The 49,511-nt window shown below is 67.6% G+C and carries 38 protein-coding genes, 5 pseudogenes and 1 CRISPR repeat array; of the genes and pseudogenes, 12 read left to right on the top strand and 31 right to left on the bottom strand.

The window, feature by feature from the left end:
- Positions 1-1,369: 1,369 nt before the first annotated feature.
- Positions 1,370-1,729, top strand: a complete 360-nt coding sequence (locus tag F6X68_RS04825; protein WP_151453111.1) for a hypothetical protein — start codon at positions 1,370-1,372, stop codon at positions 1,727-1,729.
- A gap of 102 nt (positions 1,730-1,831) precedes the next feature.
- Here F6X68_RS04825 and F6X68_RS04820 read toward each other — a convergent pair.
- Positions 1,832-2,682 (bottom strand): annotated as a pseudogene (locus F6X68_RS04820) (IS5 family transposase).
- Positions 2,683-2,985: 303 nt separating this feature from the next.
- Here F6X68_RS04820 and F6X68_RS04805 point away from each other — a divergent pair.
- The 3 genes and pseudogenes from F6X68_RS04805 (at position 2,986) to F6X68_RS04795 (ending at position 5,334) form a co-directional block, all read left to right on the top strand.
- A pseudogene (locus F6X68_RS04805) lies at positions 2,986-3,767 on the top strand (transposase family protein).
- 53 nt (positions 3,768-3,820) lie between these two features.
- The gene (locus F6X68_RS04800) at positions 3,821-4,405 is read left to right on the top strand and encodes an RNA polymerase sigma factor (RefSeq protein WP_225851986.1); all 585 of its coding nucleotides are present in this window, start codon (positions 3,821-3,823) and stop codon (positions 4,403-4,405) included.
- Positions 4,402-5,334, top strand: coding sequence for a CU044_5270 family protein (locus F6X68_RS04795; RefSeq protein ID WP_151453110.1), 933 nt, complete (start codon positions 4,402-4,404; stop codon positions 5,332-5,334). Before F6X68_RS04800 ends, F6X68_RS04795 begins: the two co-directional genes overlap by 4 nt.
- Positions 5,335-5,926: 592 nt before the next feature.
- Here the strand turns inward: F6X68_RS04795 and F6X68_RS34030 are convergent.
- The 4 genes and pseudogenes from F6X68_RS34030 to F6X68_RS34020 all read right to left on the bottom strand — a co-directional run bounded on the left by F6X68_RS34030 (position 5,927) and on the right by F6X68_RS34020 (position 8,783).
- Positions 5,927-6,193: a hypothetical protein gene (locus F6X68_RS34030; protein ID WP_225851987.1), complete on the bottom strand. Its 267-nt coding sequence runs from the start codon at positions 6,191-6,193 to the stop codon at positions 5,927-5,929.
- A gap of 567 nt (positions 6,194-6,760) precedes the next feature.
- A pseudogene (locus tag F6X68_RS34815) lies at positions 6,761-7,072 on the bottom strand (TniQ family protein); the annotation flags it as partial.
- A gap of 332 nt (positions 7,073-7,404) precedes the next feature.
- Positions 7,405-8,112: pseudogene (locus F6X68_RS34810) on the bottom strand (TniB family NTP-binding protein); the annotation flags it as partial.
- 89 nt (positions 8,113-8,201) lie between these two features.
- Positions 8,202-8,783: a Mu transposase C-terminal domain-containing protein gene (locus F6X68_RS34020; RefSeq protein ID WP_225851985.1), complete on the bottom strand. Its 582-nt coding sequence runs from the start codon at positions 8,781-8,783 to the stop codon at positions 8,202-8,204.
- 63 nt (positions 8,784-8,846) lie between these two features.
- Here F6X68_RS34020 and F6X68_RS34015 point away from each other — a divergent pair, with 63 nt between their 5' ends.
- Complete coding sequence (locus tag F6X68_RS34015; protein WP_225851984.1) at positions 8,847-9,107, top strand: hypothetical protein; 261 nt, start codon at positions 8,847-8,849, stop codon at positions 9,105-9,107.
- Between the two features lie 158 nt (positions 9,108-9,265).
- On the opposite strand, the gene F6X68_RS34010 is transcribed toward F6X68_RS34015, so the two are convergent.
- Complete coding sequence (locus F6X68_RS34010) at positions 9,266-9,988, bottom strand: hypothetical protein (RefSeq protein WP_225851983.1); 723 nt, start codon at positions 9,986-9,988, stop codon at positions 9,266-9,268.
- Positions 9,988-10,770 (bottom strand): TnsA-like heteromeric transposase endonuclease subunit, encoded by a 783-nt coding sequence (locus F6X68_RS04770; RefSeq protein WP_225851982.1) that lies wholly within the window; start codon positions 10,768-10,770, stop codon positions 9,988-9,990. The genes F6X68_RS34010 and F6X68_RS04770 overlap by 1 nt, the downstream gene beginning before the upstream one ends.
- 90 nt (positions 10,771-10,860) lie before the next feature.
- Between F6X68_RS04770 and F6X68_RS04765 the strand changes: the two genes are divergently transcribed.
- From F6X68_RS04765 to F6X68_RS04755, 3 genes are all read left to right on the top strand, one after another.
- Entirely contained in the window at positions 10,861-11,439 is a 579-nt protein-coding gene (locus F6X68_RS04765; protein WP_077938073.1) for a class I SAM-dependent methyltransferase, read from the top strand.
- Between the two features lie 661 nt (positions 11,440-12,100).
- Positions 12,101-12,451, top strand: a complete 351-nt coding sequence (locus F6X68_RS04760) for a hypothetical protein (RefSeq protein WP_151453107.1) — start codon at positions 12,101-12,103, stop codon at positions 12,449-12,451.
- Positions 12,403-13,104, top strand: coding sequence for a nucleotidyl transferase AbiEii/AbiGii toxin family protein (locus F6X68_RS04755; RefSeq protein WP_370518907.1), 702 nt, complete (start codon positions 12,403-12,405; stop codon positions 13,102-13,104). The genes F6X68_RS04760 and F6X68_RS04755 overlap by 49 nt, the downstream gene beginning before the upstream one ends.
- A 207-nt stretch (positions 13,105-13,311) precedes the next feature.
- Here F6X68_RS04755 and F6X68_RS04750 read toward each other — a convergent pair whose 3' ends face one another.
- The 3 genes from F6X68_RS04750 to F6X68_RS04740 form a co-directional block, all read right to left on the bottom strand.
- Entirely contained in the window at positions 13,312-13,557 is a 246-nt protein-coding gene (locus tag F6X68_RS04750) for a helix-turn-helix domain-containing protein (protein WP_151453105.1), read from the bottom strand.
- Between the two features lie 238 nt (positions 13,558-13,795).
- On the bottom strand, positions 13,796-14,944 hold the full coding sequence (locus F6X68_RS04745; protein WP_151453104.1) for a site-specific integrase: 1,149 nt from the start codon (positions 14,942-14,944) through the stop codon (positions 13,796-13,798).
- 636 nt (positions 14,945-15,580) lie between these two features.
- Positions 15,581-16,030 (bottom strand): hypothetical protein, encoded by a 450-nt coding sequence (locus tag F6X68_RS04740; protein WP_151453103.1) that lies wholly within the window; start codon positions 16,028-16,030, stop codon positions 15,581-15,583.
- Between the two features lie 473 nt (positions 16,031-16,503).
- On the opposite strand from F6X68_RS04740, the gene F6X68_RS04735 reads away from it, so the two are divergent.
- Positions 16,504-18,075, top strand: coding sequence for an ISL3 family transposase (locus F6X68_RS04735; protein WP_151453102.1), 1,572 nt, complete (start codon positions 16,504-16,506; stop codon positions 18,073-18,075).
- A gap of 65 nt (positions 18,076-18,140) precedes the next feature.
- A CRISPR array of direct repeats spans positions 18,141-18,796; the repeat unit is 23 nt; unit sequence CTGCTCCCCGCGCACGCGGGGGT.
- Positions 18,797-18,851: 55 nt separating this feature from the next.
- Here F6X68_RS04735 and F6X68_RS04730 read toward each other — a convergent pair.
- From F6X68_RS04730 to F6X68_RS34005, 3 genes and pseudogenes are all read right to left on the bottom strand, one after another.
- Positions 18,852-19,832: a DivIVA domain-containing protein gene (locus F6X68_RS04730; RefSeq protein ID WP_151453101.1), complete on the bottom strand. Its 981-nt coding sequence runs from the start codon at positions 19,830-19,832 to the stop codon at positions 18,852-18,854.
- Positions 19,829-20,359 carry an RNA polymerase sigma factor gene (locus tag F6X68_RS04725; RefSeq protein WP_192581282.1) on the bottom strand — a complete coding sequence of 177 codons (531 nt, stop codon included), beginning with the start codon at positions 20,357-20,359 and terminating at the stop codon, positions 19,829-19,831. The genes F6X68_RS04730 and F6X68_RS04725 overlap by 4 nt, the downstream gene beginning before the upstream one ends.
- Positions 20,360-20,708: 349 nt before the next feature.
- Positions 20,709-20,997: pseudogene (locus F6X68_RS34005) on the bottom strand (IS701 family transposase); the annotation flags it as partial.
- Positions 20,998-21,273: 276 nt separating this feature from the next.
- Between F6X68_RS34005 and F6X68_RS04715 the strand changes: the two are divergent.
- Positions 21,274-21,741 carry a hypothetical protein gene (locus F6X68_RS04715; RefSeq protein WP_225851981.1) on the top strand — a complete coding sequence of 156 codons (468 nt, stop codon included), beginning with the start codon at positions 21,274-21,276 and terminating at the stop codon, positions 21,739-21,741.
- 499 nt (positions 21,742-22,240) lie between these two features.
- Positions 22,241-22,582: an NAD(P)-binding domain-containing protein gene (locus F6X68_RS34000; RefSeq protein WP_225851980.1), complete on the top strand. Its 342-nt coding sequence runs from the start codon at positions 22,241-22,243 to the stop codon at positions 22,580-22,582.
- Positions 22,583-22,964: 382 nt separating this feature from the next.
- Here the strand turns inward: F6X68_RS34000 and F6X68_RS04705 are convergent, their stop codons facing one another.
- From F6X68_RS04705 to F6X68_RS04660, 10 genes are all read right to left on the bottom strand, one after another.
- The gene (locus F6X68_RS04705) at positions 22,965-23,519 is read right to left on the bottom strand and encodes a hypothetical protein (protein ID WP_151453098.1); all 555 of its coding nucleotides are present in this window, start codon (positions 23,517-23,519) and stop codon (positions 22,965-22,967) included.
- The gene (locus F6X68_RS04700) at positions 23,519-30,595 is read right to left on the bottom strand and encodes an FG-GAP-like repeat-containing protein (RefSeq protein ID WP_151453097.1); all 7,077 of its coding nucleotides are present in this window, start codon (positions 30,593-30,595) and stop codon (positions 23,519-23,521) included. Before F6X68_RS04700 ends, F6X68_RS04705 begins: the two co-directional genes overlap by 1 nt.
- 645 nt (positions 30,596-31,240) lie before the next feature.
- The gene (locus F6X68_RS04695) at positions 31,241-32,734 is read right to left on the bottom strand and encodes a hypothetical protein (protein ID WP_151453096.1); all 1,494 of its coding nucleotides are present in this window, start codon (positions 32,732-32,734) and stop codon (positions 31,241-31,243) included.
- On the bottom strand, positions 32,731-33,111 hold the full coding sequence (locus tag F6X68_RS04690) for a hypothetical protein (protein ID WP_151453095.1): 381 nt from the start codon (positions 33,109-33,111) through the stop codon (positions 32,731-32,733). The genes F6X68_RS04695 and F6X68_RS04690 overlap by 4 nt, the downstream gene beginning before the upstream one ends.
- 165 nt (positions 33,112-33,276) lie before the next feature.
- The gene (locus tag F6X68_RS04685) at positions 33,277-33,561 is read right to left on the bottom strand and encodes a helix-turn-helix domain-containing protein (protein WP_151453094.1); all 285 of its coding nucleotides are present in this window, start codon (positions 33,559-33,561) and stop codon (positions 33,277-33,279) included.
- Positions 33,562-33,685: 124 nt separating this feature from the next.
- Entirely contained in the window at positions 33,686-34,846 is a 1,161-nt protein-coding gene (locus F6X68_RS04680) for a tryptophan 2,3-dioxygenase family protein (protein WP_225851979.1), read from the bottom strand.
- A gap of 71 nt (positions 34,847-34,917) precedes the next feature.
- Positions 34,918-36,072, bottom strand: coding sequence for an aminotransferase class V-fold PLP-dependent enzyme (locus tag F6X68_RS04675; protein WP_225851978.1), 1,155 nt, complete (start codon positions 36,070-36,072; stop codon positions 34,918-34,920).
- On the bottom strand, positions 36,069-36,791 hold the full coding sequence (locus F6X68_RS04670) for a tryptophan 2,3-dioxygenase family protein (RefSeq protein ID WP_151453092.1): 723 nt from the start codon (positions 36,789-36,791) through the stop codon (positions 36,069-36,071). Before F6X68_RS04670 ends, F6X68_RS04675 begins: the two co-directional genes overlap by 4 nt.
- 78 nt (positions 36,792-36,869) lie before the next feature.
- Complete coding sequence (locus tag F6X68_RS33995) at positions 36,870-37,574, bottom strand: hypothetical protein (RefSeq protein WP_225851977.1); 705 nt, start codon at positions 37,572-37,574, stop codon at positions 36,870-36,872.
- An 825-nt stretch (positions 37,575-38,399) separates the two neighbouring features.
- Positions 38,400-39,233: an SAM-dependent methyltransferase gene (locus F6X68_RS04660; RefSeq protein WP_151453091.1), complete on the bottom strand. Its 834-nt coding sequence runs from the start codon at positions 39,231-39,233 to the stop codon at positions 38,400-38,402.
- Positions 39,234-39,596: 363 nt separating this feature from the next.
- Between F6X68_RS04660 and F6X68_RS04655 the strand changes: the two genes are divergently transcribed.
- Positions 39,597-40,523, top strand: coding sequence for a DUF6545 domain-containing protein (locus tag F6X68_RS04655; RefSeq protein WP_192581281.1), 927 nt, complete (start codon positions 39,597-39,599; stop codon positions 40,521-40,523).
- Here the strand turns inward: F6X68_RS04655 and F6X68_RS04650 are convergent.
- The 8 genes from F6X68_RS04650 to F6X68_RS04615 all read right to left on the bottom strand — a co-directional run.
- The gene (locus tag F6X68_RS04650) at positions 40,479-42,554 is read right to left on the bottom strand and encodes an EAL domain-containing protein (protein ID WP_192581280.1); all 2,076 of its coding nucleotides are present in this window, start codon (positions 42,552-42,554) and stop codon (positions 40,479-40,481) included. The genes F6X68_RS04655 and F6X68_RS04650 overlap by 45 nt on opposite strands.
- 797 nt (positions 42,555-43,351) lie before the next feature.
- Complete coding sequence (locus tag F6X68_RS04645) at positions 43,352-44,440, bottom strand: hypothetical protein (protein ID WP_192581279.1); 1,089 nt, start codon at positions 44,438-44,440, stop codon at positions 43,352-43,354.
- A gap of 11 nt (positions 44,441-44,451) precedes the next feature.
- Positions 44,452-45,120: a GNAT family N-acetyltransferase gene (locus F6X68_RS04640; RefSeq protein WP_151453087.1), complete on the bottom strand. Its 669-nt coding sequence runs from the start codon at positions 45,118-45,120 to the stop codon at positions 44,452-44,454.
- 20 nt (positions 45,121-45,140) lie between these two features.
- Positions 45,141-45,776 carry a GNAT family N-acetyltransferase gene (locus F6X68_RS04635; RefSeq protein WP_225851976.1) on the bottom strand — a complete coding sequence of 212 codons (636 nt, stop codon included), beginning with the start codon at positions 45,774-45,776 and terminating at the stop codon, positions 45,141-45,143.
- A 149-nt stretch (positions 45,777-45,925) separates the two neighbouring features.
- Positions 45,926-46,705, bottom strand: coding sequence for a hypothetical protein (locus tag F6X68_RS04630; protein WP_225851975.1), 780 nt, complete (start codon positions 46,703-46,705; stop codon positions 45,926-45,928).
- Positions 46,706-46,840: 135 nt separating this feature from the next.
- Entirely contained in the window at positions 46,841-47,596 is a 756-nt protein-coding gene (locus tag F6X68_RS04625; RefSeq protein ID WP_151453085.1) for a class I SAM-dependent methyltransferase, read from the bottom strand.
- Positions 47,597-47,708: 112 nt separating this feature from the next.
- Complete coding sequence (locus tag F6X68_RS04620; protein WP_151453084.1) at positions 47,709-48,071, bottom strand: hypothetical protein; 363 nt, start codon at positions 48,069-48,071, stop codon at positions 47,709-47,711.
- A 205-nt stretch (positions 48,072-48,276) separates the two neighbouring features.
- The coding region (locus tag F6X68_RS04615; protein WP_151453083.1) for an ATP-binding cassette domain-containing protein at positions 48,277-49,511 on the bottom strand (1,235 nt) is incomplete at its 5' end.

The raw sequence follows: 49,511 nt of genomic DNA, 5'->3' as shown, positions 1-49,511 counted from the left end.
AGGCCGGCTTCGGGCGCTGCTGCCCTGACCGCCGACCAACGGCACCGCCACTTTGGAAGATCGTATCCGGCTGTCCCGGTCTGTCTGTTGTGCCTGGTCGGCGGCGGGGTAACGCTGACCGGTGCTGCCCGCTGGTGACCGCCTACAGCACCGGCTTATAGCACGTGGCTGGCACGGCTCGCCCTGGGCGCGGTCGTCCGGCGTCGTACGGCTTTCCGCCCCGGCCTTCGGGCCGGGGCGGCTTGCCGTGGCGCCGGGTTGTCGCGCGCCTGAACCACGTACTTCGGTGGCAAGCCGCGAAGCGGCGCGGCAGCGATTGCCGGGACCACGACACGCCCCGGCCCTCGGGCCAGGTACGGCACGGCGGACGACCACCTCGCAATCGGCACGGCCATTCTCGTGCTGCCTGCTGGTCTGAACCGGCTACCCTCCCAGACGTGCGTGATGATCTATTCGTTCTTACCTGGCAGCAGCGACGGCAGGCCCGCACCGCTTGGCGTCGGGTGAGTGCGCAGCAGCGACGTGAGGCCGTACTGCGAGCGAAGGAGGGACAGTCAGCGCCGGATCCCAAGGTATCCGAAGCCGCCCGCAAGTACGGGGAGCATCTGCTACATAAGAGCCGTTCGAACCGCCTACCGCGATGGCTACAGCCTGCGGCGGGCGCGTTGGTAGCCGTTGTCGGAGTTCTTCTGGTCGCAGAAGTTGTCTCCTTCCCTGGCAGCCAGAAGGTCGGCGTGCTGTGGACCTTAGGAGGTCCCGTCGTCTTCCTTCTTGGACTGCTGAGTTGGTCCCAGCGCAAGTGGGGCCACCTACTCATTGCGGCGAACCCAGCGGAGTAGCGCGGCCGGGCAGTCTGGCCCGCCGCGCCGGCCGATGCCGGCCGGAGGCCGCCAGCAGGCCGAGCGCGGCGGGCGGAGTTCCGTGCGGTCCGGGACGAGCATTGGCGTAGACCTGAGTACTCTGCGAGCGCTCGGCAGAGTGCCGCCGTCCCGCAACGTTGCTGTCGACAGCCGTTCCTCTGGCGACCCCGGTTGACCCCCGCTGGAGGGATGCGGTCTCAACCTACCGCCCGGTGTTGGGCCATACCAGGCGGAGCCGACATCGACAAGCAGGCGCTGGTAAGCACTGCTTGACGTCATGGACCAAACCCGACCGACGTTGGTGCTGCCCTCCTGCTGCCTCGCCGCTGCTTTACGTCCCCTGCAGGCGTTCCGAGGTCGGAAGGTCACCCCAGCACATCGGTGTCCGGCCGCACCGGCAGGGCTGCAGCGTCCACACTTGGCCTGCCGCCACCGTGCACGAGCGTGACCCGCCGGCCATCCTGGATCCTGCGTTCGAGCACGGTCAGGTACGGAAGTAGCATCGGTGCGTGACGTATGGGACAGCGACGCTCATCGGTTGCGGGGCTCTCGTCCTCGGCGGACCAATCGGCCTGAGCCTGGTCGCCAACCTGATCCGGCGGCAGCGAGAGTTTGGCAGGCGGCCCCTGCGGCTCTTCGTGGCCAGCGGCATGATCGTGTCCGGGGCAATCTTCCTCTTCGGCGGTCCTGCTTTCCACCGGCTGTTTCCTCCGCCGTACGACCCGATGCTCGCCAACGGCAAAGGACTCGACCTGCGCGGCTTCCTGTTCTGGTGGGCCGCCTGGGCCGGCGCGGCGCTGACCTTCACCATCGCGCTCGCCTACGGCGTCGACCTGAGCCGGCTGAGGCGGTCGCGGCAGGCGGCGTGACACTGGTGAAGGGCGGGACAGCGGTCGTGAAGCGGCGGTGACCTGGTGCCCACGGGCGGGTGCGAACCTGCGACATACGGTCTAGGCCGTGTCTTCAAAGGTTCACAACCATTGGAGTAGCGCGGCGATGGTGACGGTGGCCCGGTACGACGTTGCTGTCTTGTCGTAGCGGGTCGCCGGGCTGCGGCACTGCTTGAGCCGGTTGAAGCACCGTTCGACGACGTTGCGGTGCCGGTAGAGCTGCTTGTCGAACGCCGGTGGCCGGCCGCCGCGGCTGCCTCGCCGGCGGCGGTTGGCCTTCTGGTCGGTGCGTTCGGGGATGGTGTGTCCGATGCCGCGGCGGCGCAGGTCTGCCCGGATGGCCTTGGAGCTGTAGCCCTTGTCGGCTATGACGTGCTCCGGCCGGACGCGAGGCCGGCCCGGACCTGAACGTTCGACACGGATCGCGGCCATGACATGGTGGAAGCGGGTGCAGTCGTTGACGTTGCCACCGGAGAGCACGAAGGCCAGGGTCCGACCCAGGCCGTCGCACGCGAGGTGAATCTTGGTGGTCAGTCCACCTCGAGATCGGCCGAGGGCGTGATCTTGTGGTTCGTCCGTTTCTCGGTGCCCCCTTTGGCGCCCGCGGCGTGCTGGTGGGCTCGCACGATGGTCGAGTCCACCGACACCAACCAGTCGATGTCCCCGGCCGCGTCCGCATCGGCCTGGACCCCGGCGAGCATCCGCTCGAACGTGCCGTCCAGGGCCCACCTGCGGAAACGGGTGTAGATCGACTGCCAGGACCCGTACCGGGCGGGCACATCCCGCCACGCCGCCCCGGCCCGAATCTTCCACACGATTCCGTTGAGCACCCGCCGGTCATCGGCCCGAGGCCGACCACCGGTCACCGCCGACGGCAGGTACCGCGACAGCGCTTCCCACTCGACGTCAGACAACTCGTAGCGACGACCCACGCGCTACATCATCCGACACCAAGATCCTTTGAAAACACGGCCTAGGAAGGCGACTGAGGCGGGTGGCGAGATCAAGACACGTACTCGTCCGGCTTCCGGCAAACCCGTCGACAGCCCCGACGGCGGACTGACCGAAGCGCTCGATCACGGTACGCCAACCGGTGCATCGAGGCACGCTGAGCCTTTTCCAGGCTGATCTTGCAGCTCAGGGCGGGTGTGGCGAGCCCGGGAATCGATGAAGGTGAGGCTCCGGGTAGGACAGCAGCCGACCAAGATCCGATGCCCCGACCGGTAGCCTCGCCTGTGCTGTCTTACCCCTCCACGATCTCGTTGTCCAGCCGGACCCTCAACCACCTCGCTGACCGTATCCGCAGCCACCGCAACCAGCGTCGATCCCGGTGGCGGCGACTCGACGCGGGACGGCAGGCACTGCTCGCTCTGGCGCACCTGCGCATCGGTGATACCTACACCCGCCTCGCTGCCGGGTTCGCCATCGGCGTGACTACTGCATGGCGGTACGTGCAGGAAGCTGTAGCCCTGCTCGCGTCGGCCGCCGATGACCTGGACACCGCCATGGACCGGATCCGCCGGCTGGCGTACGCGATCCTGGACGGCACCCTGATCCCGATCGACCGGGTGGCGGACCAGAGGCCGTACTACTCCGGCAAACATAAGCGGCACGGCGTGAACGTGCAGGTCATCGCCGACGCCGCCGGCCGGCTCGTGTGGGCCTCACCGGCACTGCCGGGCTCGACGCACGACCTCACCGCCGCCCGCGTCCACGGCATCATTGACGCGCTGACCAGCGCGGAGGTGATGACCTTCGCCGACAAGGGCTACCAAGGCGCCCGGGGCAGCGTGCGCACACCGTTCACAAGCGGCGCCGCCACCGGCCGAAGCTCTCGCGCGGACAGAAGGCGGTCAACCGGGCACACGCCAGAATTCGCGCTCGCGGCGAACGCGCCATCGCGACGCTCAAGACTTGGAAGATGCTGACCAAGCTGCGCTGCTGCCCGCTCCGCGCCACCGAGATCGTGCAGGCCATCCTCGTCCTGCACCACGTCGAAGCGAACCGCTACGCATGATGGGAAATGTCCCCGATGGTGGAACTCGGTGGCGGCTGCGGACAGGTACAGGTGTGACAGCTGAGATGCGGGTCCGGGTCCGGGCCGGAGACACCGATGCGTTCGGTGCGCTCTTCGATGAGCATGCCGATGCGATTTATCGGCATGCGGTGTGGAGTGGGGGCGATCCGGTTCAGGCCGAGGATGTGGTGTCGCTGACCTTCCTTGAGGCGTGGCGAATCCGCGAATCCTTGCATCCGGATGGAGACAGCCTGCGGCCGTGGCTGCTCGGGATCGCCACCAATGTGCTGCGCAATCGCAGGCGGGCGGCGCGCCGGCACCGGGAGGCATTGCGGCGATTGCCGGTACGCGACACCGTCCCGGACTTCGCTGACGAGGTGGTTGCCCGGATGCACGATGCCGACCAGGTGGCTGCGGTCATGGCGGGACTGCGGGCGCTGCGCCGGGCGGACCGGGAGGTGTTCCTGCTCTGCGTGTGGTCGCAACTGGACTACGCGGCGGCGGCCGAGGCGCTGGGTGTACCTGTCGGGACCGTGCGTTCGCGGCTGTCGCGGGCCCGGACCCGGCTGCGGGTGCTGGCACAGCAGGAGATGGCGCGTAGCCGAATGATCCCCGTCGAGCAGGGAGAGTACCGATGAGCGAGCCCACCGCCCCCCAGGTGCCGGCCATGTCGGCGCTGCGCCGGCAGGCACTGCGGCATCATCTGATGAACGAGGTTGAGCGGCCGGCCCGGCGGCCACGGCGGATGCTGGTGCTCGCGCCTGCGGCCGGCGTGCTGGCGGTCGCGGTTGCGGCCGGGGCGATCGCCCAGCCGTGGGCACCAGACAGCGCGCCGCTGATCGTGACGGTCGAGCAGGGCGAACGCAGTGGCGCGACGTTGTTGCTGAACCGGATGGCCGCAGCGGCCGCCAATACGCCGGACCCATTGTCCGGCGAGGGAGAGTACGTCTACATCAGGAGCCGGGGTGCGTTCGCCGAGCTGGGTGACGGTCCGGCGCGGCTGCAGCCGGTGCACGAGCGGGAGATCTGGATCCCGCGGAACGAACGCGGTGACGGCTTGCTCCGCCAGCCGTTCTTCGACGTGCCGATCATCGGTGTGATCCAGGAGCGGGAGACGCTCACGGACGTGACGCCGAACGCGGCGCTCGTCGATCTGCCTAGCAATCCGGACGCCCTGCTGGAAAAGCTCTACCGGGAGCGCGACGAGCGTGGCAGAGGCAACAGCCGCGACGGCGCGGCGTTTACCGCGATCGGCGACATCCTGCGCGAGTCGCTGGTACCGCCACAGACGACTGCCGCGCTCTACCAGGCCGCGGCGAAGATTCCGGGGATCGAGGTGGTCCGCGGGGTCACGGACGCGGCCGGGCGGCGGGGGGTGGCTGTCGCGTACACCGAGCGGAGCCGGCGCAAAGAGTGGATCTTCGATGAACAAACGTACGAATACCTCGGTGAGCGCAGTTACCTCGTGGCGGACACCGCCGACGGGCCGGCTGGGACGGTGCTGGGCACGACTGCGGTGCTGCAGCGAGCCGTGGTGTCGAACCTCGGACAGCGCCCAGAGAGGTAGCTGCCAAGCAACCGGCGGGATCGATGCTGGTTGTAGTGCTGGCGGACGAGGTTGGCGAGGTGGTTCAGGGTGCGGCTGAACAGCGAGATCGTGGAGGGGTAAGACAGCACAGGCGAGGCTACCGGTCGGGCATCGGATCTTGGTCGGCTGCTGTCTTACCTGAAGCCTCGCCCTCATCGACCTCCGGGCTCGCCGCGCTCGCCCTGAGCTGCCGGATTGACTTGGAAAAGGCTCAGTTGGCGCTTAACCAGGTCCACAGTGAGGGCAAGCAGCCACGGTCGCAGTTTCGGATTCGGCGCAGCCTCATGCAGCGTCCTGCCGTAGGGGAGGCGGGCCACGATCGGGGACCCTCGCCGGCATCGGCGCTGGGTACGAGATGATGACCGCCGGCTAGCCTGGTGGGAGCAATTCATCCGACCGTCGGTCATTGTCAAGTGCTGTGGAGAGGGCACGCTGGTCGACCAGGTGGTTGTGACGCCTGGCCGGTAACGCCCCTGTGGTGTCCCGTCCGGCGGAAAGTGGCACTGGTGTCGGTGCCTGAGCTGCGGTTGTGCCAGGTCCGCGCGGACAAGATCAGGTTAGTCGTCCGGATCTACTTGGCACTGTGGGCGATGAGTGCGTCCAGCAGCTGCGACAGGCTGAGGCGTGGGTGGTGTTCGGGCTCGGGTTGGTAGTCGAGCGGCAGGTCGTGGTTGGTGGGCCGGTCGGCGTAGTTCGGTAGCGCCCAGCTCGGAACATGGCGGTGCTTGTTGAACTCCTTGTTGGCTTTCTTGGCGAGGGTCTCGTCGGAGGTGGCGTGGTTGACCGGGACGCCGTCGAAGGTGACCCGGCGGGTCTGCGGGAACGTGCGGTTGGGCACGACGACATCCGGCAGGCCGGCCATCGCCCGCAGCCAACGGTCCGTTTCGTACCCGGTCCACTCCTGGGTGACGGGCCAGTTATGGGGGACGGGCTCAGGTCCGATCTGCCGGCTGATGTCGGCGGTGATGGTGAGCCGGTGCTCCGCGGAGGTCAGCGCCCGGCGGGCAACGGCCCGCCTCGTAGGCGAGCAGAACAGCCGCGCAAGGTTGACGATCTCGGGGTAGAACGCGGCGAGGAACACCGAGGTGTTGAACCGGGTGCGGGTAGGGATGAGCAGGTCGATGCGTTCCTGCCAACTGCGGCGTCCGGGAACGTCGATACGCTGCTGAAACCGCCGGTCGACGCAGACGGCGATGGAGACGTCGAACGCGTTGAAGACGTGCCGCCAGCCTCGGCGGCGCAGCAGCCGGGTGTGCCGTCGCTGCGCGGTGACGAGTTCGGGGACCAGCCGCGCGAGCTGTCGAGGACGCAGGTCCGGGATGGTGGGGACCGGCGGGCCGATCCAGTAGCCGTGGCGGGTGCAGACGAACTCGTGGTGGGCGAAGAACCGGACGACCGGCCCGCCCGGGTGCCGTGCGGTGCAGACGGGGCAGGCCCGTTGGGGAGGGTGACGCAACTCCCGCCAGCGCGGGGCGGGGTCACGCAGTTCGGGCATCGCGTGCGCGAGCGCGGCGAGTTGGTGGCCGGTCGCGGCGACGAGCCGCTGCGCGACGATGAGCTGGCGGCGCTTGCTGGTGCCGCCGTAGGGCACCGAAGCGCTGAGGTGCTGCCAGAGGTCTCGGTAGCCGATGGAGTGCAGTGCGGCGAGGCGCCGGACGTAGGAGGTGACGGTTTCCTGCTGGGCAGGCCGAACCGTGATCGGCAACCTTCGGAGCATGCGGTCGTGGCGGCCGGCGCCCGTGGCGCCGGTGCGGGGCTGGGGTGGGTCGCGGCGTATGCCTCGGCGGCGTGGTCGAGGCGGACCCGGTCGAGGTGGGCGCGGGTCAGGTGTTCGGTGCCGTCGAGGATGGCGTCGATGGCGGCGCCGCGGACCAGGTGCGACAGGCTGCCGATCATGCCGGCGGTGCGCCGGTGCAGGTACTCGTCCAGCGCGGCGAGCGTTCCGGGCTGGTGGGCGCGCAGCGGCAGAGTGGCTTCCAGGCTGGCGACCAGGGCGTGCCAGGCGGCGCGTTGGTCGGCGGTGCCGTAGGCGAACGCGGTGGTGGGGATGGTGGTGAACCGGCTGGCGAGCTGCTGACCTCGGGGGCCGGCGAACAGGCCGACGCGTTCGACGTTGACGCCGGCGTAGATGAACGTGGCGGGCAGCCGCTCGGCGAAGTATTTGAGCTGGTCGGACACCTCGGCCCCGGCGCGGGTGGCGAGGTTGAGGTTGTGCACCTCGTCGACCAGGACCAGCTCGACACCGACGTGAGCGGCGGTCGCGCAGACGGCGTTGGTCACGTCGGTGATGTTGGCCCGGCGGCCCAGCGGCAGACCGAAGAAGCGGGCGAACTCGACGGCCAGCATCCGGGGTGTGGCCGCGGGCGGGACGGTGACGTAGACGACCGGCAGCCGGTTCTTCTCGTGCGGGTGCCGGCGACGCACCGCGACTTCGTGGGTGCGGCCCAGCGCGGTGATTGCGGTGGTCTTGCCGGTGCCCGGGACGCCGGTGACGATCAGCCCGCGGCGTGCGGACAGCTGGCGGCGGTTGAGCAGCACCAAGCGCCGTGCCGTCGCCACGACCTCGGCAACGACCGGGGTGTTGACCATGACCAGCTCGGACAGGTAGTCGATGCGCGCGTCGTCGGTGTCGGTCCCGTCGCCGGCGGCCGGCGGGGTGGGCCGGCGGTCCACGAACCGCGCCCAGCCCTCCTTGGTGGTCAACGGCTCGTCGGCCAGGACCTGCTTGGCCTGGTCGGGCTGGCTCAGGTGCTCCATCGGGGCGGGGCCTTTGCCTCTCAATCGGAAGGGACGTTTGCGGCGGAGGCGCACCGAGACGGGAGCCGGGACTGTGGCCCTGCGCCGGGTCATAGCCAGCGCTCGGCTTCGGCGTCGACGTCGAACAGCCCGAACGGCTCCACCGGCGCCGGCCCGGCGCCGGGTGCGGGTGCGGGCGTGGGCAGGTCGATGACCTGCGCCTCGGGCAGCACCCGGCGGCGTGCCGCCCGGGTGCGGGCCGCGACGCGGGCCGTGGCCTTGTTCGGCGGCCCGTTGCCGGCGCGGGTGAGCAGCTCGTCGAGGACCCGGGCGACCTCGGTCTCGTTGTCGTCGGGCAGGCCGCGGGCGGCGGCCATCCGGCGGGCGTGGCGCCAGGTGAAGTCGGCGAACGGCGCGCTGACCATCGGCAGGTGCGTCCAGGCCGCGGTGATCCAGCCGGCCGGGGTGCGGACATAGACGTGGGACAGGTCGTAGGGGTCGTAGTGCACTTCCCAGCGCCCGCCCTGCTCAGCGACGGTGGAGCGTTCGCTGTGGGGCAGGGCGTCGTCGTCGTAGGTGCGGTGGTCGATGGTGATGCCGTACTCGTTGACGTGGCGCCAGTGCACCGGCAGCAGCTCCAGGTAGTCGGTCCCGGACAGCGTCAGGGGCAGGTAGCCGGACACGGCGACCATCGCGGCGTAGGCGTCGTTCGGGCTGAACGCCCGGCGCGGCGCGTGCGGGTCGCGGAGCCCGTCATGGGGCCGGTGCTGCCACCCGGCGACGATCCACTCGTCGAGCAGGTCTTGCAGCTCGGGCAGGCTCCAGAGCGGCTCGTCGGTGATCCGGTCGCCGCGGCGGGTGACGTTGCCGCCGGTGTAGCCGGCGACGTGCTGGCAGAACAGGCTGGCGATAGAGGAGAACTGCCGCTCGACCAGCGGCTTGTCGGTCGGGGTGCCCTTGCGGGCCGGCTGGATAGAGATGCCCAGCCGGTCGCAAGGCCGCGGCCAAGCCGGTGATCGTCCCGGAGACGATCGTCATCGACCACGGCCGGGTGTTCGTCTCCGAGGTGTTCACCCGCGCGGTCTCCAGCCGGGCGTCGATGTCGAGCAGCCGCGTGTGCGGCAGCCGGGAGGCGGACATGCGCAGCGCGGCCGACCAGCCGGGCCGCATCGGCTCAGGGACCAGCGTGCGGGCCAGCAGCAACGCGGCGTCGACGGCCTTGGTGCCGGCCGGGCGCAGCACCGCCGCGGCGATGGTGCGGGTGGCCACGTCGACGACCATCGTCAGCTCGGGGCGGCCGGGGACGCCGGAGTCCAGCAGCACCATCACGTCCAGCTTGCGCGTCCAGTTCGGCGCGGATCGCCGTGACCAGCCGCTCGTCGGCCCGGCCGACCGGGTCGCTGCCGCGGGTGTATCGCTGGTCGACCAGCCCCCACAGGCCCTGCTCGGCGTAGCGCAGCCGCATCCGCGTCACCGTCCGCGCCGAGGTCGGCTGCCCGGCGGCGCTCAGCTCGACGGCCTTGGCCGCGTCGCGGTCCTTCAGCGTGCTCGCCGCCGGGTCGTAACCCGGCCGCGGCCCGGCGCCCTCCGGCGCTTCCGGTGCCCGGCCGGTGACCACCTCGACGAGGTGCCGCTCCCAGCGCCGGGCCCGCTCGAGCACCTCGTGCGGCAGGGTCTCCAGCAGCCCCAGCGGTTCCACCGCCGGCACCGCCTGCTGCTCGTCGAGCAGCTCGAAGTCCGCGGCGGCGAGCAGGAACGCCAGCAGCACCACCTGCGCAACCCCACCCCGCGAGCGCAGCCGCACCGACGTGCCGGCCAGCGCCACCACCTGGTGCTCGTCGCCGTCGAAACGCACCCACTCCCCGACACGCAGCACCGGCAACTTGCCCGCGCCCATCAGCAGGCCCCGGCCGTGGTCACGATGGTCGCCTCGTGCAGCCGTACCCCGAGGTCACAGGCCAGCTCACCGCACCACAGCAGGTGGAACAACACCGGCAGGACCGCGATCGGCTCACCCGCCGCGCCAGCACCGTCCATCAACTGCGCGGGCTCGGCGAACACCTCCCGCAACGCCGCGCCCACCGCCGGCAGCCGGTACCGCGGATGCCGGTAACCGGCCAGCCAGCGCACATTGCGCACCATCACCAGCTCCGGCGCGCCGACCAGCCGATACTCCCATCCGACCAGCTCACACGCCCGGCCAGTCACGGCGAACGCCGCGGCGTCACGCGGCTTGATCCGGTCGACTGGTCGGCAGTCCACCACCAGGCCCCGCCCGTCGGCCAGCCGGGCGAAGTAGTCCGGCGCGTGCGAACGGCGCCGGCCGGAAGCCTCGTCGTCCCAGAACAGCCAGAACGGCTGCGACGCGATCCCGGCCACCGCCGGGTCGAAGTCGAGCAGCATCAGGTGATCGCGCTCCAGCCACGACTCGTACCCGACGTGAGCGCCGGTCGTCGACGACCACCACAAGCCCGGGAAGTTGCGCTGCCGCTTGTACGACGGAAAGCCGCGTACCGGCTTGACCAGCTCGAACAGCACCCCCGCCGAGTCGATCAAGGAGGTGCGGACCTCCGATCCCTCGGCGCCGACGTAGCCGACCTCGAACTCAGCCGTCAGCGGCCCACCCAGGCCCGGCACCGCGCGCAGCACCCCGGCACCGTACCGGACGTGCCACCTCAACCCGGACGCGTACTGGGTTCGGGGCGGAACGCGGGCAGACTTTAGAGTGGCGCCGTGAGCAACCAGCCGGTCCGCGACGCCTACTCGCACATGTCCGAGCAGTACATCGCCCTGTTCGATGGTGACTGGCAGGCCCACGTGGATGACACGGCCCTTGTCCGAGACCACCTCGTCGGCTTGGACGGCGCCGTGCTCGATCTCGGTTGCGGCCCCGGGCATTGGAGCGCCTACCTGCATTCGCTCGGCGCCAACGTGACCGGCGTCGACTTGGTACCTGAGTTCATCGGCTACGCCCGGACCCACTTTCCCGGGCCGGCGTTCCAGCTCGGATCAATGACGGACCTGGACCTTCCCGACCACTCGGTGGCCGGCATCCTCTCCTGGTACTCGACCATCCACCTACCGCCATCGGAGCTGGATGCGGTACTCGCCGAGTTCCGCCGGATGCTGCCTCCTTCCGGGAACCTGGTGATCGGCTTCTTCGACAGCGACGACGATGTGGCCGCGTTCGACCACAAGGTCCACACGGCATACCGCTGGCCCGTAGACACATTCTCTGCCCGCCTGGCAAAGGCTGGTTTCACCGAACTTCAGCGCTTGCAGCAGCAGTCCCCGGACCGCCCGGACCGCAAGTACGCGGCCATTGCCGCAACAGTCGCCGCGCCGTAGTGCCCGATCGGCACACAGCTGACTGCCGGTCGAGACCAAATACACGCACACTCATCGGGAAGCCTGTCAACTCGCCGAGAACCCGCTAACCTCGCTGAGACCGGACAGCACCGTACCGGACGTGCCACCTCAACCCGGACAGTGCCAACCTCGTGCCAAGTCATACCGGACGGTGCCAACTCAACGCGGACGGGACATGTGGGTCCGCAGCGGCCGGCGAACCGGAATGGCCCGCGACAGGGAGCAAGATATGGCCATTGGCCGCCAATCTCGACCAGGCGCGGTCGAGCACACCCGGCGGGGTGGTGGTTGGCCATGTCCAGCCCGACCTGACAGCGCAGCCGTGGCGGGAAGGTCACGTGGTCCTGATCGCACGAGACCATGCCCGGCGACGCGGGCGCCGCGCTGATCAAACGGTCGCGGTGCCACGGCAGCGCTGACGTGCGGCAGTTTGCGGCGGGCCGTAGCAGCGCTGGCTGACCGGCCCCTCGCTGCCCCTGTAGCAGAGGCTGCGCGGCCATGATTAGCGAGTCGGCGCCGTGGCGGCGGTCGCGATGCCAACGAGCCGAGGTCGAGCCAATGACCGACCGCCGTTGATGGGCGTCCCAGTTGGCATCGGCAGCATCCCGCCTTTACCCGTTCGAGGCGCTACCCTCGACGCATGGGCGCCACTTCGACCCGTTCCGCCCGGCGGTATCTAGCCCGGCCGGGCCGATCCGCCGTGGTCGTAGACGATCTTGCCGCCCTGCACGGACCGACCAGTGGTGTCGTGGAGCTGCCACACCGGCTGCTCTGGCGGCCAGACCGCAGCGTCAACCTGGACCAGGAGTGGGCGCGCAACGCCCTGTACGAGGTCGTGCTGACCGAAGCGGTGCGGGTTGATGAACTCTGCGCCTGGCTCGACGGTCCGACCCTGATCCGGGTATGGAACGATCTCTACCTGCCGCGGGGTGTGCGCCACGCATGGGAGGACCGGCATGCGGTGCTGCGCCAGATCTCGGCCGCAGCCTGATGCCTCACCCTGACCCACAGCACGTCGAGGTCGCGCGGGTCGCGCTCTCCGTAGCCAAGCGGCACGGATTTGCCCTCGGCGGTGGACTGGCCTTGCTCCTGCACGGAGTCGTCGACCGGCCGACCGAGGACGTCGACGCCTTCACCGACCGCGCCGACGGAGTCGCCGCAGCGACCGAGGCCGTGGAGACGGCGTTGCTCGAAGCAGGCTTCCAGGTATCACGGGTCGCCGACGACAGCGAGCTGTCGGCAGTGATCTACGGCTTTGACGACCACATGACGGAATGGGAGATTCAACGGGGCAACAAGGTGGTCCGGCTGAGCCTGTCCTGTCAGGCGCGACTCCATGCTCCGGTGGTGATGGATGTCGGCCCGGTCATGGACCTGGCTGACCTGCTCGCCTGGAAAGTCACCGCGCTCGTGGGACGAGCCCGCGAGCGTGACTACGTCGATGTGGCCGCAGTGCTCGACCAGTACACGCCGGCCCAGCTGCTGGCCATGGCCCGCCGCGTTGACCCCGGACTTGAGGCAGAGGACGTTCCAGTAGTGGGTCGGCGCCTGGACAGGATGCCCGACGAGGCGTTTGTGCCGTACCAGCTCACTCGCGCCGACGTAGTGCAGCTACGGCAACGCTTCGCAACCTGGCCCCGCTGATCGATCGGGCGCACCGCGGGGCAGGAGTTCATTGGCGCTGTCCCAGCGCTCTGGACCGTAACGACTCACACGGCTGACCGACGGCACGCCGGCTCACACCGTGCGCGCCGTCGGTCCCTTGGCGTTGTCGGCGCACCAACCCGGTCGATCCCGGGCCGTGCAGCGACTCCCCGTCTCGGGCTCTCAGCCTGGCTGGCGGCAGGCCGGCTACTCGATAGCAAGCAGCTTGAGGATCGCCGGTACGGGCACGAGGTACCGCCGGCCGACGCGCAGAAGGCGTACCGGGAATTTGTTGGTCTTGGCCAGCTCGTAGGCCTTGGTGCGCCCGATTCCTAGGATCGCCCCGGCGGTCTCCACGTCGGTGCTGACGCCGAGCTCCCGCACCGCCTCGATCGTCCAGACCTGGTTTAGCGCCTGGCCCGGCTTGCGTCCGCCAGTTGTGGTCGTTGACATTGTCCGCCGCCCTCCCCTGAGGTCGTGAGTACGCCGATACCGGCGTCAGCCCTCACGATGCGATCATCCGGTTACTCGGCGCGTTGCCGAGTGAGAGCAACCGCCACGGGTAACGGCAACGGCCACAGCCGCTGGCTACCGTGCCGATGCCCGAGCTGGCGGTCGGACATCGGGCTCCCTCACCGGCAACCTCCGCAGCCAGAAGTACTGCGGTCGGGCGTGACCCAGCGTCTTCGGTCTAGCTATTCCGCGGCGACCAGGTCGCTGCGTCGCCGAGTACTGCCTCCATGAGCTCCGCGGCCTTCCGTTCGCTCTCCGGCAGTACGTGGGTGTAGACCTCACGCGTCGTCCGGCTGTCAGCGTGACCAAGCCGCCGCTGCATCACGTGCTCGGGAACACCGGCGTCAGCGCCGGTGGTAGCGGAGGTGTGCCGCGCGTCGTGCAACGCGATCACGGGCACCCCAGCATCCCCGCACGCCTTCGCCCACTGGTCGGTGAAGTACTTCGGGTAGTACGGCTCCCCGTCCTCGCGGCAGAACAGGTAACCACCGTCGTGATACAGGACGCCAGCGTCTGCCTTCTCCAGGACCTGGCGCTCCCGGTGGGCACGCAGCTCCGCAATCAGGGCCGGCCCGAGCGCTACCGCCCTCTTACTCTTGCCCTTGGGCGCCTTCTCCACCACCCCGTTGCTGGTCGTGGTGCGTTGCCAGTGCAACAGCAGCACGCCGCGATCAAGATCGACGCGCGGCCATTTGAGACCAGCCAGCTCCCCACGCCTGGCACCGACAACGATCGCCAGCACCCACGCGGCACGCAGCCGGTGGTCGGCGTGGTACTTGAGGAACTTCGCCGACTGCGCCGGCGTCCAGACGCCCTTGCGCCCCATCGTCTCCCGCTCGGCCTGCCGGGGCTGCCGCACGCCCTCGACGTTGACCCCGAGGTCGGCCAGCGCCTTCATCATGATCCGGTGCACGATGCGGACGGTGGTCGGCGACAGCGGCCCGCCGTTCTTGCCGCCGCTCTTCAGCAGCTTCTTGTAGAGGTCGTGAAGGACACGCTTGTCGAGAGCGTAGAGCTGCCGACCGCCAATGTGCGGGACTACGTAGCAGCGGATGACGTCCCGGTAGTTGCTGAGAGTCGTCTCCTGGACGTCCAGCTCGCGCTCGTTGAGCCAGCTCTCCAGCTCGGCGGCGACGCTGCCGTCCGCGCCGAGGTCCGCTCCGCCGTAGGCGGCGCGTGCGTCCTGCTCCGCCCTCAGGGCAGCGGCCTGATTGGGGAACCCTTGCCGCTTGTGCTGGCGACGACGACCATCCGCGTCAGGCGGGAGGTCGATGATGAAGAACCAGCGGGTCTGGCCGTTGGCGAGGCGGTAGCTGTAGACAGCCACGGGGCTGCACCCCCGCAGTAACGGGATCGGGGGATGCAGCCCACGTTAAGCGATCTCCGTCACCGCCAGCGTTACCGCAAGATCACATATGATCTTCTATATCCGCTGGTGAACACCAGTCGGGACGGCCGGATTCGAACCGACGACCCCTTGACCCCCAGGACGCTTCGCCACACGTCCACGCACGTCACCCACGCTATCCCCAAGATCAGGCCGTGCGGCCGACGTCGTGCCGCGCACCATCGCGCAGGCCGTGTGGTCCCCACTTGGTCCCCGGGACGGTGACACGCCCCAGCGACCGCAGCAGGCGGTTTAGGAAGTGTGGATACGGCCGGAACTCGCAGGGCAGCGACCTGGCTTGACCTGCCTCGCCACGCTGGCCGTCACGTCCAGGAGCTGACCGCCGTTGACCGTCGTCGTCCATCCCAACGGGCACGCAACGGGCACGGCGAGACCGGGCCAGTGGCGCTCGCACCGTCAGTTTGGAAGAGCGTGCTCAACGGGTCGTGATGCCCGAAACGCCTGGCGGCCGGCGGCAGAGCCGAATGCCGTTCGTGCCAGCTCATGACCGCTGCGCGCCGCGGTTACTGGCCCGTGGATGGCCCGTCACGGCCACCACGTCGCCGGTCACAAACGCTAACGAGACTTGACCCTCATAAGGGTCATGATCATCGCGAGCGCCACGAACAGCACTACCGACCCAGCTACCAAGGGATTGACGAAACCGGGCACCAAATCGGGGCCGCACGTGGTGTCATGCAGCGGCCACATGCTGTGCGATCCACCAGCCGGGGCACCATGGCGGTAGTCATAGCCCTCTGGCCGCTTCAGCGCGCACCGGTCGTCGGCGTCGGTCATCAACCCAAAGGTGGTCGCCGCCAGCCCATGACCGTAGGCGGCGATCGCCGTCAACGCCGCCCCAACGGTCAGCAACCCTCCCGCCCGCGTCAGCGCCCTTGACCTATCCCGCAGGAGCTGGTCGCCCCTGAGGGCGAGCACGGCAAGTATCACGAGCACAACGGCACCGACCGCCACCAGCGGCCAAGCCAGCGCTAGCAGCACAAGCGCGATGAAGATGAGAGCCATTGAAGTGCAACATACCCTCAGATCGTCCCGGCCTCGGTCACCCCGTCTGCTAGCAGCGGGTGGCCAGCAAGCGCTGATGACCTCATCAACCTGTCGCTCGGAGTTGGCCCCAAAGACGGTTTGGGTCGAGCCCCGCTTGACACTGAGGCGGATCTCCTCGTCGGGCAGTCGCCAGACCGTCCAGCCTCCCCGGACGGGGACAAGGTGGAGCGCCCTACCGGACGAGTCTCAATGACGGTTGTCAAGCGGGCCGTGCGGTGGGGCAGGGTCTCCTCGGTCGGGCAGGCATGTTCCTGCCCGGGGTTCTCGGTCGGGTCGAGGCTCGCCGAAGGCGACCGCGTAGCGGCTTGGCCTTGACCTGGCCGGGGTTCTCGGGCAGCCCCTTGGGGTGCCCGTGTCGGCTCCGCCTGAAAACTGGCTCTGGCACACATTTTGTGAGTCGTGCTCACTGAGGGTTCGGGTTGGGTGCCCGGGTGGAGATCATCGTGGCGTTGCTTCCGCATCTGGTTGGCCTGCGGCTGGAAGCGGTGGTGGTCCGCGGCGTCGGGGTCAGGATCGACGCGGCGACGAAGACGGTGCGGGCCGCCTGCGTAGCCTGCGGCACGTGGTCGACCACTGTGCATGGTCGGTATGTGCGGCGGTTGGCCGATGTCAGGTTGGGTGGCCATGAGGTGCTGGTCGCGTTGACGGTCCGCCGATTCGCCTGCTCGAACGTCGGGTGTCGGCGGCGGACGTTCGTCGAGCAGGTGCCCGGGCTGACCCGCCGGTATGCCCGACTTACGGTCTTGGCGGCGGGTGACCTGGAAGCGGTCGCGGTGGCGTTGGGCGGTCGACCGGGAGCCCGGTTGGCGCATCGGTTAGCGGTGTCGGTGTCGCGGATGACGTTAATCCGGATGATCCGGAGGATGCCTGACCCGCCGCCAATGACGCCGACGGTGCTGGGCGTCGACGACTTCGCCCGCCGCCGAGGGCACCGATACGCGACCGTCCTACTCGACATGCACACCCGCCGGCCCATCGATGTCCTGCCTGACCGTACCGCCGACACCCTCGCCGCATGGCTGCGCGAGCACCCCGGCGTCCAGATCATCTGCCGCGACCGCGGTGGCAGCTACGCCGACGGCGCCCGCAAAGGCGCACCCGACGCGGTTCAGGTCGCCGACCGGTGGCACCTGCTGAAGAACCTCAGCGACACCATCGAGAAGGTCGTCCGTGGGCACCGCCGGTGCCTACGCGAGCACACCGATCCGAGACTGGCCCCGGCGACGCGAACCACAGCCGAGCCGGGATCCACCGGACGGCGGGCGGAGAACACCCGCCAACGCCACGCGGCCGTGCACGCCCTACGAGCTGAGGGGTTGTCGATCAGCGCGACCGCCCGCCGGCTCGACATGAACGTCAGAACCGCCCGCAAATACGCCCACGCCGCCACCGCCGAAGCGTTGATCGGTCCGAACGCCAGCAGCCGCCCCAGCGTCCTCGCACCGTTCCACCCCTACCTGCGGCAACGCCTCACCGACGGCGTCCACGAGACAGCCGACCTGCACGCCGAAATCCTGGCCCGGGGCTATCAGGGGAGCCTGCGCGTGCTGCGGGACTGGCTCGCCACGAACCGCACCCGACCCATACCTGCGACCGCAGTCCGGGTGCCGTCGGCCCGGCGGATCACCGCCTGGATCATGCGACCCGGCCACAAACTCACCGACGACGACCACACCGACCTCGCCGACGCCCGCAGCCGCTGCCCAGACCTCGACACCGTTGCCGATCTCGCCCGAGGGTTCGCCGCACTGGTCCGCCACCAGGGCACCGGCCAGCACCTCGACGCCTGGATCGACCGCGCCCGCAACGCCGGATACTCCGAAATTCGCGGCTTCGCCGCCGGCCTGGCCAGCGACCGCGACGCCGTCGTCACCGGCCTCGCCCAGCCCTGGAGCTCAGGCCCCGTCGAGGGCCACGTCAACCGCATCAAGACGATCAAGCGACAGATGTATGGCCGCGCGAACCTCGACCTCCTACGCAAACGCGTCCTGACCAACCCGTGAGCCGCCACCAAGATCAATCACAGGAAGTGTGCCAGAGCCAGTTTTCAGGCGGAGCCGACAGAGTTCTGCTCCCCGCGCACGCGGGGGTGATCCGAGCGAGCGGACCCTGCCGATCCCGGCGCCGCTCTGCTCCCCGCGCACGCGGGGGTGATCCCGTCAGCACCCACAGGCCGCCGTAGGACACCGCCTGCTCCCCGCGCACGCGGGGGTGATCCCAAGTCTCAGCCCCGCGTCGTGGGCCTCGACCTCTGCTCCCCGCGCACGCGGGGGTGATCCGTATCAGCGCATCTATGCCGCGATCCGCGCGCCCTGCTCCCCGCGCACGCGGGGGTAATCCCCGTAGAGGATGGAACGCGAGGTGTGCTGTCACCTGCTCCCCGCGCACGCGGGGGTGATCCGGAGGACCTGGTGCGCGAGGGAATCTGCGTCGGCTGCTCCCCGCGCACGCGGGGGTGATCCCGGGACCTGGACCACGAACCCCGCCTTCTTCCCCTGCTCCCCGCGCACGGGGGTGATCCGGGACTACCTCCGTTGGGTCTTCTTGGCGAGGTTTGCTCCCCGCGCATGCCGGGGGTGATCCGCGGTACCGGTCGCCCTCGGCGACGACCGCCCGCTGCTCCCCGCGCACGCGGGGGTGATCCCGCATCCGCCCGGCCCTTGGCGTCCCGCAGCTTCTGCTCCGCGTACGCGTCGACCTCCTGCTTCCCGCGCCCTTGGGGATGGTTGCCGCTTCGCCCTACGTCTAGCCGGGCGGAAGTCTGGCCCACGTTGCCGTATCACCCCGCCCGGGCTCGCATCGATGTATCCGACGGAGCCCATGTCAGTCTCGGCGGCGCCACTGCCTCCTTGCTCTCGACATCAAGATCGAGAACATCAAGTTCCACAGCATCGCTGACCTGCAGGATCGCCATGATTCGACTTATCAGCGAGCGCCGTACCGCGCGTCGCCGAGGAGCGTCCTCCTGCCGACGGAAGTGATCGGCCATCTGCCGCCATGCGTCCCGCTGGTCATTGCCGGACGTGACGACGGTGGTCGTTGATGAGGGTCGCCAGCGACGTCGTCGGGGCTGGGTTTCAGCAGCAGCGATGGTGGTGACGATCTGTTGCAGTAGCTGCATCTGTTGCTCTACCTCGGCTCGTTGTCCTGCAAGGTCGTTCACCTCTTGCCGAGCCGTTTCGATGATTATTCTGACGTCGGCGCGTGCCTGCCGGAGAAGGGCGTCAGCTTGACGGCGGGCGTCGCCGATGATCTCTTCGGCCGTTTCGACGCCAGCGGCTTGTTCGACAGCGGGACAACAGTCGAGTGTCAGCGGTGTGGGGTCAGCAGGCTTGCTGTCGTCGTGCAGGTGGTAACCAGCATGTGCGGCGATGCGGTACCAGCGGCGGGCCGCGGTCAGATCGTCATCGACCGCCGGAGTGGAGTCGATGCTGGTGTTGGCGGCGATGACCGATCGGTATTCGAGCAGCATGGCCAGACGAACGGCAGCATCGGCAACGTCACGATCGGCGGCGGTGCGCAGCCAGTGCTCTGCCTGATCTGGGCGTCCGTGAACTTGGTAGTGCACACCGAGCAGGTATGCGGCTATGCCGAGTTCGGCCTCAGCAACGGCTTCGTCCATGCGTTGCCGTTGCTGTGGGTCTCCCGCTCGTTTCGAGTACTGGTTAAGTACATGCCGCGCTTCTACGGAGGTGTTGCGGGCCGATCGAGGGCCGAGGCAGGTGTCCACGGCACGCTCTAGGTCATCTGCGATGCTCACGCGTTGGTACCTCCTTCGGTGTCAGCACCCGCGCTGGCCATCCGCCCGGCCATTCGGGATTGCAGGGTGCGCAGTCCGCGGGCCTTGTGGGTTTTGAGCGCCGACACGCTGATCCCAAGGATTTCCGCAGCTGTGGACTGTTCCAGATCACATAGCTCGGTCAAGACCACGACCTCACGTTGCCGGGTCGGAAGCTGCCGCAAGGCGGCGAGCAGGTCCAGCTGCTGCTCCAGGTCACGGGCGGGGCCGGAGGGTAGGTCGTCGGCCTGCAGGCGCTGTTCGAGTGAATCCATCTGTATCGGGGTGGCGCTCGTGTGGCGAGCAAGCTGCTGACGAGCCAGCCGGTACATGAGGATCTCCGGTCGGGTGTAGCGACCCCAGTAATGCCGCACCAAGATCATGACCTCTTGGACGATGTCTTCGGCAGCGTGCCGGTCACCGGTCCAGGTCGCCACTGCCTTGTACAACTTTCCTCGCCATGTCGTGTAGAAGGCGATGAACTGGTCGTTCGCCTCCTCATTGCTCACTGCCCGCATCCCGCGCCCACGGCGCCGGACAGCCAGCGGCTCAGCGTCGGCCGGCCCTGCCCGCTATGGAATCGGCACGGTTCGTAACCGGCTTCAGTAGAGACACATTGCCTCGGCCACTGCATGCTGCCGCACCACGATGTACCAAGCACGGACGTCCTCCTTGGGGGCGTGAGCGACGTGAATCATCGCTATCCAGAAGAGGCTCAGAAGCGCTGATCAGGTCTACACCCCAAGACCAATCGTGATCCTGCCGTTACAGAACGCGATGGCTGCGTGGCCCTGCTGAAGCAACGAGACCAAGCGCTGGGCCTGATGAGCAGCCGTCAACGACGAGTCTGTTCATGTCGGCGTACCAGGCTCGCCAGTCGCGGACCTGGTATTCGTCGAGGCCGGCTTCGTTCATGGCCTGCTGGAAGCTCTCCTCTATCGCCCAACGAGCCGCTGCGATACGGGCGAGGTCGACCAGGCGGGTGCGGCGGGGGTCCGCGGCCACCAGTACTCACGAGGGCCGTGGGCGCCAGCGCCGGCTGACAGCCGGCACCAGCCCGAGCCGGCAGGGCAGCAGTCAGGCTGTCCGCCCGGGCGATACCCATGGTGGTGATCATGTCGTCGTTGCGGCGGGTCTCGACCACATAACCCGGTGTCCACGCCGGCCGCTGGCGATCGATTGCCGTCCGGCACGTATGCTCCCCGCCATGCATCGACGCCTGTCTGCTACAGCGGCGCTCCTGGCCGTACTCACGTCAGTCGGCGCCTGCGACTCGGTTCCGGCCGCAGACGCGTCGGCACCCACAACATCAGCCACGGCCCTGGCTGCTCCCTCGCCTAGTGACGGCGGTGTCGCGAGGGAACTGCGAGAGCGCTTCGCCGCCACCGGGCACCTGGTCGGGTTGGCCGAGAAGCCTGCCCACGTGGACGAGAGACTCGATTCCGACGGGGTGGTGTGCGGCCAACCGCAGCCGTTGCTGGATCGACGGATGGTCGCGGTAGCACGAGTATTCGGCACCCCGGCTGGCACAGAACCGGGAGAGTTCGTCGAGGTCTACCAACAGACTGTGGTCTACCCGAGCGAAGCGGTGGCCAGCGAGTCCGTACGGCGACTCTTCGACCTGCTGGAGGCCTGCGACCAAGACGTGGAGGAGGGCCAGGTTACCGAGGGGCATACCGCCACCGGTCTACCGGCCGGACTCGACGCGTCCGGCCGCGCAGTGACCGCCACCATGACGCTCCCCGACGGCACGCCTTTTCCCCACCGCTACGGCTGCCTGCACCAGGGTCGGGTGACCCAGTGCGTCGCGGTCTGGACCCGCTCTGCAACCAACACCGCAGCATGGTTTGAGAAGGCCATCGTGGCCACCGGAAAGGGGCTGCGCGGCTGAGCCTCCAGCCCCGACGACCGACCTGACCAGAGGTGGGATGCCGTAAGACTCGCTCACCATTGTCAACGCCACCACCCGACGTGCTGGCCGCACCAACGCCGGGAACACGCCCGCATCCGCATCTCGCGAGTCGGAGGATGCAACCGCTCGATGCACGAGCTGCGGCGGATGAGGGTGCCAGGCAAACCTCCGCCGGGCCACCGACCAGGGGAGGTGCGGCTCTGCGCCGGGGCTCGTCACAACTGTCCACAGCGCCGTCCTGGAAACGCTCCTTACGGCGAATCCTATTGACGCACTCAACGGCAAAGTTGCTGCCTGGCCGGAATTCCCACTCCTGAATCGTTACGGCGAAGCCGTCCGCTTCGAGGATGTAGGCGATCCAACTGGCCCACGTTGGATCGAGGCAGGTGTCGTGCATGCCTGGGTCGGGTGATGTGGATGGCTGGGAGTCGTTACGTTTGTTCTCCCCGGCGGAGTACGGCCGCTGCCGGGGTGGGGCATGCTGCGGCAGGAGAGCGAGGACTTCCCGACCGCCGGGCACGTCGCGGACTACCTGCGGGCCTACGAGCTGCGGTACGACCGGCCGGTGCACCGGCCGGTCCGGGCTCAGAACGTGCGGCGAGCCGGGGAGCGCCTGGCGGTGCAGACCGACGCCGGGGAGTGGTTGGCCCGGTACCGCATCCTGCGCGGATTCGCTGGCCCGCTTCTCTTCCCGACGCACCCGGATTTCGTGACGAAGCAGCAGGCCGGTAACGATGACGGCGAGGGTCGACATCACCAGCCCGGCCAAGCTTCCCCATGCCTGCATCCAGTCGGTGATCTTCCGAGCCTCGGCAGCTAGCACCGGGTCAGGGTATGGTGGACCGTTCCATCCACCCGTCAGCCTTACGGTGGCGTCAGCGCTGCCACCTGGTTACACACGAGCCTGCCAACCGGGCGGCCCTTTACCGGCTGGGCGAGTCCAGGCCCGCCTCCACGGCTTTCACCGCAGGCGCGCCAGACGGACGTCGACGCCGGAACCACGCCGGGGACGTCCAGCAGTGAGTCGACCGAGTTGCGGGAGGCGCGCTCGACCACAGCAGAAACGACCTACCAGACTGGGCCGTCCATTGCTACCTGAGACACGCAGCCAACAAAGCACATCAGAAGCCAACGCGTTGACCGATACACTGCTCCCGTTCACGAGACCGTCGCTACACAGCCTTAACGAGGGCCGAGGTCAGTTAGTCATCTTCCGAATGGCTAGTTGCGACTGCGTGCCGCACCATGTCCACTATCGGATCCTCAGACACGAAAGCACCGGACAAATGCGCCGAAGCCAAATCCGCTAGAACGAATCCTGGATTGACGTAGTAGTTTTTGTTAGCGACCGGGAAACCCATGACGACCAGCTCCTGATATGAGTCTGATCGACGATCGCCAGTGAACATCCGCCACTCCAAGCCGCTACCCCTGGCAATGATTACCTCCCCAACATACAGCCCCATGTCACTCACCACGGAATACCAAGCAGGAGCCAGGCGCGCCGAACTTCGCCCGTCCCGCTCTAGGTTCGCAAAAAACCATTGCGAAAGGCCCTGCAGTTGCCCATCTGTTGCATCTTGTGGTTCAGGCAACTCAATCTCGGCTCGCTCGGCAAGCCGTCGCAGTTCCTGGAGGCGACGAGGCCGATCAGCGAGCAAGCGGCGAACCGCCCTGGCAGCCTCGCCTCGAGAGAGGTTCTTCCAGAGCCCGGATACACCAGGATCATAGATCTCATACGCATCGAGAATACTCATTATTTTACAATCACAATCCTAATCCCTGCAGTCCAGAGGGCTGCTGCCAGGTTGGGCGTCGGGCCAATTCTACCCGTCGTCGGACTCCTGGAGAATTCCCACGTAATCCTTGTAACTCCAGACAAGGAACCCTCAAGAATCTCGTGATCCTTCATCACCTCCTTGCGGATCCGACTACTGAAGTCCGTCCTGCCAACCTTAGACTCGATCAGTTCATTGTCCACTCGGACATCAGGATACCTCGTACCTTGAGTAGTGGAGATGGAAGACTCTCGCTTAGCTTCCGGATAACGGCTCGCAATTCTATCGGAAGCATCATCACCGACCTTTTTGTTATTCAGGATCCGGGTCTTCTTTTTTTCACTCTCCTCCCGCTTCCCACCGGACCCCTTTCCACCCCTCTTGCTGCTGGATTTATTAATCTGCTTCTTCGACGAACCTGAACTGCTGGCCCGCGTCGACTTCGACTTGCTTCGATTAGTTTTCTGCTGATTCCGACTAGAGGTCTGTGGCCTATTGGGCTTACTGGGCTTGGGGCGGGAGGCTTGCGCGCGCAGGCGCGACTGCTGCTGTCGAGCGGCGTTCTTCTGTTGCTGCATTTGGCGTGCTTCCATCCGAGGGTTGGGGCCTCGGTAGGTGCCGCCTCGGACGCTGGACGCTCCGCCGTTGGCGCCTGTACGGGTAGGAGGGCGTGAACCACCGCGGGCGCCACCAGCAACTCCCCCGCCGCCCGGGGCCTGGGAGTAGCGCATCAAGCCATCGGGATCGGTGTAGGTGATGGGGCTGTTGTTGGCGTAGGCGTAGCCGTGCAGGGTTTGTGGGTCGCTGTAGTCGATGAGGGGGTCGACGGAGGTGAAGCGGCCGGTGGTGGGGTCGTATTGGCGGGCGCCGAGGTGGGTGTATCCGGTGGGGTCGTTGGTGCCGCCGACGAAGCCCTTGTTGTCGGGCCAGGTGGCTGGTGGTGCGCCGCGGTCTTCGCCAAAGGGGGTGAGGCGTCGGCGGGTGGTGGTGAGGGTGGTGGTGTTGATGGCGAGTTGGTTGGTGCCGTGGTGGTTGGCGGCCATCCAGGTGAGGCCGTTGGTGGTGGTGCGTACGGCGTTGGGGTAGTAGCGGGTGGCGGTGACCTGGCCGGTGGTGTGGCTGAGGTGGTATTCGGTGTCGCCGAGGTAGAGGGTCTTTTCGGTGCCGGAGTTGTCGGCGATGAGGCGGTTGCCGGTGGTGTCGTAGATGTAGGTGTGGGTGGTGGTGCCGTTGGCGAGTGAGGTGAGGTTGCCTTCGGCGTCGAAGGTGAGGGTTTGGTTGGGCTTGCCGGTGCTGGTGCGGGTGCTTAGGTAGCCGCCGTTGTCGTAGGTGTAGGTGCTGCTGGGTCCGCCGCCTCGGGTGGTGACGCTGGTGAGGGTGTGGGGGCGGGTGCTTCCAGCGGTGGGGTAGGTGTAGTCGCGGATGATGTCGCCGCTGGCGGTGTGGCGGGTGTCGGTGAGGCGGTTGCCGGTCTTGTCGTAGGTATAGGAGTGCCAGTAGGCGTCGGCGCCGCCGACGATGGACTGTGTGGGTGTGGTTTGGCAGGTGGCGGCGCTGGTGGTCCAGGCTTCGGTGAGTCGTTGGAGGTAGTCGTAGCCGAAGCACTGGTTGGCCACAGTGGTGGTGCCGTTGGTTTCGGTGATGCTGGTGACGTTGCCGGCGGGGTCGTGGGTGTATTGCTCGGTTAATTTCTCGACCCACGTGTCCGGGGTGGTCTGGTTCTCGGTGTGGACTTCCGACTTGGTGAGTCGGCCGGTGGCATCGTCAAGGGTGGTCGTGAGGCGGGCGCGGGTGGTGCCGGAGCCCAGGGTTTGTTGCTTGATGGCGCCGTGCCAGTAGTACTGGGCGCTGGCGAGGTAGGTGTCCAGGCCGGTGACGCCGGCGAGGTAACCCTGGTCGGTGAAGTTGTACGTCACCGTTTCGGCGGGCAATCCGCCCTTGGCGGGCAGGTCGGTGGTGGCGGGGGTGCCGTTGGGGTGGTAGCCGAAGCCGGTGGTGTAGGTGCCGCCGAGGAGTCCCTGGCTGGCGGGGATGGTGTCGGTGTTGCCGGTCGGCTGGTAGAGGTCTGTGTATCCGGTGACCTGCTGGACGTAGGCGCCGCTGGTGTGGTGGCGGGTCGCGGAGGTGGGGTAGCCCTTGGCGAGGGTGTCGTAGACCCAGGAGGCGCGCAGCGCACCGCTCGCGTTGTCGTCACGCAGTGCGGTGGGTCGGCCGAGTGAGTCGTAGGCGTGGTGCAGGACTTCACCGCGGCCGTCGGTGGTGGTGGTCAGCTGGTCGTTGTTGTCGTAGCCGAAGGTGCTCGTGCCGGCGTCCGGGTCGGTGCTCTGAGTTTGGCGGTTGAGGCGGTCGTAGGTGTGCGTCCAGGTGTTGCCGGCGGAGTCGGTGACGGAGGTGAGCCGGTCGAGGCGGTCGTAGGTGTAGGTGGTCTCGTCGTAGTCGCCGGCCGGGCTGGTGCCCTTGTACTGGCGTTGGGCGATGGTGCGGCCGGAGGCGTCTTCGATGGTGGTGGTGGGGATACCGCCGGTGGGTGGGTCGACGTTGACGCGGTCGCCGTCGTAGGTGATGGCGGTGTGCCACTTCTCGACGTTGAGTGACCACAGGGCGTCGTGGGTGAGGTCTTCGGTGCCGTCGTAGGTGTAGCGGCGCTGCGTGGGAACGGTGGCGTCGGTGAAGGTCACCAGGGCGCTGGTGGGGGCGCTGGCGCTGTTGTAGAACGCCGACTCCTTGACGACGAGGCCACGAGAGTCGTAGCGGATATCCGAGATGACGCGTTTGCCGTCAGGCGCGGTGGCCTGTGCTTGCCGAAGCCGCAGGTGCCCGTCGTAGATCTCGAAGCTACTGATCTGGTTGCCGTTCGGCCCCAGGTGCTTGCTGTGTAGGTAGTTGGCGACCGCGCGGCTGTCGGTGCCGTAAACGTACTCCTCGTTGGCAGTGCCGCTCGTGGGGCGGCCAGGCAGCCAGAGCTTCAACTGCCGTCCGAGGGGGTCGTAGCTGGCGGTGGTGGTTTTGCCGTTGGCGTCAACGACAGTCGTTGGTGCGCCTCTCAGGTTGAGATTCGCGGTGGTGGTGTGTGACTTCGGGTCGGTCTCTGTGACCTGGGTTACCGGGCCGCCCGCCGCGGGCGTGTAGGCGATGGTGGTGGTCTGGTCCAGGCCGTCGGCGGAGGTCAGGATGCGGCCGAGGGCGTCGTAAGTGGCGGTCGACCGCTTCAGGTATGTGGGGGTCGTGCCGGTGAAACCCGACAGCGCTTCCGTACGGGTGGGCAGGCCCCGGGTACCGATGGTGCCGAGGGGGTTGTTGTCGTAGTAGGTGCGGCTGCCGGACAGGGTGTCGTCGGGGCCCGGCGTGGTGGCGCAGGTCGTCGTCGTTGTCTGTGACGGGAAGTCGATGAGCCAGGCCGTCGTGTTGCGGGCGTACTCGTAGGTGGTGCAGGTGTCGTCGGTGGCGACGTTGATGTCGCCGTGGTCGGCGACGCCAGTGATGGTGCCGTAGGTGGTCTCGTAGGTGTTGACCGTTCTGGTCGTCCGCCACGTCGACGACGCGGCCAGCCAGGTCATGGACCTAGTGGTGCCGGCGTCGGTGTAGTAGGCGTAGGCGCTGGAAGGCTGCGCGACAGCGGCGGCGGACTGGCGGTGCGCGGTTTGGTGCTGCCACGGTGCGGTGATCGACTTGCTGCGGGCCGCACCGGCGGCACCGTCGTATTCGATCTCCTCGTGCAGGATGCCGGCGAGGTGCGAGTGGTCCTCGGTCACCTCACCCAACGAGTTCGTGATCTTCGCGTCTCGGGCGCCCTCGCCGTTGTCGGTACGGTCGCCGTCCATCCCGCGGAAGTACAGAGACTTGGTTCGGGATTGAGGCGCACCGGTAGCACCGGCGGTGACGGTCACGGTGGGCCAGCCGCGAAAGTCCGACCAGGTTCGCTTGTCCAGCGGGCTGGCCCAGGTGGCGGCGCCGTCGCTGTGATGCCACAGCACCGTGGTGGAGGATCCGTCGGTCGAGTAACTGTAGGTTTCCTCGAGGTCCGGGTTGCCGCCGACGAGGTCCTTGTCGACGACCTTCGTGACGCGGTACTTGTTCCACCAGGACCAGCCGGGGGCCGGTGCGAGCGGCGGGTAGTAGTACTGGGGGAAGCAGCGCTTGGAGTTGACGTCGGGGTCTGCCTGCGAGGTGACGGTGCAGTCAGACCCTTCGTAGGTCACGACGGTTTCGCCACCGTGCTCGTCACTGACGCGGGTGATGCGGTAGCGGTTGACCATCGGCACACCGGCGGACAGGTTGTAGTCGGTGCGGTTGGCGTAGCGGGTACCACCGAAGTCGATCATCGGTAGGGCCTTGCTGCCACCGTCCTTACCGGTCTTGACGATGTTCGCCAACCACAGTGCCGGACTGACCGACGCCTCACCCGTGGCGGGGAACTGGTGGGTCAGAGTCCACTCGTCGATCGGAGCGTGGGTGGAACCGTCCCACACCTGGGTGGTGACCTTCGCCAGCCGCTTCGTCGTCCAGAACGACGGGCTGAGGTTGCTGGCGCACGACGTGGCGGTGATCGCACAGTTGAGGTCCCATGGCGTGTCCGGCCAGTTCGCCACCGTGGGCGTCGTCCCGGACCAGCAGGACGTCAGGCACCGATCACCCGGCGAGAACACCACCCGCATACCCGGCGTGCCGGTGGTTTCCTGGCCGACGCGGGTGCCGTACTCGATGCGCTCCAACCTGCCGCCGCGCTCGTAGACCGCGGTGGCGTTGGCGTTGTTCGCCAACCCGGTGCGGGCCTGCTCCCGGCTGTACCAGTAGGACATCGAGTTCTGGTGCGGATCCACGACGTGGTCGAGGTTCCACCTCCACCCCTGGGAACAATAGGAAGATGCGAAGCCGCCACTGCGCCAGCAGGGCTCAGCCGCGCTGTTGCCGAACACCGGGGCGGTCCACACCGATGCGGTCTCTCGCTGGTTCGCGGTCCACCCCGGCAGGCGCGTGCGGCCGAAGTAGTACTGCACCCCGTCGCTGGTGGTCAGCCGCCAGTGCTCGCCGTTGTCGTCGCCGTTCTTCAGACGGACCGGATCGGTGATGTTGACCGACACACCGGTCTTCCACCCTCCGGTGCCGTTGCCCGTGAACAGGTAGACGTCCTTGCTGCTGGCCTGGCGCCACATCACGTCGGGCTTAGCGTCGCCGTCGTGGTCACCACCGGAAAAGACGATGTCGGCGCTTCCCGGGCCGGAAGCAATCTGCGTACCAATGCCCGAGATCCACCCGCCGGTGCCGTTGCCGGTAAACAACATCAAGTTCTTGGTCGTGCCGTCACGGGTGATCACGTCGACCTTGTTGTCACCGTTGAAATCACCCGGCGAGAGCATCAGGTCCTGGCTGTTGAAGCCCGTACCGATCTGCTCGCTTTGAGCGGTCACCCAGCCGCCGGTGCCGTTGCCGCGCATCATGAACAGCACCCCGTCAGAGGCCCGGCGCCACAGCACATCGACCTTGCCGTCACCGCTAAAGTCACCGCGACCGAACATCACATTCGCGGTGCTGAACGAGCCGATCTGCTCGCTGGTGCCTGAGAGAAAGCCTCCAGCGCCGTTACCGCGTAGCAGCCACAACGTGCCATCCGCCGCCTTGCGCCACAGCACATCCGGATTCCCGTCGCCCGTAAAGTCGCCCGGAGAGAAGACGATGTTCGCGGCGTCGAACGAGCCGATCTTCGTCGCCGCGCCACCGTTCAGCCAACCGCCGGCTCCGTCACCACGCACCAGGTAGAGATCCGCGTCGGCAGCCCGACGCAGAAGCACATCCGTCTTGCCATCGCCGTCGAAGTCGCCGGGTGAAAACATGTCGGTGGCGGCGTTCCAGTCCGCGCCATCCTGCAACAGCTCGACACGACTGCCATCATCGTCGGCCAACCGCCACAAACCGCTGGCCGTATCGCGCACCAACTCCGTGGAGCGGCCCTGCCACACCAGAGTCGCGTTGTCCTGCCTCCAGCACAGATCCCCGGTCGCGTTGGTGTAGGTCGGGGCCGGCAGCTGGTCGTCCTTGCACGAGCGGTACGACCGCTCGACATAGCCCGGCTCGAAGCCCCAGCCCTCCCCCAGCCACGACGTCTGCCCATTCTCACCGTTCGTGCGGCCGTCCACCGCCCCGGACGAGTAGCTGAACTCCACCTCCGGCTCCATGCCAGCCGGAGCCGCCGGAACGTCCACCTCATACGAATAGCTGAAGTCGCCCGACGGCTTCCCTGCCTGCCACCCCGACGATCCGGCCAACGAAGTCTTGGCAAACGACCCAGTCTCGCCATCCGTGCCGGCCACCAAAGCCACCACCGCATCGGCAGCGATCTCACTATCGGCCGAGTTCAGGGAGTTGAAGTCGCTGCCAGTACTGGCAGCGAGATCGACGCCCGCTGACAGCACACCGGAGGTCGCGTCATTCGTCGACGGAAGCACTTCCTCAACACCGCAACCCGCAGCCGTGCCCGCCCGCTCACCGGAGCACGGCGTCAACCGCGCCAACCGCAGCCGCGAAGCCCAATCCGCCCCGTACGCATCCCGAAAACCTGAGTAGTCCACCTCAAGACGCACACGCGCACGACTCTCGCCGTCGTCCACCCGGTCCAACCGCAACAACACCGGCACACCCGCCGCCGTCGACTCCGCCCGATCAGCCACCTGCACACGCATCTGCGCAGGCGCCGGCAACGGCACAGCCGCATCCGCCGTAAACCGAAGCGGAAGATCCCCCACCAGCTCACGCTCGCCCCCGCCAGGATCGGGCGAAGCCGGCTCAACATCCAACACCGCAGACGCAGGCCCCGGCAAAGAAGCAGGCTCCGTCTCCCACTGCTGCCCGTCAGACGCAGACACTCCACGCTCCCGCGCAGCCAGCCTCTGCACCGGCACCGAGCGATCCTTCACCGCTGCCGGCGAAGACGGGCGCGCCACCGCAGGCACAGGCGGCAACAACGTCACCGCCAGCAACGACGCCACCGCCAGAGACCCCCAGCGAACCGCCTTCTCCAGACGGACAAACAGAGACGACGCACCAACGCCATCAACCACTCGGGGCCTCCCCAGCCACACAACACGTGATCGCGAAGGCTAGGGAGATCAACCTCATCGGTCAAGATCGATCACAAACTGCAACCACAAATATCACTAAAGCCACCCAATCACCTTCACCAGAAACACACTCCGTGACCGTTTGGAGTCCAGCCAACCCGACTTACGGCTAATGCCCACAAGTTAAAGCGAATTGGACGCCACCATGAATGCGATCGCACGAAGACACCATCGGCGCAGACAACAGTAATCGTCATCTCGGTCAACTCATCGAATTCAGGGCTGCCAGCAACCAGCCGACCAGTCGGCCACCGAGTTGAGACTGTTCGTCGACAGGATCCTGATCTCCGGCGGATTGGGGTAACGAGGCCGATCCCGAGTTCGCTGCGGCAGTTGAACAATTGCTGCGGCAACACGGACAGCGAGTCCGCCTGGTCGTTGGCGACAGCGCCACCCAAGACCTGAAGGTAGCAAGCAACGGCCGCCGGTCAGGAGCCCATGTATGCCTGGAGGACGCGGTGCTGCCAACGCACCTCGCGGCCTGGTCGTGAGTCATGTGCCATCGCTTGACAAATGAGCGTTGGCTGCGGCTGCAAGAGAAGCCAAGAGCGCTCCTGAAGCTCCTTCAGCGTCATGGGCAGTAGTTCAGTCGATCGAGATGCCGCCCGACATCGACTTCTGGCTGTCTTCGACGGCCTCACTGCACGCGACCCGAGTCGAGGACTGCGTTGCCAGTCGGGATAGGTGACCGTTGCCTGTGTGGCGCCAGGCAGGGCCTGCGGAATCCTGAGACACCTGGCCCTGGTTCAAACTCTGCGTGGTCACAACGGCTGTCGGGCTCATCGAGTTCGGGTGGGGCGGTGTGGCGAGCACCCGAGCAATCATGCCGGCCGTGTCGCCGTGGGCGTTCTGCCCAATTGTCTGCCACAACGCGCGGCTGAGGTCGCGCACCAGGTCGTCGCTGTTGGTTGCGGGCCGCCAGCGGGGAGCGGCGCGGTAGACCAACGAGCCGGCGGGACGGTGAAGGATGGTGTCTGCTCGGACGAACAGGTTGCAGTGCCGTACTGCGGCGCGCAGTCCTCGATGCATGGTGGCGGCCATGAGCCGCATCTCGCTGACGAGCCGTTCTGGGTTTCTCGCCTGCTGGTGAACGTGTTCCTGAGCGGTGATGACCAGCAGTGAGCGCGTCCACCGCAGCGCTTCGCCGATCTCGGCGGCGGCGTCTTGGGCAGGGCCGCTTGCGGGGGTGGCTCGTAGGTCGGCAGCGGCGATTGCTGCTTGTCGCCAGCCGCCGATCATGTCGGGGTTGTTTCCGGTGGTAAGGACATGCACGGCTAGACCCAATTGGGTACCGGTTTGCAGGTGCACGCCGGTGACCTGCTCTGGGTGGAGCCAGAGCCACGTCCGTGCGGCCCGGATTGCGGCGATCGCCGTATCGACGGTGTCGACCGCCGGCGCGGGGCGCAGGGGCGACCGGGCGGTATCGAGCTCGCGCAGGTCCGGCTCGAGTTTCGCGGCTGCTACCAGCTGCGCGGCGGCGAGGCCCAGTTGGCTGTTGCTCGTCCATCTGGCTGCCTCCGCGGCTGATCGGTACGTGTGTGCCAAGGGCCCGCCGCGGTTGAGCCAGGCCGGAAGCCGGCGATCGAGCTGGATCGCCTCAACAGTAAGCCGTGCGAGATCAGCTAGTGCTCCCTGGACACCTCCTCCGGCGCGGATCGCCCTGCCCTCGGGCGTCCCGGGACGTCGCTTGAACGGAAGGTGCCCGGCGATGATGTCGCCGATGACGCCAAGGGCATCGGCAGCGCGGCGCAGGGAACGCGCCGGGCCGGCGGTGATAGCGGGTGCTGGCGGAAGGTCTTCGTCCAGCGTTGCGGCGGCGCGCAGGCCGACGTAGAGGCGGGTCAGGTTCTGCCCCTGCCGCCCGAGGATCAGCGTTGCGGTCGCCCTGTTGGCTTCCTCTGCTACTGGCCGGCCCCCGACCAGTAGTTCGGTGATCCTGGCCATATGGTGATACAGGTCCGCTCGGGCATGCATGAGGGCGTTGATCTCGCCAGCGTCGGCAGCGCGGCGGCCAGTTACCGCCGAAGTTGCGGCCCGCAGCGCCCGCTGTGCCTCCTCATGCCAGAAGCCGACTGTCATGCCAGGGCTGCGACCGCACGGCGCAGTTGCTGGGCGGCGGCATCGTGGTCGAGTCGTTCAGACAGCGCACTGTCGGCGTCGAGGGCACGCTGGTCGTGGTAACGCGCAAGTTGCGCGACGAGTTCTCTCACGGCGTCTCTGATGTGAGCGCTGCTGGTGGTGGGGACGGTTGTGTCGACGGCGACGTCGTCGTAGTGGGTGTAGAGCCTGCTCCGCACGTCGAGGATCTCCAGACCGAACCGGTCCCACGCAGTGTCCTCTCCGGCTAGGTGTTTCCAGGCTTCGACAGCGAGGCAGATCGCACCGGCCGCGGCAAGGTCGTCGTTGCCAGCGGCGAGTCGGGCGCCCAGCGTGTTGGTGGCCTCCACGAATTCCATATGCGCAGCATCTGTCAGCGCCTGCATCTCCGTCTACCCCATCCTCTGTGTAGGATTTCCAAACTTGTGCCGGCGTGGCGAGGACGGCCGCCGACGACGACGTGGTGACGCAATTTCACTTGTCGCGGTAGCCCCGCTCCGGATCCCTGTTTCTACCCACGCACTCTATGGGCTAGCTCCGTTCTCCCGAATAGAAGAATGATTCGATGCCGTTCCTCCAACCAGTAGATCCATGATGTCAGCGACCGGCACCAGATAGCGGCGACCGACCTTCAGGATTCGGACCGGAAACTGGTTCACCTTGGCCAGTTCATAAGCTTTTGTTCGACCGATACCCAATACGGCTCCGGCCGTCACGACATTGGTCACGGCACCAAGAGACTGAACGCGCTCTACAGTCCACTTGGCAACAGCCTTCTCACTTTCGTTTTGTGGATGCCGTTCTTTCATGGCGAACTCCTATAGAGCTCGAAGCTCATTGATGTAGGACTGCCTGCGACTAACAGCGCAAACAGGTTGCGAGAACCGAGACGTCGCTCTCATCTGGAAGATCGTCCTAGGATTGATCGAGGTTTCACGGGGTGCCGTGGTCATGGTGGCTCGCGTTACGATGCGAGAAGACTGGCTGGTCGCGGCTGTGTAACAGGTAGGGGGTGCCCGGTGTGTCACCGGTCCCTGGCTGGTGGGTGCCAAGCATTCGGACGGCAAGGCTGTAGTGGGTGCGGCGCCATTGGTGAACGGCGGCGGTGAAGTGTCGTAGTCCATCAGCAAGGACGGGCATCTCAGCGAGCGCGTGATGGTCGGCGCGAATGGTGTCGAGGGCGTCTTCGACGCTGAGTTGTCCTTGGTTGATGCGGGCACGAACATCGGGTACGGACAGGTACGCAGCCGAGCCGAGGCGCTGCGGGTCGGGTATACGGCACAGCGATTCGGCCAGTTTGTAGGCGCGGGACTGGATGGCGCTGGCGCCGTCGGTGTGGGTGCGGAAGGTGTGGAAGGCCTCCGTTTGCATGGTCGCCAGCAGGGGCCACAGTGGTGCGGTCTCACGCAGGAGTGTGGCAGCGAGGGTAAGCCGGGTACCGGCTGCGGGTAGGCGGCTTTCGGCTACGGCGGTGGTGACCGCGGTGAGGTCTACGGCCAAGAGTCCGAAGGTCAGCTCGAACGTTTGTAGGACCCGGATGAACAGGTATTCGTCGTGCACGGTTGAGACGGGCAGCATGGTCGTGCGCATTGTCAGCCGCTCGTCGCTGCTGCGGTCGATGGAAGTCATGGCGATCAGCCGGCGGGCGAGCGTCACCGGGTCGCCGACGGCGTGAAGGTCGAAGCTGAGGCGGTGCAGGGCCGGGGCTGCGGAGCGAGTGGCGTGTCGGAGGCGTTTGCGCACCAGTAGGGGGTCGGGGCGCAGCTGCGGCAGCGGCGCCTTCGTGGTGTCGAGGGCGTGGATCTCGAAGGCGATGAGGTCGGACAGGAGCAGGAGGTGGAGGCGGTCGCGGCGGGCTAGCAGCCGGTCTGCTCGTTCGGTGTCCCGGTCCGGGTCAGGTATCGGCAGCAGGGGCAGGGCGAGGTAGCTGCGGTAGTCGTACCGGTCGTCGGTTTTGTCGAGGACGATGTTTAGGAAGGTACTCAGTTGACGGTGCGGCCCAGAGACCTGCGGCAGGCGTTCGCGGGCCGCTTGCAGCAGCGCGGTCCACGTCTCGGGCACACACTGCTTGCCGTGGTGCTGGTAGGCGTCCACGACGCAGTCGTACGGGAAACGACGTGCGGTGGGTCGTCGCTGGGCTAGCCATCGCTGTAGGGGTTCGGGGTTCATCGGGCTGCTCCTCGGCGGGTACGGCTGCGGCAGCGGTAGGAGGCAACTGCCTCGGATACGGCGTCGAGGTCGTCGGTGGTGGTGTAGGCATGCGCGGCCAGGCGCAGGACGCCAGTGCGGGGTGCGGCGATAACGCCGCGGTGTCCGAGCCAGGCCGCCATGGCCTCCGCGTGTGGCTCGACGAGCGCCAGGTGCGCGCCTTGCGTGTCGACGTCGGCGGCCAGGCGCACGATCTCGCCTTGGGTGGCCAGTCGTGTCGCCAGTCCGAAGACCATGCGTTGGGTGTGGCGGCGTACCTGCCGCAGGTCGAGGCCATGCACCATGGACAGGCCGGCGACGGCGGCGTATACGGCGGCGACGGCGGGTGTGCCGGTCTCGTAGCGGCGGGCGTGTGGCGGGAAGTCCAGGACGGTGGCGTGGTAGGCGTGAGGGTTGGCGCGGCCGAGCCAGCCGGTGAGGGTCGGCCGTGGTCCGTCGGGGTTGCGGACGTAGAGGAAGGCCAGCCCGGGGAGCCCGAGCAGGTATTTGCCGGTGCCGGTGACGAGGTAGTCGCAGTGCAGGGCGTCGACGTCGAGGGGCATCACGCCGGCGGCCTGGTAGGCGTCGACGAACACGGCGGCGCCGGCGGCGTGCGCGGTGTCGGCGATACGGGCCACGTCGAGGCACCGGGAGTCTCGGTAGGTGACGGCGGGCACCGATACCAGGGCGGTGCGCGGGGTGATGTGCGACAGGTAGTCGCCGGTGCGGACCGTCGCGGGGGTGCCGCACCAGCGCACTCGCGCGCCGGGTTGGGCCAGCCAGGTGTGGGCGATTCCGGGGAATTCGGCGTGGCTGGTCAGGATGTCGCCGCGTCGGCGCCAACGGCGGCCGGCTGCCGCCTGGTGGGCGGCAACACTGGCGTTGGGCAGGACTGCGATCTGCTCGACATCGGCGCCGATGAGCCGCGCGAACAAGATGCGGGCTTCGGTGACCTGCTGTTCGCATGCCTGCCAGAAGCCTGGGCGTGACAGGTCATCGAGCATCCGCGCGATGGCCTCGTCGACGTCGACGGTGCGCGGCGCGATGCTGCACGCCGCCACGTGAGCGCTGCCAGAGGGCAGCCGAAGCTTGTGCCGTAGCAGCAAGGGCAGGGTTTCGGTCGTGGCCGTCACGGCTGCACCTGCTCGGGGCAGACCGGCTGTGTGGCTCCTTGGGTGAGGACGGTGCGGGCGTCCCAGAGCGTCGGGAAGCGGCGGTGGGCGATGAGTTTGGTCAGGCTGTCGACCGGGGTGTGGCGGGTGCCGAGCACACCGTGGCCGATGACGCGGGTGGCGACGGTGTAGTGCTCAGTGCGCCACAGGGCGATCCGCTCGTCCAGCCCCACGAGCGCTTCGGCGAGCCGGTACAGCGGGTCCGACGGCTCGCCCCGGTATACGTCGACGGCGGAGAGGTCCAGCGATGACAGCAGGCGGGCGAACGCGATGTCCAGTTCGGTGGTCGCTGAGCGCAGAAGCGCCCACCCGGGGGACTCGAAGCCGGATCCGTTGCCCAGTGCGGTGCGGATGACGGCGAACCGGGCCGGCGGCAGAGACCGCAGCATGTGGAGCTGCTCGGTGATCAGGCGCAGCGCTTCCGCGGCGCGATGCAGCAGCAGTTCGGCCGCGGACGGTCGGTCGGCGTCGAGGTGCGCCAGGGCCCGCATCAGGTGGGAGCGGGTGAGTTTCAGCCACAGCTCGGTGCTCTGGTGCACGATCTGGAACAGCAGCTCGTCGGCGTGAACCCACTCCCCCGGCCCTCGTTGCAGGGATAGCAGGTCTTCGGTGCGCATGTAGCGGGCGTAGTCGGTGTCACCGGTTCCCGGCAGCACAGCGGGCAGAGGGGACGTAGGCATGGAACTCTCCAAGGGCGTTCGGGCAACTGCCCGGGTGGCTTTCGCGTCAGGTCGAGGCGTGCCGGTGGCACATGCAGGTCAGGTGCGCAGGGCGGCGAGCGTGGAGGCCGCTACGGTGCGCACTCGGGCGGGCAGGTCCCCGTGCAGGACCGTCCCGGGACGCAGCGGTGCGGCGGTGACAGTCAGGTAGAGGTTCGCGTCATAGGCGCAGATGGTGAAGCCGCTAGCCCGGTCTGCGTAGGCGTAGGCGGCGGCCCCAAGGCCGATGACGTCCATGCTCGGGCCATCAGGCTGCTGGGCCTGGCGCAGGCCCTCGTACATGAGTTTGCCGGAGCCGGGTGCCCCGATGTCGGCGCGTGCAGTCACCACGATGCCGTCGGGTAGGCGGCCCACCGTGGCAGTGCAGGCCGTGCTGACGGTGTTGCCCGCCGCGCGGGAGTCGTTCTGTTGGCTTCCGACCGGACCGACGATCTCGGCGATCGGCGTGAGGGCCAGTTTCGAGCACAGCGCGTCTACCGGGTGATACGGCGCTTCGGTCGACGCGCCTGCTGTGGGCGTCGTTGCCTCGGTCGTCCTCGTAGTGCCAACGGTGTCGGAGGCGGTGGTCGCCGTAGTCGTGCCCGAAGCGTCTCGATCTCTGGACTTTTCAGTACAGCCCGTTGCCGCCAACACCAGGGCGACAAGAAAGGCCATCGCCGCCACTGCGCGGCGCCGCCCAAAGAACGGGTACGCATTACGGCGGCCACAGTATCGATTAAGGGCAGACAAGGCGGGCAGGCTCACAGGATCCACCTATCCCGGGGATGCAGGGTAGTTGCCCGCGCTAATCAACCGGGCATGCTTTGACGCAGACCCGCTCCCCAGTCATCGGGACTGCGCCGCTAACGCAGCAAATTCAGCACAGCCCCGACCTCACTGTCCACAGTTTCGGCTACCCCTAGCCCCATTTGCCGCCCTACTGCAACACGCTCGCACCACACCTGATCAGGGAAGAAGCGCTTCCAGACGCATGATCGAAGGATGCGCCCTGTCGAGTGCGATTTGCCCTGCTCGAAAACCGAGCGCCACGGCGCGAACCTGCTCGACTCCGAGGACGACTTCCAGGTTGGCAAGGAAATCCGGAGGTCGACCTAACGATCGTCGTTGAATCCGAGCCGATGGCGGGATGACTTGCTTCCACAAGCTTGATCAGCTCGCGATTGCTGACCGGACGCCAGTGTCTTCTCACAACGAGCCGACGTGCGAGCATGTAAACCGCGTACCGATGGCAGCCTGTGGTGCTTGAGCGACAACTCCTTTCAGGCAGCTCGGCGACGGCACCATCACCCGCCAGTCGACCCCGGCACAGGTGACCCTGGCGGGCTGACCGCTACCGGCGGCCCCGCGCCATCGGCCGGTGGCGCGCACTGAGGTCGAGAAGAGCAACTGCACCTTTACGGCACCGAGCGCGGTCTCTCACGCGCCGCCACCGCGCGCCGCAACCGAGCCGCGGAGGAAGCAGGTGCCCGCTCGCCGGTAGGCAGGTTGATCAGACCGGGTGCGGGCATCGGCGGTGGCCAGGGCCGGCTACCGGGTGATCCAAGGACCTGGCGCCTCTCGCCGTCACGATTAGAGATCGATGGCGACGGCTCCCCGCATCGGCGAAGGCGTGAGGCGGCCGGCGTAGGGGTCCGGCTCGCCGAGTTCTGGGCGCCATTCGTTGAGGGGCACCAGGCCCGGTTCGATCAGCGTGAGGTCGCCGAAGAGAGCGGCGAGTTGTGCGTTGGTGCGCAGGGTGACCTCGGTGGCGGCGCGGGCGCGGAAGACGGCCTTGCCCTCGGACACGGTCGTGTCGTCATAGCGATCGGCCACGGCGGCGCTGATGTGGGACATGACCATCGCGCTACCGGGGGCAAGCCGCTCGCGGACCGGGGTGACGACGGCGTCGATACGATCGTCGGGGACCTGCTGCAGCACGGAGCAGTACAGTACGGCCGTCGGCTGGTCGAGGTCGATGACGCTGGCGAGGTCGCCGTCGGCGAGCGCGTCGAGAATCAGATCGGGGCGGGTAAAGTCGCCCTCGATGGCCCGGCAGGTGGGGTTGTCTCTGAGGATCTGGTTGGAGACGACGACCGCGACGGGATCAATATCCAGGTACAGCACGCGGATGCTGGGATCGATCGCCTGGGCAATCTCGTGCACGTTGCCCTGCGTGGGGATACCGGAACCCAGATCGAGGAACTGCTTGATGCCGTCCTCTGCGAGGGTCCGGACCGCCCGCTGCATGAAGAGCCGGTTAGACCGTGCGATGTCCGCCGAGTCGGGTATGGCTTGCAGGAGCCGCCGCGCGGCCTCCCGGTCGGCTTCGAAGTTCTGCTTGCCACCGAGAAGGTAGTCGTATATCCGGGCGACGGTGGCGCGGCCTTGGTCATGGCTCGATGTACTCGTCGGCGGGCTGCTCATCACGGTCTCCCGTCGCAGGTCCAGTCACTTGTGGATCTCGCAGCCTACGGGATAGCTGCTACTTCGACGGCCCGCTTGTCTGTCCCTAGCGGTGTGGTTACCCGCCGATGGCGGACCGATGTCATGGATCCCGATCGCTGGATTCCCTCTGGTGGGACACGATGATCGGATACCCGCAGGGGACCATTTGGGCGCTACACTCTGACCCTTCGATCACTACTGCTCGTAGTTTCGGGAGGTTGTGTGCTCTGGGCTCGTGCGCGTCTACGGCGGCGTCTGCGCAGAGCGAAGATGCCGCCGCCGCCTGAGCCTTACACCGTGGATGCCTGGTGCGAGGCAATCGGACGTCAACGAGGTCGGCCCGTGTGCATCCGCGACGAGCCATTCGAGTTCGGAGCGGAGGTCCCTTCCGGGGTACTTGTTCCGCTAGACCGCGCCGATTACATCCTTGTCGACGCGAGCCTGCCCACGCTTGCGCGGGCACAAACCGTGCTACACGAGGTCGCACATCTGATGCTTGGCCACGACGGCGACGCTATGCACTCCATCATCGATCCCGCCTTGGAGGTCGAAGCGGAACTCGCCGCTGACCTTTTGTACCAGCAGATGATTCGTGCCGCTGCCAGGTCTGGCCGCCGCGGAGGCGAGTTGCTGGCACAGTTGCCGTCTTGGCGGCCCTCGGCGTGGTGGACGGACCGCCGCACGGACTGGCATGTCAACCAGTTGTGGATCAAGCTACGTGCAGGTATGCCTGATGTGACGATCGTCAGCACAACCACGGGCGTGCAGGTTCCGGTGGAGGTCGGCGGTAGCCGTCACCGCCACCGCCGGGTCATCGAGGTCCATGACGCGCTTCGGCTACTGCGTCCGTGGTGCAGTAGCCAGGTGCATGCCAGCGCGCAACGGCGGGCGCACCGGTACCGACTGGACCCCGCTTTCGTCGAAGCGGTCGCGGACGCTGCCACGCTCGCCGTGGCGATGCGCCGGCGCCAAGCTGCGTTGCCTGCCGTCGAGGATCCGCTCGATACGACATCGCCTGTTGACGTGTTCGATGTGCGCGGGGAGGCCCGGCGTCTCGCTCGCATTTCGTGCGCGTGGTTCGATTCGCCCGTCGTGGCCGCCGAGGTCGCTCGCTGGGTGCCGGTGGTCGCGGCTACCAGCACGCACAGCGATCGACTTCGTCCGTCTCTTGTGCAGATGCTGCCCGTGTCGCCGTTGCCCGAGGGAATCGTCCGGCGCGACCGGTCATCCGAAGCGGTGCAGGCGCAGCACTCTCGCCCGTCCGGGTAGAGCCTGTGGCTGCCACAACTGCGCGTGGTTTCTGAGCTGGCTGGGGAACATCTCGCCGCCGAACAGTGAACCGCTGCCCAGGGCACAGCCGCGAGTGGCCAGCTCTTCCCGCTCGTTCTCGTTGGCGATTCCCGGTGCGATGACTGCGAGGCCAAGATCGATGGAGAGGTCGACAGCTGCTCGGGTGACGGAGCGGGCCGGGCGCCAGCCCGCGTCCAGTGCGTAGGCTGGGTGCAGACGTAGGTAGCTCCAGGTGACGGCGTTGAGCGCCTCGATGCTGCCCTCGATGCTGCCGTAGTTGCCCAGCAGGAGCCGTATGCCGTAGTGCCGAAGCTGCTCCACGGTGTCCCGGTTAGGCAGAGCGTTTGGTTCCGCTACTTCCAAGACCAGTGATGACGCGGCAACGCCGGAGCCACTCAGCATTTCGCGCAGAGATTCAGTGAACTTGGGCGTCAGGGCACGTGCCGGCACCGGCACGATCAACTCAGCCCGGGGCAGCGCCTCGCGCCAGGTGGTTGCAGCCGACAACGAGCGTCCGATCACCTTGCGCGCGAGGTCTTGCAAGCCGTCCTCGTCGTCGATGAGTTGGTAGATGTCCTCGTCGGCCGCGAACACGTCGTGCCGGGAGTAGAGGAAGCGCGGTATCGACTGCACCATCGCGATGCGACCGGTGTTGAGGTCCACGACTGGCTCGCACGAGATCGCCATCCGTGCGTCCAACAACTCTCGGGCCAGTGAGGCGGCAGGTACGGGGGCGGCTTGGTAGGTGATTAGCCGGTCTTGGCCTGCGCGGATCGCTCGCCACATCACCCGCTCCGCGGCATCGAGCAGGTGGTGCGCCTGAGTCGGCGGGCCCGAGGTCATCCCGGCGCTTGCCCGTACGCTCAACCCGCCCTGTTCGTTTGCGACCGGTCGACGGAGCAGGGCCACCGCCCAGCATGCCCGCTGGTAGGCGGTGTCCTTCGACAAGTTCCACGTGACCAGCGCGAACTCCGCGTCGCCGACACGACCGACGGTGGACGCCGAGTCCCGGGCCGCGTAAGACAGCCGGCCCGCGAGTTCGTTCAGCAGAGCTAGGGCGCGTTCCCTGCCGATCGCGTCAGCCAGAAACTGGTAATTCTCTAGGCGAACGACAACCACGTGGCACGTCGCCGCCGCAATTGCCGCCACGCGAGACAGCAACGCTGCTCGATTCGGCAGGTGGGTGTCGGGGTCCTCGGTAGCTGCCAACTCGTGCCGACGCGCATCCTGCGCCAGCAGCCTGTAGGCGTGGACGCCGTCCAAGCTTGTCGACAGGTTCGCGGCGAAAGCCTGCAACGTTGACCGCTCGCGCACCGACAGCACGTCACGCCGGCCCGTCAGGTACAGCCGCACCACACCCTGCGACCCGGTCGCGTCACGCCTGATCTCGTGGCGCACCACTGCTCGATCGTCGGCCGGCTCCGGGGCTTCGGCCGCAGGGCCGTCGTAGACCACGCCAGCCTCCCCCGCCTCGCTGTCGGCGCGCACCAGCCGCTCACCGCCAGAAACCTCGATGTCCGCCGCCCGAGCTCCGAACAATCCGACCGCTCCGGCTGCGGCGGTGTGCAGGACAGTGTCGAGGTCGCGGGCCGCGAGCGCGTCGGTCAACGCCGCCAGGTGCTCCCAGGCGCGCCGCTCCTCACGGATGCGCAGCCGGTACGTCACGGCAAGGTGCAGAACAAGCATCACCGCAGGCAGGGCTATCAACGCCCGCTTGTCGAGGCCGATGACGACCGCGAACAATCCGGCGGTGACGATCTCACCGGCCGCGACGATCAGACGGGTACGCCACAGATTTCGTATCACCAGCGCAAAAGGCATCCTGGTCGCCAACATCACTGCGGCGCCTGTGATTAGCTCCTGGATGGCGAACACCGCGACCGCCGCCACTAGGAGCCCTGCCCCAAGCTGAAGCAGCCCGTTCGCGTCCAGCTCAGCCTCGGTGAAGCCTGGACGCACACCGAATAGGTACATGACCAGCGCTGCCGCCGTCGCGGCAACGATGTCCATGCCGGTGTTGTGGACCGCCTTGTGTAGACCTGATGCCCGCGGGTACCGCGTCACGATCCGCGCTATCACCACGCCGACCGCCGCACACAAGATCACCCACGGCACTGGTAGCGCTGCGGCACACACCAGCGACGCTGTTGGCGTCAGAGTGATCCGGATCGGCATTCTTTGCGGCAGTGGTGCCGAACACATCGCACCCACCGCCATCAACGCCGCCCCCATGAGCGGATAAATCAAATAGTAAGGCGGCGGCCGCCCCGCGCGAGTCACCGCCCACACAAGGCACGCGACCGCCATAATGCAAACCATGCATGTCAATGTAACCAGCGCCCATCTTCCACGCTGGCTTGGCATCAACAGACCCCCGTAATCATCAACCCAGCCCCTCGTGCGAATCGTCCACAGTAGCAGCCCGCATCGGCCCTTCAGCCCCACTCAACGCCCTTACGCATGGCGACACCTCCTAAGATTTATCGGGATCAGCGGGAACTTAAGTGATCAGACGGTCTTTAATCAACACCAAAGCGTCTTTTTGGTCACTACTCGCGCACTGCGGCACCCTCCGCTGGCGAACGAGGGCGTGAAATAGGCGGATTCCGCCAGGTCGCGTCGACCCGATGGCCCCACGAGCGACGCAGCGACAAGAACACGTAGCCAGGTAGCACCAATCCACCCAGTTCTCCCGTGCGATTCTGCGCTGCGCGACACCCACCTCGCGGTGATGCCGCCGCCATCACCGCGAGGTGAGTCCGCCTCGCCTCGCCGTTAACGGACTGGCGGGTAGGAGCCAATGGGCGTTAGGCATCGGCGTCGATGGCGTGTCGGTGCTTGCTGTTGAGGCAGTGGCGGCGCATGCGTTCGAGTTCGTGTTGCATCCGAGGCCCGTCGGGGTGCTCGCGTCGCTGGGCCTTGTGGGCGGCAAGGGTGTTTGCTAGCAGTTGCCGTGCGGTGACGCAGTCGCCGCTATCGAACAGCAGTAGCGCGTGGGTGGCGTGAGCCGCGATGGTGGGGAGCGCGCGGGGGCCCAGCATGCGGTGGAGGTGGGCGGCGAGCTCGGCGTACAGGTCGGCGGCGTGGGATGTGTGACCGGCGTGGCGGTGCGCGGCGGCAAGGACTTTCAGCGCGTGGCACGTCGTCGGGTTGTGGTCACCAAGGAATTTGCGCAGGGACCGGTGGCCGTAGGCGGCCCAGGTGATAGCGGTCGAGGCGCGGTGGGTGGTGAGCAGGATTTGCGCGTAGAGGACGGCGACGGTAGCGGTGGTTTCGTCACGTGCGGTGGCGCCCGTGCGGTGGGGATCGATTTGGCGGAGGCCGGTCTCCAGTAGTCCGAGTGCGTCAGTCATATCGCCGGCGTCCATCCGCTGGCGGGCGAGGTCGAGCCGCTGGCGTGTGGTCAGGTCGGGTCGGTGTAGCCGTCGTGGTGCGGGGTGCCAGGTAATGTGCAGGTCTGTGGCGGTCGCGCCGACGGTGATGCGGCGGATGATGCCGGGTGCGTAGAGGGCGGCGTCGTGGGTCCGACCGCGGGGGACGAGCTGGGGGACGCGTTGCAGCATGGCCTCGGCGATAAGGGTGCTGATCTGCGAGGCGGGCAGCGGTCTGCGTGGGCAGGCTGAGCGGCAGCTGTAGCACGGCTCATGCTGAGGCAGATCCACGAGCACCATCGGCTGCGCGCACAATCGGCAGACGAGCAGCCCTGGCGGCAGTGACACCGTCTCGATGCCGGTAGCGCTGGCCACCCACCGCCATACGGTGGCTGCCGGGATCCGGTGGATCTGCGCCGCCAGTGTGGCGGCTCGGTAGAGGCCGGCGCTCTCGCCGCTGCCAAGGACGTCGGCTACCACGTCCGCGACGAACGCGGGGGTCCACGCGGTCGGGCGCTGGGTCATGTTCTGGGGCATCAAGGGCTCTCGGATCGTGGCGGACGGCTCGGGCTTCGGCGGTCAGGCAGGAGAGAGGCTCCGGGACGTACCGGTCGGGCTTCCCTGCTCAGCGGCCAGAGTTTCGGTCCGTCGGGTAGGGCCAGCGGCAGGGCGGCGTGGTAGCCCTGTCTGCGCAGCAGGTCGCGGACCGCCTCGGTGGTGACCACGGTGCAGGCCGGCCATCCGGAGCTGCCGACGACGGCGTGATGCCGTCGTAGTAGCTCGCTGGCGAGGCCCTGTCGGCGGTAGGCGGGGTGCACTGCCAGCCATGACAGCCAGTGGTGCGGCACCCAGGACCGGTAGCCGTCGACGGCCGAGGTCAGCTGCCTCAGGCGGCCGGCCGCGGTGCCGGCGAGGATGGTCAGCTGGTGATCTGCGAGCGGGCAGGCAGAGGCGTGCGGGTCGTAGCGACGCCACACCGCGACCGCCGAGAGGTTCACGGTTACGTCGACGGTCCCGGTTTCGATGGCGTGGTCGACGCCAACGGCGAGCAATCGGTGCAGGATGGTGACGCGCTGTGTCGAGTTGGGCAGCAGCCACCGCACGACGGGGTCGGTGTCCAGGGCGCTGGCCAGCAGCACCGTGATCGCGGCGACGTCGCGGGGCGTTGCCCTGCGCATCGTGGCGACCAGGGCAGGGCTGGCCACTGCGCCTGCCCGCTCTGGGGTCACGGCTTCGCCTCTTTACTGCGTGTGACGGACGGTGATCGGGCCCCGCTGCGCTGGCGTGGGCTGCGGCTCATCGGGTGCATGGTCACGCCGGTGCTCGGCTGCACGGTTGACTGGGTGGTGTCGTAGCCGACCTGGGCGAGGAGGTGTTGCCCGGGCGGGAGTGCGACAGTGCATGACGGTAGGTCGAGACGGTAGGTCCGGTTGCGAACGTGAGTCATCAGTGCGCGGCCTCGGCCGGACCTCTGGTGTGTGGGGCGCACGGCGAGGTACGCGAGGTGGTAGTGGGCGTGGGCCGGTTGGCTGCTGGCGATGATGTCGTCCAGGGCGAGGAAGCGCTCTGCGTGCGGGCCGGCGGCGGTGGCGAGGCGAGTGGTGTATTTGACCGGTGGCGGAAGGGGCCGCAACCGGTGGAAGCAGACCGCGGCGGCGGCGAGGTCGGTGGTGACGTAGACGTCGCCGAAGAAGAGGGCGTGTTCGACCCAGATTTTGGCGACGTCGGTCAGAACGCGTCCGCGCTCTTCCTCGTCGGGTACCAGCCAGGCGGCAAGAGGAGTGGGCTGTAGGGCCCCGGCGATCACCGCGGCGACAGGACCCTGCTCCGTCCATCGGGCGGCCCGGATGTGATGCGTCACCTCGTACTCCTTGCTGGCTGTCTTGTTGCTGGGGGAAGTGGGGTGGCCGGCGGGAGGGAACGGGGGAACCGCTGCCGCCGGCCACGCAGGATCGGCCGCCGCCCTACCCCCAAGGGTTCGGCGGCCGGTGGCTTGTCACCGCCCGTAGGTCACGCGGGCGGCGATGGTGATGCCGTGGAGGTACCGGCACGGCCCCGCTCCAGCAGGAGGATGTGGGAGAACAGCCCTGGCCGGCGCCCGCCATCGAGCCACTCCTGGGCGGCGAGCAGATCGCCGGTGGCCGGGTCGATCACCAACGTCGAGGTGGATCCCCCGGCGACGACTCGGAAGAGCAGTCCGGGTCGGCCAGCGAGGTCCCTCGTCGCGCCCCTATACGTGATCCCAGGAATCGTCGCCAGGACGCGCAGGGCTGTCGCGCGTTGCCGTTGGTCGAGGTACTGGTTGGTGGCTAGGCCGACGACGCCGCCGGCCAGCAGCCTCGGGTAGGCCGGCTCGTCGACCAGCTCTGGCGGCACCAGCAGTTTGGCCAGCTCCCCCGGGTCGGCCGGGATCGCACCGGGAAGGTAGGGATGCAGCTGTCCGGCCCCGTATCGGGTCGAGGTCTGCGCCGCCCGGCTGAACTGGTCACGATCGTCGGGCGTGAGCTGGTGGTTTACGCCCCACAGGTCCGGTGCCCGGCGGCTGATCTCTCGGCCTGAGCCGTCTCTGTCGTGGCGCCAGCGTCGTAGGTCGGTGCGAACGATCGTGTTGGTCGCGCGTGCCCACGTTTGCAGGTGCAGGTACGTGTAGGGCAGCCCGGCGGTGGTGTCAGCGGGCGTGGCGCTGATGGTGCTAGCGAGCAGTTCCAAGCGCTGCCGAGTGGTGAGCCCGGCGGCGGTTGCTGTCGTAGCGGGCGAGGCGGACGGTTGTTCTGCGGGTGGCGGGCTCACGTCTCGTCCTGACGTGGCAGGGGCAGTGCCGTCGCTCTGGCACGCGGTGAGCGCCGCGAGGACGAGGCTGCCGCCGAGTAGTGCGCCCAAGAGACGGCGCGCCGGTAGGACCAGGTGAGTCATGGTTCACGCCCTTTAGGTGCGCTCGCGGGCGTGGATGACCCGGTGTTCGTAGGAGCCGAGGAGTACGCGGGGGTCCGCCATGAGGCTGGCGAACCGGTCGACGTCCTCCTGCGTGATGTCGGTCAGGGTGGAATGCAGGTGGGTGACGATGTCGGCGAGTAGTCGGCATTCGGGTCCGCCCCCGGTCCAGGTCTCGGCGCCCGAGTGGATGCAGTGCTGCACCAGGCCGTGGTGCAGGAGAACGGTTTCGGGCGTAGTAGTCCAGGTTCCGCGATACGAGCCGGTGACGGCGCATTGAACCTCATGCATGACGGCGGAGATCAGGGTGAGGGATTCGTCGTCGGGGCTGCGGTAGACCCGGGGTGGGGTGCGTCTGATGTCGGCGAGGACGAGCCAGCCACCCGGACGCAGCCGGGCGATCATCTGCTCGACCACGTCTGCGGGATCGCGCAGGGTGCCGTGAAGCCAGCGGGCAATGATGTGGTCGTAGCTGTCGGCCTGGCCGGGCAGGAGGTCGCGGTTCGGGTCGAGCTGCTGGACGTCGATAACGGGGGTGCCGGTCAGGTGGCTGGTGTCGGTGTCAACGGCGGTGACGGCCCCGTAGCGGCCGACGAGCTGCGCCAGGCGGGCGGTGATCTCGCCGGTACCGGCGCCAACCTCCAGTACCCGCTGGTTGACTTTGATGTCGAGGTGGTCCAGGACGTTGTGGATGCTCGGGTTGAGCAGCTGGTGTATCGGCGCGGGGTGGGTCGGCAGTGTGGTCGTCATGGCGTTCCTTGGGTGTCGGTGTGGTGGGTGATGCCGGCGGCATCAGGTGCTCAGTTGGTCCTCGCGGGGACGTGCCGGTTTCGCACGGCAGCGATGGTGGGCCTCGTTCCGGTCATGGGTGGTAGGCGGCGGTGGTGGTGGGTAAATGGGCGTGCCAGCGCAGGTCGATGGCGTGTGGTGTGCGGACGAAAACCTGGTCGACCATGCGGACAAGGTGTTGGCGCAGGTCCGCTCGGGTGGACTGGCGCCACCGGTAGTAGGTGATGAGGGGTCGTTCGGTGGCGGTGCGCCTGTCGTGGGCGGCGGCATGCCCGACGACGAGGGCCTCCAGGTATGCGGCGTCGTGCAGGGTGAAGCAGAAGCAGACGTAGAAGCGGCGTCGTGGGGTGGCGGCGTAGGGCTGGAGTGTCTGCCCGCAGGTGGTGCAGCTGGCCAGGTCGGTGAGCAGCCACAGGCTGATGTCGTCGTCGGTCACGGCTCCACCAGCACGTGGTTGGTGGTGGGTGGGGTGGTTGGCGACCGTGTCCGGGTCAGCGTCGCCAACCACCCGCCGCCGCCCGCTACGGGGTGTGCCGTGCGGGCGGCGGCGTCCACCCGGCGCGGCCGGGCCGCTGCGCCGGATGAACAGCGGCAAGGCACGGGGGTGACCCCACCGCATCGGAAACGATCGTGGGTTGCAGTCATGACGGTGTCGGTGTGGTGGTCGAGACGGTGAGCAGGTCGTGCAGTTCGGTGGGGTACTCGCGTAGATCGGCTGTGGCGACGTGGTGGGTGATCCGGGTGCGGTCCAGGACGGCGATGTCGTGCGCGACCTGACAGGCCAGTGCGAGGTTCTGTTCGGCGAGCAGGACCGCGGTGCCTTCGGCGGCGAGGCCGGTGATGATCGCCGCGAGGTGGCCGACGACGGCGGGGGCGAGGCCTTCGGACGGTTCGTCGAGCAGCAGCACGTCGGGGGCGGCGATGAGCGCGCGGGCCAGGGCGAGCATCTGCTGCTCGCCTCCGGAGAGCTGGTGGGGTTGATGATGGCATCGCTGCGCGAGCGCCGGGAACAGGTCGAGCACCTGGCGGACGTCGATGGTCCTGGGCCGGCTGGGATGCGGTCGGGGTAGCGCGAGGTGTTCGTCGACGGTGAGTCCGGCGAACAGGCGGCGTCCTTGCGGGACCAGGCCGAGACCTGCGCGAACGCGGGCGCGGGTGTCGCACTCGGTCAAGGACTGGCCATGCAGGAGGAGTTCGGTGCCAGGATCGGCGGGGTGTAGGCCGGCGATGGTGTTGATCAGGGTGGTTTTGCCGGCGCCGTTGCGGCCGACGACTGCGGTCACCCGCCCGGCCCGCACGTCGAGGGTGATGTCGGTGAGCACCGGTGCCCCGGTGTAGCCCGCGTGCAGGTGGCGCACGCGCAGGACCGGTGTTCCGTCCGCGACGGTGTCCCGGCGGCCGTGGGCGTCGCGCGGTTCGGGGCTGGCGGTGGTGTCGACGCCGAGGTAGGCGCGGCGTACGTCGGGGTGTTCGCGGATCATGGTGGGGGTGCCGGTGGCGATGTGCTGGCCGTGGTGCAGCACGGTGATCGTGTCGGCGACGGCGGCGACGAAGTCGAGGTTGTGGTCGACTAGCAGCACGGTGATGTCGTCCGGCAGCGCGCGGATCAGCTCCGCGAGGCGGGTGATCTCGTCGGTGGCGAGGCCGGCGGAGGGTTCGTCGAGCAGCAGTAGCCGGGGCCCGGCGGCGAGCGCGACGGCGATCTCCAGGCGGCGTTGGTCGCCGTAGGCGAGCTGGCCGGCGGGCCGGTCGGCGTGGGCGGCCAGGCCGACCTGCGCCAGCGCCGTGTGGGCGGCCGTTACGGCGTGCGGCTGCGGGCGCAGCGCTGCGAGGCGCTGTCCGGGGACGGCGAGTAGCACGTTCTGGATGGCGGTGA

This window comes from Micromonospora sp. AMSO12t (assembly GCF_008806585.1).
GTDB classification, from domain to species: Bacteria; Actinomycetota; Actinomycetes; order Mycobacteriales; family Micromonosporaceae; genus Micromonospora; species Micromonospora reichwaldensis.
The sequence above is the reverse complement of the archived record's forward strand: the minus strand, read 5'-3'. Positions and strand labels throughout refer to the sequence as shown.

Coding starts and splice junctions, on each gene's coding strand:
- F6X68_RS04795 (WP_151453110.1), top strand. CDS start 4,402: ATGAGCGAGCCCACCGCCCCCCAGGTGCCGGCCATGTCGGCGCTGCGC.
- F6X68_RS34020 (WP_225851985.1), bottom strand. CDS start 8,783: ATGGTCGCCGTGTCCGGCTACCTGCCCCTGACGCTGTCCGGGACCGAC.
- F6X68_RS34015 (WP_225851984.1), top strand. CDS start 8,847: ATGGGGCCGGTGCTGCCACCCGGCGACGATCCACTCGTCGAGCAGGTC.
- F6X68_RS34010 (WP_225851983.1), bottom strand. CDS start 9,988: ATGGGCGCGGGCAAGTTGCCGGTGCTGCGTGTCGGGGAGTGGGTGCGT.
- F6X68_RS04765 (WP_077938073.1), top strand. CDS start 10,861: ATGTCCGAGCAGTACATCGCCCTGTTCGATGGTGACTGGCAGGCCCAC.
- F6X68_RS04760 (WP_151453107.1), top strand. CDS start 12,101: ATGGGCGCCACTTCGACCCGTTCCGCCCGGCGGTATCTAGCCCGGCCG.
- F6X68_RS04755 (WP_370518907.1), top strand. CDS start 12,403: ATGGGAGGACCGGCATGCGGTGCTGCGCCAGATCTCGGCCGCAGCCTG.
- F6X68_RS04750 (WP_151453105.1), bottom strand. CDS start 13,557: ATGTCAACGACCACAACTGGCGGACGCAAGCCGGGCCAGGCGCTAAAC.
- F6X68_RS04740 (WP_151453103.1), bottom strand. CDS start 16,030: ATGGCTCTCATCTTCATCGCGCTTGTGCTGCTAGCGCTGGCTTGGCCG.
- F6X68_RS34000 (WP_225851980.1), top strand. CDS start 22,241: ATGCTGCGGCAGGAGAGCGAGGACTTCCCGACCGCCGGGCACGTCGCG.
- F6X68_RS04705 (WP_151453098.1), bottom strand. CDS start 23,519: ATGAGTATTCTCGATGCGTATGAGATCTATGATCCTGGTGTATCCGGG.
- F6X68_RS04695 (WP_151453096.1), bottom strand. CDS start 32,734: ATGACAGTCGGCTTCTGGCATGAGGAGGCACAGCGGGCGCTGCGGGCC.
- F6X68_RS04690 (WP_151453095.1), bottom strand. CDS start 33,111: ATGGAATTCGTGGAGGCCACCAACACGCTGGGCGCCCGACTCGCCGCT.
- F6X68_RS04685 (WP_151453094.1), bottom strand. CDS start 33,561: ATGAAAGAACGGCATCCACAAAACGAAAGTGAGAAGGCTGTTGCCAAG.
- F6X68_RS04670 (WP_151453092.1), bottom strand. CDS start 36,791: ATGCCTACGTCCCCTCTGCCCGCTGTGCTGCCGGGAACCGGTGACACC.
- F6X68_RS04660 (WP_151453091.1), bottom strand. CDS start 39,233: ATGAGCAGCCCGCCGACGAGTACATCGAGCCATGACCAAGGCCGCGCC.
- F6X68_RS04650 (WP_192581280.1), bottom strand. CDS start 42,554: ATGGACATCGTTGCCGCGACGGCGGCAGCGCTGGTCATGTACCTATTC.
- F6X68_RS04645 (WP_192581279.1), bottom strand. CDS start 44,440: ATGACCCAGCGCCCGACCGCGTGGACCCCCGCGTTCGTCGCGGACGTG.
- F6X68_RS04625 (WP_151453085.1), bottom strand. CDS start 47,596: ATGACGACCACACTGCCGACCCACCCCGCGCCGATACACCAGCTGCTC.